At 34.5% G+C, this 57,671-nt stretch carries 51 protein-coding genes and 1 tRNA gene (2 of these 52 cut by a window edge); 40 read left to right on the top strand and 12 right to left on the bottom strand.

Going from position 1 to position 57,671, the window contains the following annotated elements; genetic code table 11:
• Together tilS and H603_RS0107835 are read right to left on the bottom strand one after the other, a co-directional pair.
• Positions 1–633 carry the 5' end (the start) of a tRNA lysidine(34) synthetase TilS gene (gene tilS, locus H603_RS0107840; protein ID WP_026708065.1) on the bottom strand. It extends 678 nt beyond the left edge of the window, so 633 of the gene's 1,311 nt are visible here — the first part of the coding sequence; the start codon lies at positions 631–633; the stop codon falls past the left edge of the window.
• Positions 634–674: 41 nt separating this feature from the next.
• Positions 675–1,961 carry an anthranilate synthase component I family protein gene (locus tag H603_RS0107835; RefSeq protein ID WP_026708064.1) on the bottom strand — a complete coding sequence of 429 codons (1,287 nt, stop codon included), beginning with the start codon at positions 1,959–1,961 and terminating at the stop codon, positions 675–677.
• Between the two features lie 242 nt (positions 1,962–2,203).
• Here H603_RS0107835 and H603_RS0107830 point away from each other — a divergent pair, with 242 nt between their 5' ends.
• Positions 2,204–2,581: a DoxX family membrane protein gene (locus H603_RS0107830; RefSeq protein ID WP_026708063.1), complete on the top strand. Its 378-nt coding sequence runs from the start codon at positions 2,204–2,206 to the stop codon at positions 2,579–2,581.
• A 66-nt stretch (positions 2,582–2,647) separates the two neighbouring features.
• Here the strand turns inward: H603_RS0107830 and H603_RS0107825 are convergent, their stop codons facing one another.
• From H603_RS0107825 to H603_RS0107815, 3 genes are all read right to left on the bottom strand, one after another.
• Entirely contained in the window at positions 2,648–3,187 is a 540-nt protein-coding gene (locus tag H603_RS0107825) for a lipocalin family protein (RefSeq protein WP_026708062.1), read from the bottom strand.
• 147 nt (positions 3,188–3,334) lie between these two features.
• Positions 3,335–4,738, bottom strand: a complete 1,404-nt coding sequence (lpdA, locus tag H603_RS0107820; RefSeq protein WP_026708061.1) for a dihydrolipoyl dehydrogenase — start codon at positions 4,736–4,738, stop codon at positions 3,335–3,337.
• 151 nt (positions 4,739–4,889) lie between these two features.
• Entirely contained in the window at positions 4,890–5,348 is a 459-nt protein-coding gene (locus tag H603_RS0107815; protein WP_026708060.1) for an Lrp/AsnC family transcriptional regulator, read from the bottom strand.
• A gap of 326 nt (positions 5,349–5,674) precedes the next feature.
• Between H603_RS0107815 and H603_RS0107810 the strand changes: the two genes are divergently transcribed.
• The gene (locus H603_RS0107810) at positions 5,675–6,877 is read left to right on the top strand and encodes an aminotransferase class I/II-fold pyridoxal phosphate-dependent enzyme (RefSeq protein WP_026708059.1); all 1,203 of its coding nucleotides are present in this window, start codon (positions 5,675–5,677) and stop codon (positions 6,875–6,877) included.
• 71 nt (positions 6,878–6,948) lie between these two features.
• On the opposite strand, the gene H603_RS0107805 is transcribed toward H603_RS0107810, so the two are convergent.
• From H603_RS0107805 to H603_RS0107785, 5 genes are all read right to left on the bottom strand, one after another.
• Complete coding sequence (locus H603_RS0107805) at positions 6,949–7,476, bottom strand: PaaI family thioesterase (protein WP_026708058.1); 528 nt, start codon at positions 7,474–7,476, stop codon at positions 6,949–6,951.
• An 84-nt stretch (positions 7,477–7,560) separates the two neighbouring features.
• The gene (gene bla, locus H603_RS0107800) at positions 7,561–8,439 is read right to left on the bottom strand and encodes a class A beta-lactamase, subclass A2 (protein ID WP_035675666.1); all 879 of its coding nucleotides are present in this window, start codon (positions 8,437–8,439) and stop codon (positions 7,561–7,563) included.
• A gap of 16 nt (positions 8,440–8,455) precedes the next feature.
• Positions 8,456–8,848 carry an ACT domain-containing protein gene (locus H603_RS0107795; RefSeq protein WP_026708056.1) on the bottom strand — a complete coding sequence of 131 codons (393 nt, stop codon included), beginning with the start codon at positions 8,846–8,848 and terminating at the stop codon, positions 8,456–8,458.
• Positions 8,849–8,989: 141 nt separating this feature from the next.
• The gene (locus H603_RS0107790; protein ID WP_026708055.1) at positions 8,990–10,918 is read right to left on the bottom strand and encodes an amino acid permease; all 1,929 of its coding nucleotides are present in this window, start codon (positions 10,916–10,918) and stop codon (positions 8,990–8,992) included.
• A 254-nt stretch (positions 10,919–11,172) separates the two neighbouring features.
• Positions 11,173–14,085 (bottom strand): FAD-binding and (Fe-S)-binding domain-containing protein, encoded by a 2,913-nt coding sequence (locus tag H603_RS0107785; protein WP_026708054.1) that lies wholly within the window; start codon positions 14,083–14,085, stop codon positions 11,173–11,175.
• A gap of 424 nt (positions 14,086–14,509) precedes the next feature.
• Here H603_RS0107785 and H603_RS0107780 point away from each other — a divergent pair, with 424 nt between their 5' ends.
• From H603_RS0107780 to H603_RS0107680, 21 genes are all read left to right on the top strand, one after another.
• The gene (locus tag H603_RS0107780; RefSeq protein ID WP_051219233.1) at positions 14,510–16,087 is read left to right on the top strand and encodes a glycoside hydrolase family 10 protein; all 1,578 of its coding nucleotides are present in this window, start codon (positions 14,510–14,512) and stop codon (positions 16,085–16,087) included.
• Complete coding sequence (locus tag H603_RS0107775; protein WP_026708052.1) at positions 16,068–17,387, top strand: MFS transporter; 1,320 nt, start codon at positions 16,068–16,070, stop codon at positions 17,385–17,387. The genes H603_RS0107780 and H603_RS0107775 overlap by 20 nt, the downstream gene beginning before the upstream one ends.
• Positions 17,388–17,470: 83 nt before the next feature.
• Positions 17,471–19,066: a glycoside hydrolase family 3 protein gene (locus H603_RS0107770; RefSeq protein ID WP_035675664.1), complete on the top strand. Its 1,596-nt coding sequence runs from the start codon at positions 17,471–17,473 to the stop codon at positions 19,064–19,066.
• Between the two features lie 232 nt (positions 19,067–19,298).
• Positions 19,299–20,756: a Na+/H+ antiporter NhaC gene (nhaC, locus tag H603_RS0107765; RefSeq protein ID WP_026708050.1), complete on the top strand. Its 1,458-nt coding sequence runs from the start codon at positions 19,299–19,301 to the stop codon at positions 20,754–20,756.
• 183 nt (positions 20,757–20,939) lie between these two features.
• Positions 20,940–21,578, top strand: a complete 639-nt coding sequence (locus tag H603_RS0107760; RefSeq protein WP_026708049.1) for a peroxiredoxin — start codon at positions 20,940–20,942, stop codon at positions 21,576–21,578.
• 162 nt (positions 21,579–21,740) lie between these two features.
• A complete protein-coding gene (locus H603_RS0107755; protein WP_026708048.1) occupies positions 21,741–22,049 on the top strand; it encodes a thioredoxin family protein in 309 nt (102 codons plus the stop codon).
• An 80-nt stretch (positions 22,050–22,129) separates the two neighbouring features.
• Entirely contained in the window at positions 22,130–22,387 is a 258-nt protein-coding gene (locus H603_RS0107750) for a DUF6952 family protein (protein ID WP_026708047.1), read from the top strand.
• Positions 22,388–22,563: 176 nt separating this feature from the next.
• Entirely contained in the window at positions 22,564–23,061 is a 498-nt protein-coding gene (gene tpx / locus H603_RS0107745) for a thiol peroxidase (RefSeq protein WP_026708046.1), read from the top strand.
• A gap of 12 nt (positions 23,062–23,073) precedes the next feature.
• Entirely contained in the window at positions 23,074–23,448 is a 375-nt protein-coding gene (locus H603_RS0107740) for a diacylglycerol kinase (protein ID WP_026708045.1), read from the top strand.
• An 18-nt stretch (positions 23,449–23,466) separates the two neighbouring features.
• Complete coding sequence (locus H603_RS0107735; RefSeq protein WP_026708044.1) at positions 23,467–25,935, top strand: DNA translocase FtsK; 2,469 nt, start codon at positions 23,467–23,469, stop codon at positions 25,933–25,935.
• A gap of 4 nt (positions 25,936–25,939) precedes the next feature.
• Positions 25,940–26,581: a LolA family protein gene (locus H603_RS0107730; protein ID WP_026708043.1), complete on the top strand. Its 642-nt coding sequence runs from the start codon at positions 25,940–25,942 to the stop codon at positions 26,579–26,581.
• An 8-nt stretch (positions 26,582–26,589) separates the two neighbouring features.
• The gene (locus H603_RS0107725; protein ID WP_026708042.1) at positions 26,590–28,038 is read left to right on the top strand and encodes an LptF/LptG family permease; all 1,449 of its coding nucleotides are present in this window, start codon (positions 26,590–26,592) and stop codon (positions 28,036–28,038) included.
• 1 nt (position 28,039) lies between these two features.
• Positions 28,040–29,173: a 3,4-dihydroxy-2-butanone-4-phosphate synthase gene (ribB, locus tag H603_RS0107720; protein WP_026708041.1), complete on the top strand. Its 1,134-nt coding sequence runs from the start codon at positions 28,040–28,042 to the stop codon at positions 29,171–29,173.
• A 166-nt stretch (positions 29,174–29,339) separates the two neighbouring features.
• Positions 29,340–29,424 (top strand) — tRNA-Ser (locus tag H603_RS0107715).
• Positions 29,425–29,981: 557 nt separating this feature from the next.
• A complete protein-coding gene (gene hsdR / locus H603_RS0107710; RefSeq protein ID WP_026708040.1) occupies positions 29,982–33,194 on the top strand; it encodes a type I restriction-modification system endonuclease in 3,213 nt (1,070 codons plus the stop codon).
• Positions 33,194–34,183 (top strand): virulence protein RhuM/Fic/DOC family protein, encoded by a 990-nt coding sequence (gene rhuM, locus H603_RS0107705; RefSeq protein ID WP_035675661.1) that lies wholly within the window; start codon positions 33,194–33,196, stop codon positions 34,181–34,183. The genes hsdR and rhuM overlap by 1 nt, the downstream gene beginning before the upstream one ends.
• 14 nt (positions 34,184–34,197) lie before the next feature.
• Positions 34,198–35,022: a GIY-YIG nuclease family protein gene (locus tag H603_RS16630; RefSeq protein ID WP_051219231.1), complete on the top strand. Its 825-nt coding sequence runs from the start codon at positions 34,198–34,200 to the stop codon at positions 35,020–35,022.
• Between the two features lie 61 nt (positions 35,023–35,083).
• The gene (locus H603_RS0107695) at positions 35,084–36,544 is read left to right on the top strand and encodes a class I SAM-dependent DNA methyltransferase (RefSeq protein WP_026708038.1); all 1,461 of its coding nucleotides are present in this window, start codon (positions 35,084–35,086) and stop codon (positions 36,542–36,544) included.
• The gene (locus H603_RS17100; RefSeq protein ID WP_051219229.1) at positions 36,544–37,983 is read left to right on the top strand and encodes a restriction endonuclease subunit S; all 1,440 of its coding nucleotides are present in this window, start codon (positions 36,544–36,546) and stop codon (positions 37,981–37,983) included. Before H603_RS0107695 ends, H603_RS17100 begins: the two co-directional genes overlap by 1 nt.
• Before the next feature lie 58 nt (positions 37,984–38,041).
• Entirely contained in the window at positions 38,042–40,387 is a 2,346-nt protein-coding gene (locus H603_RS17095; RefSeq protein WP_051219227.1) for an McrB family protein, read from the top strand.
• Positions 40,380–41,633 carry an McrC family protein gene (locus tag H603_RS0107680; RefSeq protein ID WP_026708037.1) on the top strand — a complete coding sequence of 418 codons (1,254 nt, stop codon included), beginning with the start codon at positions 40,380–40,382 and terminating at the stop codon, positions 41,631–41,633. Before H603_RS17095 ends, H603_RS0107680 begins: the two co-directional genes overlap by 8 nt.
• A gap of 76 nt (positions 41,634–41,709) precedes the next feature.
• Here H603_RS0107680 and H603_RS0107675 read toward each other — a convergent pair whose 3' ends face one another.
• The gene (locus H603_RS0107675; protein ID WP_026708036.1) at positions 41,710–42,198 is read right to left on the bottom strand and encodes a hypothetical protein; all 489 of its coding nucleotides are present in this window, start codon (positions 42,196–42,198) and stop codon (positions 41,710–41,712) included.
• A 291-nt stretch (positions 42,199–42,489) separates the two neighbouring features.
• Between H603_RS0107675 and H603_RS0107670 the strand changes: the two genes are divergently transcribed.
• Positions 42,490–43,077, top strand: coding sequence for a DUF6642 family protein (locus tag H603_RS0107670; protein ID WP_051219225.1), 588 nt, complete (start codon positions 42,490–42,492; stop codon positions 43,075–43,077).
• 38 nt (positions 43,078–43,115) lie between these two features.
• Here H603_RS0107670 and H603_RS0107665 read toward each other — a convergent pair whose 3' ends face one another.
• The gene (locus H603_RS0107665) at positions 43,116–43,829 is read right to left on the bottom strand and encodes a ribonuclease activity regulator RraA (RefSeq protein ID WP_026708034.1); all 714 of its coding nucleotides are present in this window, start codon (positions 43,827–43,829) and stop codon (positions 43,116–43,118) included.
• Between the two features lie 152 nt (positions 43,830–43,981).
• Between H603_RS0107665 and H603_RS0107660 the strand changes: the two genes are divergently transcribed.
• The 16 genes from H603_RS0107660 to H603_RS0107585 all read left to right on the top strand — a co-directional run.
• Entirely contained in the window at positions 43,982–44,215 is a 234-nt protein-coding gene (locus H603_RS0107660) for a hypothetical protein (RefSeq protein WP_026708033.1), read from the top strand.
• A 229-nt stretch (positions 44,216–44,444) separates the two neighbouring features.
• Complete coding sequence (locus H603_RS0107655; RefSeq protein WP_026708032.1) at positions 44,445–44,936, top strand: rhodanese-like domain-containing protein; 492 nt, start codon at positions 44,445–44,447, stop codon at positions 44,934–44,936.
• Positions 44,929–45,540, top strand: a complete 612-nt coding sequence (locus H603_RS0107650) for a TIGR04282 family arsenosugar biosynthesis glycosyltransferase (RefSeq protein WP_026708031.1) — start codon at positions 44,929–44,931, stop codon at positions 45,538–45,540. Before H603_RS0107655 ends, H603_RS0107650 begins: the two co-directional genes overlap by 8 nt.
• 7 nt (positions 45,541–45,547) lie before the next feature.
• Positions 45,548–46,420, top strand: coding sequence for a sterol desaturase family protein (locus tag H603_RS0107645; RefSeq protein WP_026708030.1), 873 nt, complete (start codon positions 45,548–45,550; stop codon positions 46,418–46,420).
• 67 nt (positions 46,421–46,487) lie between these two features.
• Entirely contained in the window at positions 46,488–47,252 is a 765-nt protein-coding gene (locus tag H603_RS0107640; RefSeq protein ID WP_026708029.1) for a DUF547 domain-containing protein, read from the top strand.
• Entirely contained in the window at positions 47,245–47,940 is a 696-nt protein-coding gene (locus H603_RS0107635) for a TIGR04283 family arsenosugar biosynthesis glycosyltransferase (protein WP_026708028.1), read from the top strand. The genes H603_RS0107640 and H603_RS0107635 overlap by 8 nt, the downstream gene beginning before the upstream one ends.
• Before the next feature lie 58 nt (positions 47,941–47,998).
• A complete protein-coding gene (locus H603_RS0107630) occupies positions 47,999–48,805 on the top strand; it encodes a DUF6503 family protein (RefSeq protein WP_026708027.1) in 807 nt (268 codons plus the stop codon).
• A gap of 80 nt (positions 48,806–48,885) precedes the next feature.
• A complete protein-coding gene (locus H603_RS0107625) occupies positions 48,886–50,181 on the top strand; it encodes an NAD(P)/FAD-dependent oxidoreductase (RefSeq protein WP_026708026.1) in 1,296 nt (431 codons plus the stop codon).
• A 1-nt stretch (position 50,182) separates the two neighbouring features.
• Positions 50,183–51,775 (top strand): 4Fe-4S binding protein, encoded by a 1,593-nt coding sequence (locus H603_RS0107620; protein WP_026708025.1) that lies wholly within the window; start codon positions 50,183–50,185, stop codon positions 51,773–51,775.
• An 87-nt stretch (positions 51,776–51,862) separates the two neighbouring features.
• Positions 51,863–52,255 (top strand): toxin-antitoxin system YwqK family antitoxin, encoded by a 393-nt coding sequence (locus H603_RS0107615; protein WP_026708024.1) that lies wholly within the window; start codon positions 51,863–51,865, stop codon positions 52,253–52,255.
• Between the two features lie 6 nt (positions 52,256–52,261).
• Positions 52,262–52,951: a glycosyltransferase family 2 protein gene (locus H603_RS0107610; protein WP_026708023.1), complete on the top strand. Its 690-nt coding sequence runs from the start codon at positions 52,262–52,264 to the stop codon at positions 52,949–52,951.
• Between the two features lie 27 nt (positions 52,952–52,978).
• A complete protein-coding gene (locus H603_RS0107605) occupies positions 52,979–54,460 on the top strand; it encodes a cellulose synthase family protein (protein ID WP_026708022.1) in 1,482 nt (493 codons plus the stop codon).
• 290 nt (positions 54,461–54,750) lie between these two features.
• Positions 54,751–55,806, top strand: a complete 1,056-nt coding sequence (locus H603_RS0107600) for a mannosyltransferase (protein ID WP_316930256.1) — start codon at positions 54,751–54,753, stop codon at positions 55,804–55,806.
• Positions 55,807–55,828: 22 nt separating this feature from the next.
• Positions 55,829–56,410: a sigma-70 family RNA polymerase sigma factor gene (locus H603_RS0107595; RefSeq protein WP_026708020.1), complete on the top strand. Its 582-nt coding sequence runs from the start codon at positions 55,829–55,831 to the stop codon at positions 56,408–56,410.
• A gap of 34 nt (positions 56,411–56,444) precedes the next feature.
• The gene (locus H603_RS16615) at positions 56,445–56,711 is read left to right on the top strand and encodes a hypothetical protein (protein ID WP_051219223.1); all 267 of its coding nucleotides are present in this window, start codon (positions 56,445–56,447) and stop codon (positions 56,709–56,711) included.
• Between the two features lie 83 nt (positions 56,712–56,794).
• Positions 56,795–57,671 carry the 5' portion of a dihydrolipoyl dehydrogenase family protein gene (locus H603_RS0107585; protein ID WP_051219221.1) on the top strand. It continues 599 nt past the right edge of the window, so 877 of the gene's 1,476 nt are visible here — the first part of the coding sequence; the start codon lies at positions 56,795–56,797; the stop codon falls past the right edge of the window.

Raw genomic sequence — 57,671 nt, 5'->3', positions numbered from 1 at the left:
CTCCATAAAATTAGGATTTATTTCCTGCAATAAGGGAACTAAGTGATGTCTAATTTTATTGCGTAAATATTTATCAGAGGCATTACTTGCATCCTCACGCCAAGTAATACTGTTCTCTTTTGCGTACTCCAAAATTTCTGCACGCTTAAAGTGCAATAATGGTCGCACGATACTTCCATTTTCCTCTGGAATACCAGTCAAGCCTTCTAAGCCAGTTCCCCTACTTAAATTAATTAGGAAAGTTTCTAAGTTATCATCAGCATGATGTGCGGTTAAAACATAATCATACCCTTCCTCATTAAGCAATTCATGAAACCAGTTGTAACGCAAATCTCTAGCTGCCACCTGAGTTGACAACTTATAATCAGCTGCAAATGCTTTTGTATCAAATTGCGTTATGTTGACCGGTATCTCATTTTCTTCAGCGAAATCTTGAACAAATTTTTGATCTTTAAAACTGTCCACTCCACGCAATTGAAAATTGCAGTGGGCGATAGCGATATTAAATTGTAAATCTTTAAAAAGATGCGCCATTACCATACTGTCTAATCCACCACTTGTGGCAAGTAGCAGTTTTTTATTTAGAAGAAAAGGTAAATTGGTTTCAATATGTTTTTTAAGTGTTGCTAACATTTCGTGATTTTTAATAGTGTATCATCGTGAGAACTTCTTCTTTATTCTAAGACTTCGCGCATTGCTTTTGCTTTAAGCAGACATTCTTCATATTCTAACTCTGGATTAGAAAGCGCTGTTATCGCACTACCTACAGAAAAAGATACATACTTCTTTTTATGGTTGTATAAAATACTTCTAATCACAACATTAAAATCAAAATCTCCCTCTGGAGTAAAGTACCCTACTGCACCGCTGTATAACCCGCGTTTTGTTTCTTCAAGTTCTTCAATAATTTTCATTACAGAAACTTTAGGTGCGCCTGTCATGCTTCCCATAGGGAAAGTGGTTTTTAATGTATCTACTGCGCTATATTGTGCATCAATTTTTGATGTAATTGTCGAAATCATTTGGTGTACTTGCAAAAAAGAATACAAACCGCACAACTCAGTTACTGCTACTGCGCCCTTTTGAGCGGTATGAGAAAGATCGTTGCGAACCAAATCAGTGATCATGATATTCTCTGCTCGTTCTTTTGGGTCTTTGGCTAGAGCCAACTTAGATTCTTCATCTTTTACACGATCGCTAAATCTTCGAGCAGTTCCTTTTATAGGTTGCGAAATCAAGACATCACCATCTTTTTTTAAATAACGTTCTGGGGATGCAGAGAGCAAATGATGCTGTTGATTTTTAAAATAAACAGCAAAAGGAGCTTTCGAAATCTCATTCAGCTTAAAATATTTTTCGATTGGATTAATCGTACCATTTTCAGCGTAAAATTCCATGCAAAAATTTGCTTCGTAGCAATCACCATGATGAATGTAGTCCAATAATTTCCCAACTTTCACAAGATATTCCTCTTTTGAAATTCTGGCTTTTATTGCAATAGGATTTGCTACAGATTCTTTAAAAATATTTGTTTCTTGAATTTCAGCAAAGTCGATTTCGAATTCGTCATCACACATATTAAGATAGCGCATCTCAAGTACGTTCTCTTTGAAAATAAAAATTTTTTTAGGTTGGAAGAAGAACAAATCTGGAAATTCGAGACCGTCAAAATTATTCGAACTCAATTCTTCGATGTCATTTTTTAAATCATATGAAAGATAGCCAAATATCCAATCCTTGGTAATTTGTTGGTATTGCTTTAAATCTTCGAAAGCATTAAAAGAATCTGTTTTTATAGCTGTAATTCCATCAACGGCAAGAATACAATCGTACTTAGAATAAATATCTTTATGATCATTGCTGTCTAGAAGGGTAACTTCTTGAAATTGCTGAGACCAAATTAAAAGCTGCTCTTTAAACTGTTTTAAATTGTGAATTTGTTTATAAACTGATGTTCTCAAGGGCTAAATTTGTTTAAATATCAAAATTACGATAAAAAATGCCTTTACTAAGTGATAATCTTAAAAATCAAAAAAAAATTCGTAAATTTATAATAAGCTTCTAATAATCAATAAATTACTCAATAATAAACATTTCGTTATACGTTTAAATTGCCACTTTCAAAAAGGGTTAAAATGTACAAGTGCCAATTTCAACTACTTGCTCGCACACAATCACATGTAACCATTTAAACCTGTATATTATGAAAATCGCTACTATCGTTATTCGATCCTTATTAGGACTCCTTTTTTTATACACCTCACTGAGTTACTTTTTACATTTAAGTCCAGAACCAGTTTCATCTGGTGAGTTCAAAGCGTTTCAATTAGGACTAATTGCTTCGACCTATTTAATGCCGCTAGCCAAGGCCGTAGAATTATTATGCGGACTCTCATTTGTAACTGGTAAATATACCACACTGGCTAATTTGGTGATTTTTCCAGTTACCTTAAATATTTTACTGATTAATTATTTCCTGACTCCTGAAAATCTCCCGCTAGCGCTATTTGTATTTCTTGGTAACATCTTTTTGATCTTCACTCATTGGGAAAATTATAAAGGATTATTTAAAGCTGACTAATAACCATAAAAAAACCGACATGCTATGGTTAGAATGTCGGTTTTATTTTTAGTGATTAATACTAATCTAGTTGTTGTGTTCTACCCAAATCAAATCGTCAGTATTATAACCGATCGCTTGTGCTTGTTTTAGATAGTCTTGCTTAACAGAAGCTGGAATTGTTTTTTCACGAGATAAAATCCATAAATAATCTAAACTGTCTCCAGAGACTAAAGCATATTTATAGTCTTTATCAATGGCCAAGACATTATAACCTGCGTAAAATGGTCCAAAAAAAGATACCTTTAACATTGCTACATTTTCCGCACCTACAAATTTGGCTTTACCTACGCTTTGCTTCCACTTATCTTTTTTAAAATCGTAGCCTTTATTATCAACTTTAATTTTTCCATCTTCACGCAAAGAATATTCGGCAGTGGTATTATTTAATCCTTTTTCGAACTTAAAATCCAAACGGGCAATTTCGTACCATTTTCCAAGATACTTATCTTTTTCGAAATTAGTCACAGCAACAGCCTTCTCTGGTATTAATCGGCTTGCACATGAATTAAGGATCAATCCTACTCCTACTAAAGCCAGTGTACCTAAAACATATCTCTTTTTCATAATCTCAATTTTTACCAAAGATATGAAGCTAATACCTCATCTTACTTACACTATTTAATCTCAATTTTACAAGATTAAATTTTACAAATAAAAAGCCCCAGCCAAATTATACTTTGACTGGGGCTGTACTATATAAACTGTAAATTGTTATACGTGTATTGGTCTGTTATCTGTTGCTGCTAATGCTGCCTCTTTTACTGCTTCCGCAAAAGTAGGGTGTGCATGAGACATTCTTGAAATATCTTCGGCAGATGCTTTAAATTCCATTGCTACAACAGCTTCTGCAATTAAATCAGCAGTTCTAGCACCTATCATGTGAACTCCTAAAACCTCATCTGTTTTTGCATCAGCAAGGATTTTCACAAATCCGTCTAGGTCAGCACTTGCTCTAGCACGACCTAATGCTTTAAAAGGAAAGCTTCCTGATTTGTATGCAATTCCAGCTTCTTTCAGCTGCTCTTCAGTTTGTCCCACAGCAGCCACTTCTGGCCAAGTGTACACAACACCAGGAATCAAATTGTAATCAATATGCGGTTTTTGACCTGCAAGTAACTCAGCTACCATTGTTCCTTCTTCTTCCGCTTTGTGTGCCAACATTGCTCCACGAACAACATCACCAATTGCGTAAATATTAGGCACATTAGTTTGTAAATGATCGTTTACCTCAACTTGTCCTCTATCAGAAATTTTAACTCCCGCTTTGTCTGCATTCAACCCATCAGTATAAGGACGACGCCCTACAGAAACTAATGCATAATCTCCTTCTAGAGTGATTGTTTCTCCTTTGGCATTTTCAGCTTGAACAGTAACAACGTCACCTGCTCTTTCCACTGATTGTACTTTATGAGAAACGTAGAATTTCATTCCTTGTTTCTTCAATACTTTTGTCAATTCCTTAGACAATGAACTGTCCATTCCAGGGATGATACGGTCCATGTACTCTACTACTGAAACTTGCGCTCCTAAACGTAAATATACTTGTCCTAACTCAATACCAATAACTCCACCACCAATGATCACTAAATGTTTAGGAACCTCAGGTAATTTTAAAGCTTCAGTAGAAGTGATGATTCTTTCTTTGTCAATTGTAATAAAAGGCAAAGATGATGGCTTAGAACCTGTCGCAATAATGATGTTTTTTGCTTCAATAGTTTCTGTTGTTCCATCTGCTTTTGCAACTGCAACGTGAGTAGCATCTACAAAAGATCCTGTTCCTTCAAGTACAGTAATTTTATTTTTATCCATTAGGTATTTTACACCGCCTGAAGTTTGGTCAACAACTGCTTGTTTACGAGCAACCATTTTTGCCAAGTTTATTTTTACTTCACCAGTAAGTTCGATTCCGTGATCTTCAAAATGCTTAATTTCAGCATAGTGATGAGAAGAAGCTAACATCGCTTTAGAAGGAATACATCCTACATTAAGACAAGTTCCTCCTAGAGAAGAATATTTTTCGATAATTGCTGTGTTGAAACCCAATTGTGCACAACGAATTGCCGACACATATCCTCCTGGACCAGAACCTATAATGACTACGTCAAATGAACTCATAGTATATTTTTTATATGTAATTTATTATTTCGAATTACAAAATTAAGAAATTAAGTTTTGTTTAAACTTTAAAGTGCAAGCTTTTTTGTTACGATTTTACTTAAATACTGGATATTCTATTTTAATATATTGCTAATTGTGAAATTTTATATTAAATAGGCACTACGGTAGTGTTTTTTACTTCACTTATCATAAAAGTACTTTGTGTACTACCTATGTGCTGCAACGTGGTTAATTTATTCACTAAGAACTCGCGATAGGCGGCCATATCTTTAACAACAATTTTTAAAATATAATCGTAATCGCCACTTACATGGTGGCATTCTAAAATTTCGTGTAGCTTGACTACTTCGCTTTCAAAATGGGTTAGAAACTCGTGAGAATGTTGCAATAGCTTTAAATGGCAGAAAACTACAAAACCCTTCTCTACTTTAGACTTATTAAGCACAACCACATACTTCTCGATAATTTTTTCTCGCTCTAATTTCTTGATACGTTCATAAACAGCAGTCACAGACAGATTAAGCTTTATGGATAATTCTTTGTTTGTTCGCTTACTATCTGTTTGCAATAACAAAAGCAACTTTTTATCAATGGGATCTAATAGCATTTATCGAAGAATTTACATATTGGATAGAAAATCTAAAAATAACACAAAATTTCGATAATAATAGAAAATTGAATTATAAAATAACCAGTTAGTAGTTTTTAAAACTATATATAGAATCAATGATTGATAATTAAACTACAATTGACTTATTTTGATTTGGGTTTATTGAGAAATCAAAATGCCTAGCCCAGATAGCAGCGGCATCTCCCGATATAGAAAAACAAAGCTTTTTTAAGCTGTAGTTTTTATTTATCGGGAATATAGCGTCCCGAAAGCTTTCGGGAGCTGAAAATAGCTTCTAAAAACAATTCAAAAAACATAAAACCATGAACAATTTTAACCCTGCAGACAACATTCAAGACTTACAGTATTTTGGCGAATTTGGTGGTGTAAACCCATCTATATCTGATTCTTCTACCTACACTTTCTTATCGGCTAAAACAATGTTTGACACTTTTGAAGGTAATATGGAGGGTTGTTACTTGTACTCCCGTCACTCCTCACCTAGTAATTTGTACCTAGACAAAGCGCTAGCAGCAATGGAAGGCACGGAAACAGCCAATGTATCGGCCTCAGGAATGGGAGCAATTACTCCCACTTTATTACAATTGTGTGGCGCGGGGGACCATATCGTGTCGAGTAGAACAATTTACGGAGGGACTTATGCTTTCTTAAAGAATTTTGCTCCTAGAATGGGAATCAAAACAGCGTTTGTAGACATTACAAAACTTGATGTGGTCGAAGCGGCGATTACTCCAGAGACTAAAGTATTGTACTGCGAAACGGTGAGTAACCCTTTACTAGAAGTAGCTGATATTGCTGGTTTGTCTAAAATTGCTAAGAAACACAATTTGACTTTAGTGGTAGACAATACATTCTCTCCACTATCAGTAACACCTATTAAATTAGGTGCTGATATTGTGATTCATTCGTTGACAAAATACATCAACGGAAGTAGTGATACTGTGGGTGGTGTTACCTGTGCATCGCAAGAATTCATCAACAGTTTGAAGGATGTAAATAGTGGTGCAAGCATGTTACTAGGTCCTACTATGGATAGTATGCGTTCTGCAAGTGTGATGAAAAACATGCGCACATTGCATTTAAGAATTAAGCAACACAGTTACAATGCGGCTTATCTTGCAGAGCGTTTTGAAAAAGACGGTCTTAAAACGGTTTACCCTGGTTTAGCAAGTCACCCAAGTCACAAAATATACGCATCGATGATTAATCCAGAATATGGTTTTGGAGGAATGATGACAGTAGATGTAGGTTCTTTGGCGAAAGCCAATGCCTTACTGGAGTTGATGCAATCTAAAAACTTAGGATACCTAGCGGTGAGCTTAGGCTTTTACAAAACGTTGTTTAGCGCGCCAGGAACATCTACATCGAGTGAGATTCCGCTAGAGGAACAAGCAGAAATGGGTTTAACAGATGGATTGATTCGTTTCTCGATAGGTCTTGACAATGATATCGAAAGAACCTACCAAATGATGAAAGCTTGCATGCAAGAACTTTCTATTCTATAATTTTTTTTAGTTGTTTACTGTAGTTAAATCCGCTTGGGAGTGATCTTGAGCGGATTTCTATTTTTACTGCATTAATCGCGGTTTTTCAGTCTCTTTTTTTCTTTAAAGAAAGCCTTCTCAGCAATGTAAATTGTTTTCCTGACTTCGCAATACACAATAGATCGATCCTGATTAGTAAGTTGAGTGATTTTGGTAATTTCAATTTCGTTCTCGTTTATAACTCTTCGCAGTATATCTTCGACTTCAATAGTTGAATAAGTGAAATCGGCATATAAATTCTCTCTGGCTGGTTTTTTAAAATAAATTTCGGCCGATTTGTCCCAAACTACAAAGTCGTCTCCCAATAAATACATCAACTGAATCATAGGAATAGGATCAACCGCGGCAAACATACTTCCACCAAAAATAGAATTGACATAATTCTTGTTTTTATAACTAATTGGAAGTTTGATTTTTACATTTAATAAATCTTCAGATATAGACACAATCCGGGCCGTACTCCTTCGATACATGGGAGAATAATTAAATCCGTGTTTGAAAAGCTTGTTTTTCCCAATGAATTTACCTCCAAAATTGGCCAATTTTTTATATACTGACATGCTTATATTATTTTTAGTTTCCTTAATTGTACAATTTTAATAGAAGAATTAATGCTCGAATATTTAATGTTCTCGAACACACTTTTATTTGGCGAAAGCATTGTAAGTAACCTTAGAAATTGCTGCAATTATTTGTTCGCCCACAGCAAATTCCTCTGTAGTATTGTGCACAAACACTACAACTACTACATGCTTTCCGTTTGGTATTTGAACAATACCTATATCGTTTATAGCACCAGTTAATCCTTGTGCGTTAGTAGAAGAACTTCCTGTTCTATGTGCAACCTCAGTATTAGTTGGTAATTGCCCTTTAATTCTTTTCAAGCCTACAGAAGTTTCAACCATCGTTTTATAAAGAAAATGTGTGGCTTGATTTGATATTATTTTATTTTCGAAAAAATCCTTAAGTAGTTTAGCAGTATAATTGGGTGTAGTCGTATTTACAAATTCGGCGTCCCAACTTTCATGCATTTGTTTCTCGTTGTTTTTCAGTATTAAATGGGGACTATTCAAAAATTCATTTATTGCATTTATGCCTCCTATTTTAGCTATTAAAACATCACAAATATTGTTATCACTGTGTGAGATGGTCCATTGTAAAGCCTCTCTCATGGTGATTTGAGTGTCTCTCTTTCCATACTTTTTCAGGAACGGACTCCAGGTATTCTCCAGTAGATCACGCTCTTTTACTGTAATTTTTTGATCCAATGTGAAAATACCTTTATCTACTTTATCTAAAACGGCGAGAGCCAAATGAAATTTAAAGACACTTAGTAGCGGGTATTGCTTATTGCCATTTATTTGCAACGAAAAATTATCCTCGATACCTAAGATTGCTACGCCTACATCTGCTTTTTTATTAGCAATAATTTGATTTATCTCTTTTTCAAGCAAAAGAGTCGGTTGCCCATAAAATGTGGCCACAAATAATAATAAAGCGAAGGTGAAAATTGATTTGAACATGAATGTAATGCTGTAATTATCGTGAAAAACCATTTAAAACCGCCATTGCTTTGTCAGTGTCCTTTACATCTACAAAAATATGATCATGGTAAAATGCAGCAACAACATTACAACTGATTCCATTTTCAGACAGTGCTTTTGAAAATGCAGCAGTTAAACCTACCGCTTCTAACGAAGAATGAATGGTCAATGTAATCCAAGAAGCCACATACGAATATTCTAATTTGAGGCTGTCTGCTACTTCTTTTTTAGCGATGATAGTAATGCTCTCTTCTTCTTTGAAGGACATTATAATATCTGCCAAATGGATTTTGGCTATGTCGTGAGCCTCACAAAAAACATATTGGCCTTCGTTAAGTTTAGGCTTCATTGTTTTTAAAAGTATATCTAAGTTTTTTTCTCCAGCCATCAGTTCAATTTATTTGTGTAATTCAAAACTACTATTTTTTTTACAACTACTTATTGATGTAGTTTACACTCCTTTTCGAATTAAAATATAAAAAAACCGCTTTGATTAATTTCAAAACGGTTGCTATAATTGTTAAAAGTCTTATTGGATAAAATTTAATTTGCTGTTTTTTCGGCTGAAGCCAAAGTAAATAACCAATCCAATTAATAACCAAATTGTGAAGTAAATCCAGTTCCAAACGCTTAACTCGGCCATCATATACAAGCAGCTTACCAAACCTAAAAGCGGAATTAATGATAGATTTTCTTTAAAAGACCAAATTGTCAATCCTATCAACGAAAAAAGGAAAATCCACATTGGTATTTTGTGTTTAAATAAACTGAAACCACTTTCGTATTTCAATGCATTGTCTATTGGTAAACCAGCAACTACAGTTGCATAACGCGAGTCGTCATTTTGATATTTACTCAACAAATTTTCTAAATCTGCAGCAACGGCATCATTGTCTAAATGTTCTATGTTTTGTAAATACGCATATACCTTCTGAGAATCTTCTTTATTTAATGAGGTAATAATATCTTGTGCTTTAAATGTTTGTGTTTCATTAGTGATAAACCCCATTGTTGCCTTAGTATTAAATTGAAAAGCATAAATCAATCCAGCAGCCAATAAAAATGGAACAACATATTTTGAATTTAAATAAGGCGTTTTAAATTTCCCTCTAGGAATATCTTTTTTGTTTTGTAACACTAGCACTCCCGCACAAACAAGTACAAAGGCAAATAAAGTCCCTATACTACATAGATCGGTTACCATGGTCAAGTTCAAAAACAATGCTGGAATTGCAACCACAAATCCAGTAACTACAGTTGCATATGAAGGTGTCTTATACTTAGGGTGCACTCGAGAAAAACGCTTTGGTAACAAACCATCGCGACTCATACTCATCCAAATACGGGGTTGACCCATTTGGAAAACAAGCAACACACTTGCCATAGCGATTACCGCACTAACAGCGATGATACCCGACATCCATTTCAAGTCTAATTTGGCAAACACAAATGCTAACGGATCACCTACATCTAGCAAACTATAGTTCACCATTCCAGTCAAAACTAAGGCAATAATTACATACAAAACTGTACATATAATAATGGCCCACATCATACCTCTTGGTAAATCACGCTGCGGATCTTTACATTCTTCCGCTGTCGTTGAAATAGCGTCAAAACCAATGTATGCAAAGAACACCGCCGACACTCCTTTTAAAACACCGCTCACTCCATTAGGAGCAAAAGGCGTCCAATTATCTATATCAACGTAAAATACTCCCACTGCTATCACTAGTAAAATAATGCAAAGTTTTACAACAACCATCATATTACTCGCATTCCGAGATTCTTTCATTCCGCGATAGACCAATGCTGTTATCAATATAATGATGAACAAAGCAGGCAAGTCGGCTACAAAATGAAAAGATCCTATCGTTGGTGCAGTAGTCCAAGCAGTGTAAGCTACTTTTAAACCTTCACTTAAATTTTCGAATGACTTCCCGCTTTGCATTAAAGCCGTTGCGTCTTTAAATCCGTTTGACGCAGTAAGGTAATCCATTTGGATCCACTGTGGAAGATGTATTCCGCCACTCTCTAGCAGTCCTGTAAAATAGTCACTCCAGGAAATGGCGACCGTGATATTGCCAATAGCATATTCCATGATTAGCGCCCAACCGATGATCCAAGCGATTAATTCGCCAAAAGCAACATAAGAATACGTATAAGCACTTCCTGAAACGGGAACCATCGAGGCAAATTCAGCGTAAGCAAAAGCGGCAAAGCTACAGGCTAAGGCAGTAAATAAAAATAAGAAGATCACCGCGGGACCTCCATCAGCGCTTGCTTTCCCAATAGTGCTAAAGATTCCAGCACCTACAATTGCGGCAATTCCGAATGCAGTTAAATCCTTCGCTGTCAAATGTCTTCCTAGTGCAGCATGACCATCGGCTTCATTTTTTGCAACTTGTTTTAAAATATCTTGAACTGTTTTTTTTCGAAACAAATTGGAACCAGCCATAATCAGGAAATTAGAAGTAATAATTAAAATACACTAAAAAGTTTGCCCTCTTTTCCAGATTATGCAAGCTCATTATAAAAACCAAATGTATAAAAGAAAATCATTCGTTTATCTATCGTCGAAAAATATTTATTTGCCACTAAAAAACCTCCTTAAATTCGATTTTTATCGAATAGAAAAATGGGGTTTATTGCTCTAAAAAAGCTATTGTTTTAAGAGAAATAAATCCCATTAAATTTAGTAATAAATAAAATTTACACTTTAAGGTAACTGCGCAAAATACTAACAGGATGTTGTGCTACACGTTTTGTTCCATCATAGATTTGGTGACGACAACTCGTTCCTGCAGCTGCTATGGTAGTTGTTTCTGCGGTATTTCTAATCTTTGGGAACAAGGTATCCTCTCCCATTTGCATGCTAATTTTATAGTGCTCTTTTTCATACCCAAAAGAACCTGCCATACCGCAACAACCTGAATTATAAATTGTCACTTTAGAGTTATTTGGAATGTTCAACATGGTAAAACTTGCCTCTACAGAGCTTTGTGATTTTTGATGACAATGGCCGTGAATTTTTATCTCTCTTACCTCATCAGTGAACTGATCTGCTACGATTTTATTAGTGGTAATTTCTCTCTTAAAAAACTCCTCTATCGTCAAACAATTTTTAGCCAATTTCTCGGCAGCTATTTTATCATCAGCTAATCGAATGTACTCATCTCTAAATGTCAAAATCCCCGAAGGCTCTAAACCTACGAGCGGAATCTCTTGTGAAATAATGCCTTTAAAAATTGTTACATTTTTATTGGCTATAGCTTTTGCTTCTTGTAAAAATCCTTTCGAAATATAAGCTCGACCGCTTTCTTCATGATCAATAACAGTAACTTGATACCCCAAATTAGTTAATAATTCGAAAGCATCAATTCCCACTTGCACATCGTAAAAATTTGTAAATTCATCGCAAAACAAATACAGTTTCCCATTTGGAAAGATGCTTTGCGAAGGTTTATTTTTTGCCAGCCAATTTTTGAACGTCTTTGGTGCCAGCGCAGGCACTGTTCTTTCTGCGGCAATACCCATCCCTTTTTTAATTAAAGAAAGGTTAGCAAAGAAATTAGTCATCGATGGAAAAGCGCTTCCTAATTTATTTATCTTGGCATTATTAGCAAATATTTTATTTCGAAAAGAATAACCATTTGCTTCTTGATACTGGTATAAAAATTCCGCTTTTAAAGCAGCAACATCCACATTTGAAGGACATTCACTAGCACACGCCTTACAACTGACACATAAATCAAAAACTTCGTAAAGCTCTTGATGATCAAATTTATTGTCCTTTTCAGAGTTGGTTAAATATTCTCTTAAGGCATTTGCTCTCGCTCTTGTAGTATCTTTTTCGTTTTTTGTAGCGCGATAACTCGGACACAAAGTGCCTCCCGCCGAAGGAAGTTTGCGGCAATCACCCGATCCGTTGCATTTTTCTGCAGCACGCAATACTCCCATACTATCAGAGAAATCTTGAATGGTTTTAATATCAGGTTCGATTCTTCCCGGTTCAAAACGCAGATTTTCGTCCATTTTTGAAGCATTCACAATTTTCCCAATATTCAGGACAGAATTTGGGTCAAAAGCTAATTTAATTCGCTTCAATAATTGGTAATTAGCGTCTCCAATCATGAAAGGTAAAAACTCTCCACGAACCATTCCGTCACCGTGCTCTCCACTAAGTGACCCACGGTATTTTTTTACTAAGTGTGCTACCTCGGTTGCAATGTTTCTAAACTGGTAAACACCTTCTTTAGTTTTTAAATTTAGTACAGGTCTCAAATGCAGTTCCCCTGCCCCTGCATGAGCATAGTAGATTGCATCTTGACCATGACGTTTCATCATTGCCGAAAACTCCGCTATATAATTGGGTAAATCACTTAATTCTACTGCTGTATCTTCGATAGAATCAGCAGCTTTATTATCGCCCACGATGCTACCAAGAAGGCCTAATCCTGCTTTCCTTAATTCGTTAACTTTATCAATGTCGCCACCATATAATTTGGGGGAGGCATAACCAAAATTGTGTAACTCCAAATCAGCTATCAAAGCATTTGCTTGAATTTCGGCATCAGCCATACTTTCATGTGAAGCCACTTCAAAAACCATAATCGCTTTGGGTTCGCCTTGAATAAAAAACCTATTTTTACGCTGTTCCTTATTGTTTTTTGTACAATCAAGAATAGTGTCGTCAATCATTTCGCAAGTGTACAGGTGGTGTTTCATGGCGACCATCACCGCTTCTAAACTTTCTTGAATACTCGTGAAATGCGTCACCACCATTATATTATTCGTAGGCGGTAAATCATCAAGTTTCAAAGTAACTTCTGTAGTAAATGCCAATGTCCCTTCACTACCACATAATAGTTGCCCCACATTAATTTGGGGTTGGCTTCCGCCAAAAAGATCCGAATCTAAAAGAATATCAACCGCATATCCTGTATTGCGTCTATGGATTTCAGGTTTTGGAAATTGGTTTTTAATTTCTAACTGTGCTGTTTCAATCGATAACTCGTCATAAAGCGTTCTATAGATTTGGTTTTCTAAGGTATTCCCCTTTGTTTTCTCAATAAATTCAGCTGAAGTTAACGAATTGAAATTAACTTTAGAGCCATCACTTAATATGGCTTTTACTTCGACAATCTTATCTCTAGTAACACCGTAACGAATAGATGTTGTTCCTGAAGAATTGTTTCCTACCATTCCACCAATCATGCAGCGGTTTGAGGTTGAGGTGTTAGGTCCAAAAAATAATCCATGCGGCTTTAGAAAGAGATTCAGTTCATCTCTAATTACGCCGGGCTGTACAGTAACCGTCTTATTTATTTTATCAAAAGAGACAATTTTAGTAAAATATTTAGATACGTCGACAATGATACCGTTTCCTACAGTTTGTCCTGCTAGCGAAGTTCCAGCAGTTCTAGGTGTTAGCGAAATTTTATGTTCTTTGGCGAAAGCCAAAAGTTTTACAATATCAGCATCACTTTTAGGTAAAGCTGCTGCCACAGGACGCAATTTATAAGCCGAAGCATCTGTAGAATATAATGTTTTATGAAGCTCATCGAACATTAACTTACCCTCTAACGAGCTAGCTAATTGTTTTAATTGATCTGTAGTTGGCATTGTGTCTAGTGTGTTGTATTTGAATTACAAATATAAAACATAGTCTTTCATAAATGTGAATTCACAACCACTTAAATATTATTTTAACGCGGTCTTAATTTCGCATTTTCACTTCTTATTTTTAATGCTCAAATCGTCTAGAGGCTTCAATAACCCTATAATCGTCGAGATCTAAATTACTATAAATTTTAGCAGTGTTTTTATGATCTGCTTGCCTCCCTATTTCTTATAAAATAAAAGTTCGCAACTTTCTCTTGGAAAATAAAAATCAGTATACTACTATTTGAAGTGAATTTCATAAACTGAAAAATCAAAGATTTGGCAAAGAATTTGCAAGCTATTTCTCTTCTAAATATAAATTATAATAACTCGCTAAAAATTCATCAAAAAAACTATTTTTGATCTAGTAAAAAAACCTCAAATAATGACCAAGAATAAACTTGTATTTGCCTTAATTTCATTTATTATTTTATCTTTCTCAATTGCTAATGCTCAGGAAAAAAAGAGCTATCCAAAGAACGAATTTAGAGCTGTTTGGATCGCAACGGTTGCCAATATTGACTGGCCAAAATCAGGAAATGATCCTATCGAAAAACAAAAAGCAGATTATCTCGAAATATTAGAAGCTTACAAAGCGTTAAATTACAATGCCGTAATTGTACAAATAAGAACAGCAGGAGACGCCTTCTATCCTACCCAGTTAGCACCATGGTCAAAATATTTAACTGGAAAACAAGGAGAAGCTACCGATGGTAACGTGGACTTATTAGCATGGATGATTAACGAAACGCATTTAAAAGGTTTTGAATTTCACGCATGGATTAATCCATATCGCGCAACAATGGACTTGAATACGGCGCAATTGAGTAGAGAACACGATTATTACAAACATCCCGAATGGATGATAAAATATGCCGGAAAATGGTATTACAATCCTGCTTTACCTGAAGTACAAAAACATCTGGTTGCCGTAGTCGATGAAGTTGTGGAGCGATATGATATCGATGCAATTCATTTTGACGACTATTTCTATCCATACAAGGTAACAGGAGAAAATTTTAATGATGGTGCTTCCTTTAAAAAATACGGCAACAGCATGTCTGTTGAAGATTTTAGACGAAACAATGTCAACGATTTTGTGAAAGCAGTTTCGCATACCATAAAAAGTGCTAAACCATGGGTGCAATTTGGTATCAGTCCTTTTGGAGTTTGGCGTAATAAGTCAGTAGACCCTAGAGGTTCTGACACACAATCCGGACAAACAAACTATGATGATTTATTTGCAGATCCTATGGCTTGGATGGAAAATTGCTGGATTGATTATCTAGTTCCACAATTGTATTGGAGCATGGAGCACCGCACCGCTTCCTATTCAAAACTTATTAAATGGTGGGCAGAAAACACCACAAATGTGGCTCTTTACATTGGGAACGGTAGTTACAAAATCAACACTGATTCTGATAAAAGATGGTTTAATCCAACAGAGATTCCGAACCAAATTGACTTAACGAGATCCTATCCTAATATCAACGGAAATGCTTTTTTTAGTGCCAAAGTATTTATCAATAAAAACAAAGCAGTAACACAATTGCTTAGTGATAATCAGTACAAATATCCTGCACTTCCTCATGTCGTTCCTAATTCTCGAAAGATTGTATTAGACGTCCCTTTTGTTTGCGAAAAAATGGAGACTATAAATAGCACGAACTATGTATTTGATTTTCCAACGCATTCAAAAATTCGTTATATCTTAATTTATGCCGCTAAAAAAGGGGAGCGAATTGATACTAACAATGCGAGTCAAATAGTTGATAAAATTGCTTTCACAGAGAAAGAGTTCTATATTACGGTTCCTATCAAAAAGAATTTTAAAGAACCTGAAACAGTATATGCTGCTTCTTTTATAGATTATTATGGAAACGAAAGTTTGCCTACGATTTTGAATCCTATGCTTGCGCCACAAATAAACCAACCGTTAACAAATGAAGAATATAGACCATAAACCTTGGTATTGGATTCCTGTGCTCAACTTTGCATCGGGATTGCCTTATGCTATCATCATTTCGGTATCGGTGATTATGTACAAAAACCTTGGAATCGACAATGAAGATATTGGTGTTTATACTAGTTTACTGTACTTACCATGGGTTATAAAACCACTTTGGAGTCCGTTTATTGATTTGTACGCCACAAAACGAAAATGGTTCTTAGCGATGCAGCTGCTTATTTCCATTGCCTTTTTAGTCGTGGGTTTAACGATACCAATGAATCATTTTTTTGTCATTAGTCTGGCTGTTTTCTGGGTAGCTGCTTTTGCATCTGCTTCAAATGATGTGGCTAGTGATGGATTTTATCTTATCGCTTTAGAAAAAGATCAGCAATCCTTTTTTCTAGGAATTCGCAGCACTTTTTATCGCCTATCACTGCTCACTGCAAATGGTGTAATTGTTATTCTCGCCGGATATCTTGAGGAACAATATAGCGACATGCACAAAGCATGGTCCTACACTATGATTGCAGTAGGACTATTGATGATACTGATCACGATTTATAATTATTTTTCGACTCCAAAGACAGAAAAAGCTATTGTAAAAAATTCGGTTGAAGCTCAAAAAGCTAGTTTTGCATCTGTATTTGCTAGTTTTTTTCGAAAGAAACAAATTGGCCTTGTGCTCGCATTCATCTTGTTATTTAGATTAGGAGAGTCGCAATTACTGAAGATGTTAACACCGTTTTTAATAGACGAAACAGCTGTAGGCGGATTAGGATTAGGTACGCAAGACGTTGGAATTATCTATGGAACCTTCGGACTAATTGCTTTGACTCTAGGTGGGATTTTAGGCGGAATAGCCATTTCAAAAGACGGACTTGGAAAATGGATGTTGCCTATGATTTTAGCGATGCATTTACCTATTATAGGTTTTGTGCTATTGGCTCATTTTCATCCTTCTTTGCTCTACCACATCCAGTGGGATTTGCACTTTTTTAATTTCGATTACAACTTTAATGTTTATACAACCCTAGTTGTTGTTCTAGAGCAGTTTGGTTACGGCTTTGGTTTTGCCGCTTTCATGATGTATTTAATTTATGTTGCAGAAGGCGAATCAAAAACATCACACTATTCTATTGCCACTGGATTTATGGCACTAGGAATGATGTTACCGGGTATGGCTAGTGGTTTTATCCAAGAATATCTAGGGTATGGCAACTTCTTTATTTGGGTATTTATCAGCACAATTCCAGGATTATTACTATCTCGGTTCTTGATATTCCCAAAAGATTTCGGGAAAAAATCAGCATAAAATAATAGCTTTCTGAAGTATTTTTTTCTCTTCTTGGGATTGCGAAAAAGATCCACTTTCGATAAATAAAACATTCGATTACAATGACTTTAAAACAAAAAATAGGACAATTTTTTTTTCCTGCTGTTTTCATCAATGATTCTGAAGAACACATTCAAGAAATGGAGTCACTGATAAAAAACCAGCATATTGGTGGATTAACATTTTTTCATAGTAGAGCTAGTGCCGCAACTAATTATGAAAGCAAGAACAAAGTTGTTTTTAATGACGATAGTTATCAGCGTTTAAAAGAATTGGTCACTCGCTATCAAAAAAGCGCCCAAACTCCCTTATTAATTAGTATCGATGCCGAATGGGGATTGGCAATGCGAGTTGAAAAAACACCTCAGTATCCCTACGCAATCACTTTGGGTGCGCTACCAGAATCCAAATCTGAGTTGGTTTACCAAGTAGGCAAACAAATTGCATTAGACCTACTTTCGGCGGGAATTCATTATAATTTGGCTCCCCTTGCTGATATCAATAATAATCCTAAAAACCCTGTGATAGGCTACCGCTCTTTTGGAGAAAGCAAAGAAAAATTATCACATTTTGCCTTAGAATATGTACGCGGAATGAACGATGCAGGAGTTTTATCTTGCTTGAAGCATTTTCCTGGACATGGAAATACCAGTATTGATTCTCATTTAGATCTACCTATTTTAAATGAAACTTTAAACGAACTTCTAGACAATGAATTGTTTCCTTTTATCGAAGGGATAAAAAACAATGTCGATTCCATTATGATCGGTCATCTGGCTGTGCCCGCTTTAAATGATGGAAAAAACACTTCAGCTACTTTATCTCAAAATGTGATTGAAGGACTATTGCGTAAGCGTCTAGGATATGAAGGTTTGGTAATTTCGGATGCTTTAAATATGCACAGTGTATCTAAATTGTATCCAAAAAAAGGACAGTTAGAATGGGAGGCTTTTAATGCTGGTAATGATGTTTTGTGCTTTGCTGAAAACGTTATTGAAGGTATCGACGAAATTTTAAAAAATGCTACTCCAGAAAGAATTGAAGCAAGTTATGGTCGCATCATGCAAAGCAAAAATAAAGTAGGCGTATTAAAAAATAGTGCTGCCCGAGGCGAAATGAATTTTGAAGCTTCCTCAAGATTAAATACTGAGATAGCAAAACACAGTCTCACCATTGTGAACAATTTTGATGCTGATAAACTAGTTCATCAACCTTCAAAAAAAGATAGCTTAGCTGTAGTCACGTTATGCAACACCAGCAATAATGCTTTTACAGCCGAATTAGCTATGAAACTTAACTTTAAAAGTATCGAAATTAAGAACGAAAATAGTGATCAAGCATCAGATATTATTCAGGATTTGGATCAATGTGAAACAGTTGTTCTAGCTTTATTTTTACCAAAAGCTAAACCTGCTAATAACTTTGATATTGCTCCAGAAATAGTAGCCTTTATTTCGAAAATAATGCAAACGAAGCAATGCATTTTTTACTTATTTGGGAATCCGTATGCTTTGCAAAATATCCCAAATCTTACTTTAGCAAAAGGAATTGTACAAGTGTACCAAGACTTTGATGAGTTCCAAAAAAATGCAGCAAATCAGTTAATAAATGGTAGTACGACTGAAGGTAGATTACCAATTAATGTTAGTTTTTTATAATTTTAAGCTTTATATGTTATTTTAATTCGTTTTTTCGTCAGATGATAGTTGGTTGTTCCTATTAAATTTTCAGCGATAATTTAACTAAGAATCAAGTACTAAGCAATTACAAATTAAAAAAAAGGCGTGTGAACAGCACTGTTAGCTGGGGAATAGATTTACTTCTAAGTGAACTAAATTTTTAGGCTTATAGCTAGTTTTTTATCTATATTGCAATCTCAAACGATATCGCATGGACATAAAAATAAATAAAAACAAAGAATTATCGATTACAGAAGCTTTGATTCCGGTTATAGCTTTAATTATAATGTTAGGATACAATGTATCTGTTTATGGTGACGACGCTTTAAGTGGAAGTAATCAGTTTGTTTTAATTTTAGGTGCTGCGGTTGCTGCAATTGTTGGTTTTTTAAATAAGGTGACCTATCAAAAAATGATGGATGAAGTAGCCGAAAATATTAGAGCTACAGTGGGTGCTATCCTTATCTTATTAATGGTAGGTGCACTAGCAGGAACCTGGTTAGTAAGCGGTATTATTCCTTCGATGATTTATTACGGACTCCAAATATTAAGTCCGGCGATATTTTTACCCGCTACGTTAATTATTTGTTCGATTATTTCGATTGCAACAGGAAGCTCTTGGACGACAAGTGCAACTGTGGGTATTGCATTAATAGGTGTAGGTGGCGCACTAGGTTTTGATTTAGGAATGGTGGCCGGAGCAGTGATTTCTGGAGCCTATTTTGGAGATAAGTTATCGCCAATGTCAGATACAACGAACTTAGCGCCAGCAATGGCAGGAACAGATTTGTTCACGCACATTAGATACATGACTTTGACAACAATACCAACTTACATCATCACTTTAATTTTGTTCATCGTATTAGGACTTTCCGTTGATATCAAGGGAGACGTAAATATTGGCACTTTACTATCAGATATCGAAGCTTCTTTTAATGTATCTGCTTGGTTGTTTCTTGTGCCTGCAATCGTCATTGGTTTAATCGTTAAAAAAACAGAACCACTTATTGCGCTCTTAGCAGGAACACTATTAGCAGCAGTGTTTGCTATCATTTTTCAACCTCATATTTTGAACCAAATTGCTGGTGTTGATGTGATGACATTCGAGTCGGCTTATAAATCGGTGATGGATTCGATAATAGGAAAAGTAGTCGTACCCACAAATAACAGCACTTTAGCCGATTTATTTACTTCGGGTGGAATGCAAAAAATGTTAGGGACTATTTGGTTAATTATTTGTGCGATGGTTTTTGGAGGTGTTATGGACGCTATTGGAGCGCTTTCGCGAATTAGTCAAACATTATTAAAATTAGCACATACGACCTTTGGTTTGTTTGCCTCAACTGTAGGAAGCTGTTTGGCTTTAAACATTACTGCTTCTGATCAGTATCTAGCTATTGTTGTCCCAGGAAAAATGTTTGCAAAAGCATATGAAGAAAAAGGATTGGCACCAGAAAATTTAAGTAGAACCTTAGAAGATTCTGGAACTGTTACCTCTGTATTAATTCCTTGGAACACTTGTGGAGCTTATCAATCTGGTACTTTAGGAGTATCTACCTTTGATTATCTACCATATGCATTCTTTAATATTTTGAGTCCGTTTATGACATTGATATTTGCCGCTTTTAATATTAAAATTAGACAATTGGCTACAGCCAATAAAAAATAATATATTTAAAATACGCAGTAAAAGAGCTAACTTTTTGATAGCGATTAACTTACATTTAAAAACAGTTGCGAAATAGCCAAAAACTATTAATACATAAATTTATATAATCGTTAGTTATTCAAAAAACTAGCTTTATTATTTACTTTTGCATCATCAAAAATAATTAATATAAAATATAATATTATGTCATTAGTAGGAAAAAAATTCCCGAGTATTGCAGTAGACGCTATGTCAGAAATGGGTGATAACTTAAAAATCAACATCTTTGATGAAGCAGTAAACAACAACAAGAAAGTACTATTGTTTTGGTACCCAAAAGATTTTACTTTTGTTTGTCCGACTGAATTACACGCTTTTCAAGCTGCATTACCTGAATTCGAAGAAAGAAATACTATCGTGATTGGTGCTTCTTGTGATACTAACGAAGTACATTTTGCTTGGTTAAACACACCAAAAAACAACGGTGGAATCGAAGGTGTTACTTACCCAATCCTTGCAGACACTAACAGAAACTTATCTAACATTTTAGGTATTCTTGACATTGACTCAACTGAGTACAGTGAAGAAACTGATTCAGTAATTATCGAAGGATCTAATGTAACTTTTAGAGCTACTTACCTTATTGATGAAACTGGAAAAATCTTCCACGAAAGTGTAAATGATATGCCATTAGGTCGTAACGTAAATGAATACTTGCGTATGGTTGATGCTTACACTCACGTACAAGAAAAAGGTGAAGTTTGTCCTGCAAACTGGGAAGCTGGTAAAGAAGCAATGAGTGCTGACAGAAAAAGTACTGCTGACTATTTAAGCGCAAACTAAATTATTTTTAAGAGTTACAAAGTCTCAAAGCGACAAAGCTATTGAGTAGCCGAGTTACAAAGTTTTTAAAACTTTGAGACTTTGTACTTTTTCAATATTGATAATCAATAAAAAACCTTTGCAACTTTGCTTCTAAGTAACTTTGCAACTAAATAAAAACATATGTTAATAGATTTAACCGAAGATACATTAGCGGATATCGTAAGTCAAAACAACAAAGTTGTTGTGCAATATTCTGCTTCATGGTGTGGGAACTGCCGAATCATGAAACCAAAATTCAAGAAATTAGCAACAGAAAACGAAGCAGTAACTTTCGTGCTTGTTGATGCTGAAAATTCTCCTGAATCAAGAAAACTAGCAAATGTTAGCAATTTACCAACTTTCGCCACTTTTGTAGATGGAAAATTAGTAAACGAAACACAAACTAACAAACAAGAAGTACTAATTGAATTAGTGAACGAAATTGTTTAAAAGTTGAATTGGTTAATCGTTAAAAAACGTCTGACCTAACGAATAAACAAATCAACGAATAACCGAATAAACATCAAAAAATGAAATTACCTGTAATAAAGCATCTTACCCAATTTATAGAAGATAACGATCAAGATTATATCATAGAAACTATTGACGTTCTGGAAGCAATGACTGAAATTCCTTCATTGAAAGACGAAGAGTTAGATGTTATAGGAGAACTAATTTCGAATATGTATGGTGCTATTGAAGTGCATAAAATGGTAAAGAGCGGTACTGATAAAAAGGAAGCTCTTAATACTTTTATGAAAAGAGTAATGGGATCAATCGACAAATAATTGTTGGCAATCACATTTTGACTATGAAAAACGTACTTATTTTAGGTGCGTTTTTTTGTTTTATAGCATTTCATAAGCAAACTACAGTCGCTTACAATAGATTATAAAACTTAAGCGTTAAAACTTAAATCTTAAATAAATTTCATACTTTTGAACCTTAACAAAAAGCAAAAAAAATGGCATCAATTACATTAGGAGGAAATCCGATAAATACATCAGGAGAGTTACCAAAAGTGGGATCAAAACTAGCTGATTACAAACTAGTACAAAATGATTTATCTGTAGCGTCATTAAGTGATTTTGCTGGTAAAAAAGTTATTTACAATATTTTTCCAAGTGTTGATACAGGAACTTGCGCTGCTTCAGTTAGAAAATTCAATCAATCTGCCGCTAATTTAAGCAACACGGTTGTACTATGTATTTCAAGAGATTTACCATTTGCTCAAAAACGTTTTTGTGGTGCTGAAGGATTAGAAGATGTGATCAATTTATCTGATTTTAAAACAGGTGACTTTGGTAAATCTAATGGATTAGAGATTTTAGACGGCCCTCTTGCAGGATTACACTCTAGAGTTTTGATCGTTACAGATGAAAACGGAATTGTATTGTACACAGAGCAAGTTGGCGAAATTGCTGATGAACCAAATTACGAGGCAGCTCTAGCAGTACTTTAATATTTCAATTTAATGGAATTTAAAAAAGACAATACTTTTTTTACCGGGAGATTAAAAAGCGTTAATTACGCAATAAAAGGTGCCATCAAACTAATTACAACAGAACACAGTGTGATGGTACAATTCTCCCTAGGAATTATAATGGTACTCGCAGGGATTTTTTTCCAAATTACAGCAACCGAATGGCTTTTTCAAACATTAGCAATAGGTCTTGTAATGAGTGTCGAAGGATTGAACACTGCTATTGAGAAAATAGCCGATTTTATCCACCCAGATTACCATGAAAGAATAGGTTTTATAAAAGATATTGCTGCCGGTGCTGTTTTCTTTGCAGCTATTACGGCAATAATCATCGGTTTAATAATTTACATGCCAAAAATAGTATAGGCAAAAGTACACTCCATAATGGCAAAAAAGACAAAAACAGCCCCTACAGATAAAAAAAACAATACCAAAACAACTGGTACCACTGCCAAAAAAACAATAACAAAACAACATAAAATAGTGTTAGGTGCACTATTAATTTTGTTTGCTATCGTGTTGCTAGTTGCGTTTATTTCTTTCTTTATTCACGGTCAACAAGATCAAAGCGCAGCGGCTGCTTTTACTGATCGCAGCGAAGAAGTTCAAAATTGGTCCGGTAAATTTGGCGCCTATCTAGCCAATCTATTTGTATACAACGGTTTTGGCTTGGCTTCTTTTGTTTTTGTACGTTTGTTTTTACTCACTGGGATTTATCTAGTAGTAAGCTTACCTGTTAGAAAACTAAAAGCAACATGGTTTTGGGACTTGTATATCATGATTATCTTGTCAGTTCTTTTAGGATTTTTTGCTACCTCAATACCAGAATTAGGGGGAATTGTAGGTTTTGAACTTAATTTATTTTTGCAAGATTATGTAGGGAAAACAGGAACATTGCTCTTGTTGTTTTTCGGAGTAATTGTGTACATTATTTTCAAATTGAAAGTATCTCCAGAAAAAATACAATCTCTTTTTGAAAGCACCAAAAGGGATTTTAAAAGTGATCTCTCAAGTATTAAATCTACTACTACATCTACAGATGCAGCTTACAATCTGGAGGAATTTGCTGTAGAAGAATCAGATGGTTTTGTCCCTGCAAAAGAAGAAGTTGTCAAACAAAAACCTTCTCAATTCGAAATAAACAAAGAATCTTTAAAACCAACTATTTCGCACTCTTCAGAGATCAAAAGAGAGCCAACTGCGCCATCTCAAGCAATGTCTTTGGATCACAATACACCACCTCCACTTCCTGAAGAATCTACAGATAGCTTCGTAATTGAGACTGCTGAGGAGGAAGTTATCATTGAAGAGAATTTAGCTTCAAGGTTGGTTTCTGACTTTGGATTATTCGATCCAACATTAGATTTATCTAATTATAAGTACCCTACAATCGATCTATTAAAAGAGTACTCTACAGGAGGTATCACAATTAATCAAGCAGAATTAGAAGAAAACAAAAACCGAATTGTAGATACACTTCGCAACTATAAAATCGAAATCGCCCAAATTAAAGCAACTGTTGGTCCATCGGTTACTTTATACGAAATCGTACCAGAGGCGGGAATTAGGATTTCGAAAATTAAAAATTTAGAAGACGATATTGCATTATCGCTTTCAGCTTTGGGAATTCGTATCATTGCTCCTATTCCAGGAAAAGGAACGATTGGTATCGAGGTGCCAAATAAGAATCCAACGATCGTTTCGATGAAAAGTGTTATTGGCTCAGCCAAATTTCAAGAGGCAGAAATGGAATTACCTATCGCGCTTGGAAAAACTATTTCGAATGAAACCTTTGTGGTCGATTTGGCTAAAATGCCCCATCTATTAATGGCGGGAGCTACAGGTCAAGGTAAATCTGTTGGTTTAAATGCCGTACTGACTTCGTTATTGTACAAAAAACATCCAGCCGAAGTAAAATTTGTTTTGGTTGACCCTAAAAAAGTAGAACTTACTTTATTTAATAAAATTGAGAGACATTATCTAGCCAAACTTCCAGATACGGAAGATGCGATTATCACCGATAATGCAAAAGTGGTTAACACGCTAAATTCACTTTGTGTGGAAATGGACAACCGTTACTCCTTGTTAAAAGACGCGATGGTGCGTAATATTAAGGAGTATAATGATAAATTTAAGGCTCGAAAACTTAATCCAGAGAATGGACACCGTTTTTTACCATACATTATATTGGTAGTCGATGAGTTTGCTGACTTAATCATGACAGCAGGAAAAGAAGTGGAAGTTCCTATTGCTCGTTTAGCACAATTAGCGCGTGCGATTGGTATTCACTTGATTATTGCAACACAGCGTCCATCGGTGAATGTAATTACAGGTTTGATCAAGGCCAACTTCCCTGCGAGGATTGCATTTAGAGTAACCTCAAAAATTGACTCGAGAACTATTCTTGACACGCAAGGAGCAGATCAATTGATTGGTCGTGGAGATATGTTGTATACCAATGGAAATGATGTCGTGCGTGTACAATGTGCATTCATAGATACACCTGAGGTTGAAAAAATTACCGATTTTATTGGTTCGCAAAAAGCATATGCAACTGCTTATTTATTACCAGAATTCGTTGGAGAGGAAAGTGGCATCAATCTTGATGTAGATATTTCCGAGAGAGACACTTTGTTTAGAGAAGCGGCTGAGATTATCGTAAACGCACAACAAGGTTCAGCATCCTTATTGCAACGTAAGCTAAAATTAGGTTACAATAGAGCGGGTCGTTTAATTGACCAACTTGAGCAAGCTGGAATCGTAGGACCGTTTGAAGGTAGTAAAGCGCGATCTGTAAACATACTTGATTTGACCTCTCTCGATCAATTTTTTAACAACGAACAAAATAATTAAGACCATGAAAAAATTAATTCAGATTGCATTTATTATCCTTTTTAGCTTTTCTGTTCAAGCACAAGATCAAAAAGCTAAAGCCCTTTTAGATCAAGTGACTACTAAAGTAAAAAGCTATAATAATATTGTAATTGATTTTAAATATTCATTAAACAATTCTAGGGAAAATATCAATCAAGATAGTAAAGGAAATGTAACTCTTAAAGGGAATCAATATGTATTGAACTTTATGGGAATTACAAAAATATACGATGGTAAAAAGAACTATACGATTGTTCCTGAAGACGAGGAAATCACAATTTCTAGTGTTAATGAGAACGATGATAACGCAATCACGCCATCTAAGATGTTGACTTTCTTTAACAAGGGCTACAAGTATTACATGGATATTATTCAAGATGTAAGAGGTAGAAAAATTCAGTATATCAAATTGATTCCAACCAACCCAAAAGATCAACGAAAAGAGATTTTGCTAGGAATCGATGTGCAAACAAAACACATCTATAATTTGATCGAAATGGGGAAAAAAGGAACAAAAACGACTTTAACCGTTAATTCTTTCAAAACCAATCAGCCATTGTCAAAAAATCAATTTACCTTTGCGCAAAGTAAATATCCAAATTACTACATCAATAAATTAGATTAAATTATTAGGTGAAAATTCTTGACAAATACTTATTAAAAACATTCTTGATTACATTTACTACGGTATTTGTAATCTTGTTTTTTATATTCATACTGCAAACCGTGTGGTTGTTCATTGCTGAGCTAGCCGGAAAAGATTTGGACTTCGTTTTAGTCCTTAAATTTTTAATGTTTTCGATGCCTCGTATCATTCCATTGGTGCTGCCGTTGTCTATATTGCTAGCTTCTATTATGAGTTTTGGTAACCTTGCCGAAAACTATGAATTTGCAGCTATGAAATCTTCAGGAATTTCGCTTCAAAGATCGATGCGTTACTTAACAGTATCGATTCTTGCGCTTAGTGTGCTTGCTTTTATATTTGCCAACAACGTTATTCCTTATGCCGAATTTAAGTTTATTAATTTTCGAAAAAATATCGCTCAAGTAAAACCAGCCTTGGCTATAGCCGAAGGTCAGTTTAGCGATGTAGGTCTTTACAATATAAAAGTAGATAAGAAATCTGGAGAGAACGGAAATTTTCTATCAGGTATTACCATTCATAAAAAAGCAACTGGTGGTGACGGTAGTAAAACCGTTATAAAAGCAGTAAATGGTGAATTAATTAGTAGCGAGGCTTCTAGCATTTTACAGCTAGTACTGAACGACGGAAACTACTACGAGGACATCACTCCTAAAAAATATGAGGACCGCCAAAAACTCCCTTTTGCCAAAAGTTCTTTCAAAAAATACACCATTAATATTGACTTGTCAAAGTTAAATCAAGTCGATGTAGATGAAAAAGATGTCGCGAGCACCAATACTATGCTCGACGTGAACGAACTTAGATATACCATCGATTCTTTAAATACAAGCTATAAAACAGAGATTGTTTCTTACTCTGAAAACATTAATTTACGCACAGGAATCCAAAGAGCGACACCGCCTTTAAGCACAAAAGCCTCTTACAAACCAAGACAAATTCCTAACGATATTCTATCTAAATTTTCGAAAGAAAAGCAATCTGAAATACTAAAAATTGCCAGCAGCAACTTGGTAAGTACAAATTATTCTATTGATGCAACCAAAGTAAACTTAGAGAACAAACAGAAAAACATCAACAATCACCTACTCGCTTTCTATGATAAATTTGTCATTGCGTATGCCTGTATCATGATGTTTTTTATAGGTGCTCCACTTGGTGCCATTATTAGAAAAGGAGGACTTGGACTTCCTATTATTTTTGCTGTATTAATTTTTATATCCTTTCACTTTATCAACACCTTTGGTAAAAGAATGGCTCAAGAAAACGGAATCACTCCGTTTCTAGGTGCTTGGATGTCGTCGATGATTTTGACGCCACTGGCAGTATTGTTAACTTACAGAGCGACAAATGACATAGGATTGATCAACATGGATGTGATCCTATCCCCTTTCCAAAAATTATTTAAAAAATTATTCCCACCCAAAAAAAAAGCGTAACATGCTAATTGATAAAATACAATTGAATACCATTGAAGAAGCTATTGAAGACATTCGTCAAGGAAAAATTATCATCGTTGTTGATGATGAAGATCGCGAAAACGAAGGTGACTTTCTAGCCGCTGCTGAAAAAGTAACTCCTGAAATGATCAACTTTATGGCCACTCATGGTCGCGGATTGATTTGCGCTCCCTTAACGGAAAGTCGTTGTAAAGAGTTAGGACTTCACGTGATGGTTAACAACAATACAGATCACATGGAAACTGCCTTTACAGTTTCTGTAGATTTAAAAGGGCGTGGTGTAACCACAGGAATCTCGGCCGCTGATAGATCTCTTACGACTATGGCACTTGTAGATCCAGATACTAAACCACATGATTTAGCACGTCCTGGACATATTTTCCCATTGATAGCAAAGCAAGGTGGTGTGTTGAGAAGAACAGGTCATACAGAAGCAGCGATAGATTTTGCGCGTCTAGCAGGATTTAAATCGGCTGGTGTGATTTGCGAAATCATGAATGAAGATGGGTCAATGGCTCGCTTACCACAATTAGTAGCTGTAGCTAAAAGATTTGATTTGAAATTGGTTTCTATCGAAGATTTAGTTGCTTATAGAATGCAACACGATAGTTTAATCATCAAGAAAGATGATTTTGATATTCAAACTCGTTTTGGAACGTTCCGTTTGAGAGCTTATGAGCAAACAACTAACAAGCAAATACATATTGCTTTGACAAAAGGAACTTGGAATTTAGGAGAACCTATTTTGACAAGAATCAATTCGTCACAAGTAAATAACGACCTATTAGGAACTTTGACAAATGACGCTGACAAGCAGTTAGACGACATGTTTAAGGCAATTAACAATCAAGGTAAGGGCGCAGTTATTTTTATAAATCAAGACATGCAAGCGGTAAATTTATTAAACCGTTTGACCGAATTGAAAGAATTACAAGAAGCAGGCCAAATGAAAGCACCTAAAATCATTATCGATAGTAAAGATTTCGGAATTGGAGCGCAAATTTTGCACGATATCGATATCTCAAAAATCAGATTAGTGAGTAATTCTGTGCAAGAAAAACGCGTAGGAATGATAGGTTACGGTCTAGAAATAACAGAATACGTAAGCTACTAAGTATAATTTTTATAATTAATTGATTTTTTCTGTTTGCTAAAACTAAGAAAATGAATTGGTTAAAAAATAAATTAAAAATTAGCCAATTTTTTTGTTCGAAAAGGATAAAAAAACCAAAAAAGCAACTTATATTTGCACTCGCAATCAGCAATGGTAGCGAGTTACTGGAGAAATGGCAGAGCGGTCGAATGCGGCAGTCTTGAAAACTGTTGACTGTAACAGGTCCGGGGGTTCGAATCCCTCTTTCTCCGCAAAGGAAACCCGAAACGAAAGTTTCGGGTTTTTTGTTTTTAAGATTATGATAAAAGTTTACTTTTGTCATAATCTTAAAAACAAAAACTAAATCAAAACTTATTTTGAGTTGAATTTTATTTGTAGGTATCCCCTTTTGGGATCATGAAATAACCCCTCTTTCTCCGCAAAGGAAACCCGAAACGAAAGTTTCGGGTTTTTTGTTTTTAGGGTTATATCAAAAGTTTACTCTTTTGGGAGTAAGCTTAAAAACAAAAAACTAAATCAAAATTTATTTTGAGTTGGGCTTTATTTGTAGGTTTCCCCTTCTGGGATCATGAAGTAATCCCTCTTTTTTCCAGATGACAGCCTTATAAAATTTCTCAAAATCTTTCCTAACTCAAGAAAAAATCACTAAAAGTGGGTATGGTGTAACTCTTAAAAATACTGTTTATTTACAGATCAATTACACTTACTACAATATCCTATTTTTTATAATACCACTCTCTTATAAATATTCGATACATTAGCAATTGATAACAAAAGATGTAAATTCTTATTTATTCAGTTTAATTTCATGGCTTCAACATTCTCATTCCTAGAAATAAATTACCCTGAGCTATTCACTATTAGTGAATTATCTGAGCGATTGATTTATATCGATCCTAGTTCATCCTTATCTAAGTCACGTTTATTTTCTGAAAAACTGGCACAACTAATTTGGCAATTTGAAGATTTGGCGCCTTTTGACGGAAATCAAGTGGAACGAATCAATCAATTGTTTTATAAAAACTGTATTCCAGACGTTATAAAAGATATTTTTCATGCAATTAGAAAATCAGGAAACAAGGCTAGTCACGATGGAAGTGGTTCGAAGCAAGAAGCCTTATATATTCTCAAAAAATGTTTTCAATTAGCTAAGTGGTTTTATGAAACCTTTGAGAATGATTATATAGAAACTACAGAATATCAACTTCCTGAAGATAATCAGAAAGTTAGTTTAAATAATTTAAATGCTGAACTGGATCGATTATCAAAACAAGTAGTCGATTATCAGACAAAAGTGGCTACTATCAATGCAACACCTGAACTCGTGACAGAGAGACAGCAACGTGCCATAACGAATGCCAATAACATAGGTAAAACCGAAGCAGAAACAAGAGCTATTATTGATGAACAATTAAGAGATGCTGGTTGGGACTGTGAAACGGAAAAGCTTAATTATAAAAAGAATAAGTCGCTACCCGAAAAAGGAAAGGATAGAGCAATAGCCGAATGGCCATGTAATGGAAAATGGGCTGATTATGCTTTGTTTGTAGGATTGGAACTATACGGTATTGTAGAAGCTAAAAAGTTTGCAACGGATATTTCGACTGATTTGCATCAATCAAAAATATATGCAGAAAGAATAGAAGCACAAGACAATTTCAAATTGTTGGGAAAATGGAATGGCTATAAAGTTCCATTTCTCTTCTCTACGAATGGACGAAATTATTTGGAACAAATAAAAACCAAAAGCGGTATATGGTACTTAGACATTCGTAAAGAACGCAATAGGTCAGAAGCACTACGAGGTTGGTTTTCGCCACAAGGATTAGTTGATTTGTTTGAAAGAGATATTGAAACTGCAAACAGCCGCTTGCAAGTAAGTGAATACGATTATTTACAAAATCCCAGTGGTTTAGGATTACGCTATTATCAAATAGATGCTATTAAAGCAGTAGAAGAAAAACTGATTAATCATCCTGAAGATAAACGTGCTCTTTTGGTAATGGCTACAGGTACAGGAAAAACGAGAACAACTATTGGTTTGGCCTACCGCTTCATTAAATCAGATCGTTTTAAACGTATTTTGTTTTTAACAGACAGACGTTTATTAGCATCACAGGCATTAGGGAGTTTTAAAGACAATAAAGTAGAGGACATAAATACCTTTTCTAATATTTATAAAATAGAGGAAATGAAAGATGCGTACCCTGAAACAGAAACGAGACTGCATTTTGCTACCGTTCAAAGTATGGTGAAACGTCTTTTTTATTCGGATAAAGAAACATTAGCTATCGATGCTTATGATTGCATTATTATTGATGAAGCACATAGAGGCTATAATCTAGACAAAGAGATAAACGAGGAGGATTTATCCTTTAAAGATGAGAATGATTATGTAGGTCAGTATAAAAAGGTGATAGAGTATTTTAATGCTTATATCATTGGGTTAACTGCTACGCCGGCTTTGCACACCACTGAAATTTTTGGAAAACCGGTACACAATTACTCTTATCGCGAAGCTGTTATTGATGGTTTTTTGACTGATCATGAGCCGCCTTATATTATTAAAACTAATTTGAGCGAAAACGGTATTCTTTGGGAGAAAGGTAAAAAGCCAAAAGCTTTTAATCCTGAAACGAATGGTATTGAGGAGTTAGCTGAATTAGAAGATGAACTACTGGTCGAAATTGAACAATTCAATAAATTAGTGATTACCGAGCCTTTCAATAGAGCGGTAGTAAAAGAGTTAGTTCAAAACATAGATCCTGAAGGGGACGAAAAAACCTTGATTTTTGCAGTTCGGGATTTTCATGCGGATTTAATTGTGAATCTACTAAAAGAAGAATATGCCGAAATAGGTATTGATGTTCCAGAAGGGGCTATTCAAAAATTAACAGGTAATGTATATGATGTTGAGAATTTAACCAAACGATTCAAAAACGAGAAGTTCCCCAATATTGTAGTGACTGTTGATTTGTTGACCACAGGAATTGATGTGCCTCAAATAACTAATTTGGTATTTTTACGCAGAGTACGTTCCCGTATTTTATTTGAACAAATGTTAGGTCGAGCCACTCGTTTGTGTCCAGAAATTAACAAACAATTTTTCAAGATTTATGATGCTGTTCGGGTTTATGAAGCCTTGGAAGATTTTACACAAATGAAAACCGTTTCCAATCCTTCTATATCCTTTCAAAGATTAATCGAAGAATTGGATTTTATAGATAGTCCTGCACGTAGCAAAAAACAATTAGAACAAATTGTAGCCAAGTTACAACGCAAAAAGAAGCAAATTAATGACGGGCAACTGGAACAATTCATGTATTTTGCTCAAGGGGATAGTCCAGAAGATTTCATAAAAAACTTATTAGATATTGAAGGACAAGACGTCAAAAAAGTATTGACTAATTATGCTAGCCTTTGGGATTTCTTAGATAAAAAAGTATATCAACCTAAAATGCAATTGCTATCAGATCACCATGACGAAGTAATAGGTATAGAACGCGGGTATGGTAAAGCTTCGAAACCAGAGGATTATATTGAGAATTTCAAACAGTTTATTGAGGAAAATAGAAATACTATTTTGGCTTTAAAAACCATATGCACCAAACCATCTGATTTAGATCGGAAATCCCTAAAAGAATTAAAATTGCTTTTAGACGAAAAAGGATTTAATATTCCTACGCTGAATACTGCTTGGAAAAATGCCAAAAATCAAGATATAGCGGCGGATATTATTTCTTATATTCGAACTTTAGCATTAGATACGGTTTTAGTAAGTCATGAAGACCGTATTAAAAATGCAATTACCAAAGTAAAAGCTATGAAATCTTGGAATATGCACCAATTAAAATGGATTGAACGCTTTGAAAAACAATTGCTGCATGAAGATATCTTCGATAAAGAATTTATCAACCAAACCTTTAAAGAAGAAGGTGGTATAGCTCGTATTCAAAAGATATTCAACAACGAATTAGATCAAGTGATTGCTTTGTTGAATGATAATTTATTTACAGCCTAATGAGTGATATTATAATTTATACTTCCAAAGGAAATCATACTCAAATTGAAGTCCAGTTTGAAGATGAAACTGTTTGGTTAAATCAAAAACAGATTGCAGAAGTTTTTGGAACAGAAGTGCCGGCTATAAATAAGCATATTAAAAATATACTTAAAGAGTCTGAATTGTCGCCTGAAGCAACTATTTCCAAAATGGAAATAGTTCAAATAGAAGGAAGCAGAAAAGTAACTAGAAAAGTTGATTTTTATAACCTTGATATGATTATTTCGGTGGGCTATAGAGTGAATTCAGCTAAAGCTACCAAGTTTAGAATTTGGGCAACCCAACGTTTAAAGGACTATTTAGTAAAAGGCTATGTACTCAATAACAAGCGATTAAGGGAACTCAATTATAAATACACCGAAATTCAGCAGGCGTTACAGTTGGCGACAAAAGCAGCCAATATTGACAATTTATCCTCAAACGAAGCCAAAGGAATTCTAAAAGTATTAGAGCAATATGCCTATGCTTTAGACACTTTAGATAAATACGATCATCAAAAACTGAGTATTGATGAGGAGAATATCGCTACAGAAATCAAGCATCTTACTTATGATGAAGCGATTAAAGAAATAAGGATTTGGCGAGACTTTCAGCAAGCAGGAAATTTATTTGGTAATGAAAAAGATCAGTCCTTTAAAAGTTCTTTAGAAACTATTTATCAAACTTTTGATTCAGTAGATTTGTACCCCACAATTGAAGAAAAAGCAGCTAACCTCTTGTATTTTGTAGTGAAGAATCATTCGTTTTCGGATGGGAATAAACGAATAGCAGCAGGATTGTTTATCTACTTTTTGGACCTGAATAACAAATTACTAAACCAAGAAGGAAATAAAAAAATTGCCGATAATGCCTTGGTAGCCATAACAATCATGATTGCCGAAAGCAGATCAGAAGAGAAAGACATGATGACCAAATTAGTGGTCAATTTAATTAATGATAAAAATTAATATTGGCGTAAATCATGGAAAGGAAAAATTCATTTAACTCGTCAGAACTAGAGAATTTGCGACTTTTGGTAAAAAAGTACAGTCAGGCAAATAATGTAGCAGATCAAAAATTGGTTAGAACTAAAATGCGTAAATATGGTTTTTATGTAAGTGACTTTGGTATCACAAATATTACACCTCAAGTATTTGAAAATTTATTAAAAACTGGTAAAATTAAAGAAAGTGCAACACTCTTTTCAAAACCTACTGTAAGGAGAATTATGTCAGCACCATCAGCTTCAGTTTTGCAGGCAAATAATGAATCATCAGATATATTATTAAAGAAGCTTATCAATGGTGTTTTTAAAAAAGCAGTTGTAATTGATAGTTTAGTCCCTGATGAAACTGGTTTTTATTGTATAAAGTTATCAAAAGATTCAAAATTACCTCAAAGATATCATCGTTATTTAGAAGAGCGAAGTCATACAATTATTTACATTGGTAAAGCCGAAAACCAATCTCTTAAAAAACGTTTTTTAGGTCAGGAACTTAGAGCAAAAGGTCATGGCACTTTTTTTAGAAGTATTGGAGCTGTTTTAGGATTTTTACCCGAAAAAGGATCTCTATTACATGCAAAAAACAAAAACAATTATAAATTTACACCCGCTGATGAGCAGAAAATAATCTCATGGATTAACCAGCATCTAGAAGTCAACTGGATCTCATACCAAGGTGATTTTTCAATTGAAAAAGAATGGATTTCTCAATGTTGTCCTTTACTCAATGACACATATAATCCCAAAAAACTAAATGAATTAAAAGAGGATAAAGCCTACTGTAGAGCAGTAGCTACATGTTAATAAATAATATGCCTTGCGGAAAATCAAATTCAAAAATTAATAAAACTGAATACTTAAAATAATGAGCGCACAAGAAATAGCTAATAAACTCTGGAATCTTTGTAATGTATTGCGTGATGATGGGGTAACCTATCACCAATATTTAAATGAACTAACCTACATCCTTTTTCTGAAATTGAGTGAAGTAAAAGGTTTTGGGAATGAAATTCCAGAAGAATACCAATGGAGCTACTTTGTAAACGAACATGATAATGCCGAAGCCTTTGCCCGTTACCGTGAATTTCTAGCGACTGTAAGTGACAAAACAACGAGCCAAAGCATCAAGGAAATATACAGCAACGCTTCAACGAGTTTGCGCAAGCCGGTCAACTTTAATTCGCTTATTGTTGCTATTGATAAACTGGATTGGTACGAAGAGGACGATCGTGATGTCATGGGTGATATTTACGAAAGCCTATTAGAGAAAAACGCAGGCGAAAAGAAAAGTGGCGCAGGACAATACTTTACACCACGACCGTTGATTAATATCATGGTCGATTTGATGGTGCCCAAAATTGGCGAACGTTGGACAGATCCCGCAGCGGGAACTTTTGGCTTCATGATCTCGGCAGATTATTACTTGCGTAGCAAAAACGATAATTATTATGATCTAACCGAAAAAGAAAGACAGTTTCAAGTAAACGAAGCTTTCTCTGGTGTAGAACTCGTGCCTGATGCACACCGATTGGCATTGATGAATGCTCGTTTGCACGGAATGGAAAGCAGTATCTACCTAGGCGATACCTTGACCGAATTTGGTAAAACCCTTAACGGTTTTGATGGTGTATTAGCAAATCCTCCATTTGGTACCAAGCAAGGTGGCGAACGCCCAAGCCGTGACGATTTTACGTTCCCTACGGCCAACAAGCAATTGAACTTCTTGCAACACATATACCGTAGTTTAAAGAAAGATGGCAAAGCCAGAGCTGCAGTAGTCTTACCCGATAACGTACTTTTTGAAGATGGTGACGGACAAAAAATACGCCGTGATTTGATGGACAAATGCAACTTGCATACTATTTTACGTTTGCCAACAGGGATTTTTTATGCTGCTGGTGTAAAAACCAACGTGCTCTTTTTTACCCGTGAAAAAACCGAAACCAACAATACTAAGAACGTTTGGTTTTATGACATGCGTACCAATGCTCCTAGCTACGGAAAACGCACCCCATTTACAGAGAAAGCCTTTGAAGATTTTGTTCTCGCCTACACAGGAGGAATCCCGTTTGATAAAGTAGAAAAGGATTATGATGGTTTGGTGTCTGATAACAAACGTAAAACAATAAAAGACGAACGCTGGAACTGCATTTCTCGTGCCGAAATTTCAACCAAAAACTACAGCCTAGATTTAGGTTTAATAGCCGACAATACCTTGACGAATAGTGATGATTTAGGCGAGCCGATTGATATTGCCAAAGAAGCATTAAGTGAATTACAAAGCATTACTGACCAAATGAATGCAATGATTAAAGAATTGAACTAATGGGGGGAAATTTACCAAAGAATTGGATTGAAACTAATCTGGAGACAATTATTGAAAGAATGTCTAATGGCTCAGGACTGAAACAATTTGAAGAACCATTTGAAAACTCATTTCCTATTTCCAGAATTGAAACAATATGGAATGAAACAATAGATTTAGACAGAGTAAAATATGTAAATCCAACAAAGACTGATATTGAAAAGTATTCCTTTTTAAAAGGAGATGTTTTATTTAGTCATATTAATAGTGATAAGCACTTAGGGAAAACAGCAGTATTTAATTTAGATACTGTTCTAATTCATGGAATAAACCTTTTGTTATTAAGAGCTCAACCACAGTTTAATGGATATTTGTTGAATTATTTTTTACGTTATTATAGATTAACGGGTAAATTTATTGAGGTGGCTCAAAGGTCAGTAAATCAATCTTCTATTAATCAAAAAAAACTAAACACTTTTAAAATTCCTCTCCCACCACTAGCCGAGCAAAATCGTATTGTAGCAAAATTAGATCGTTTATTTGCCCAACTGGAAATCCTAAAAACCAGTATGGCAAAAGTTCCTTTATTGCTTAAGGATTTTCGTCAGCAAGTGCTTACGCGAGCCGTTACTGGGAAATTGACTGAGGAATGGAGAAAGGATAAGAAAATGAAAAACTGGGAGGAATTCACTCTTTCAGAATTAATAATTGAAAAACCAAGAAATGGATATTCACCCCAAGCCGTTGGTTATGAAACAGAAGTGAAAAGTTTATCACTTTCTGCAATAACATCAGGTGTTTTTAATCCAGCATATGTCAAATATCTTGATATAGAATCTCCTTCTAAAAATTCTCATTTATGGTTAAAGAATGGTGATATTTTAATTCAAAGATCTAATTCGTTGGAGTATGTTGGAACTTCAGCCATATACGACGGTGAAGATTTTGAATTCATTTATCCTGATATAATGATTAAAATACGAGCAAATTTTAAGATTAGTACTAACTATTTAAATTATTGCCTAAGTTCTTTTAAAACTAGAGAATATTTTAGAAATAATGCAACAGGTACGGCAGGTAACATGCCTAAAATTAATCAAGTTGTAGTTATGAATACAACTATAAATTTACCGTCAGATCTAGAGCAAGAAGAAATTGAAGTTAGAGTAGAAAGTTTGTTTGCCAAAGCAGATGCTATAGAACAACAATACAAAAGCTTAAAAGCTAAAATAGATAAATTGCCACAAGCGATCTTGCATAAAGCATTTAAAGGAGAGTTAAGTGAGCAGTTGGATACTGATGGTGATGCTAGGGAGTTGTTGAAACAAATACAGGAGTTGAAAGGAATTAATAAAAAAGCAATTAAAAACCCTAAGCTTGAAAAGTTAAAGAATTTCAATAAAAAATTAAAAAACTATCCTGAAGGGGATGATTTTTTAAGAATGGTGGCTGAGAAATAAATAAAAAAACAAGAATTATTCTTTAGAGGATTAATAATCGCTTACACAAAGGTCAAAAATGAGTAATCATAAAAACAAGGTAAATACGGATAATATTTCAGTTGAAAAAGTAGCATTAGAGACAAAAACAGAGCAAGGTTTTGTAGAACTAATTGAAAACTATAAAAAACTCATTACAGTCAACCGCTTAAAGGATGAAAAATACAAATGGGAATTGTTGCATAATTTTCACGGCAGACCAAATCTAGATGCACCAAATTTTTATACCGAAATCAAAAGTATCAAATTTGGTAATTTGATGTATGCTATGGGAGTTGCGGTAATTCACCATTTAGCCAAAGAAAAGCCAGAAGAAATGCGCTTACTTTTCAAAAAACTATTTAATGAAAGTGTCCCCCTAAAAGACAGGATTAAAGCTTTTAATGTTGATTCTCTACAAATTTATCGAAGTTTGGGTGAAACACTTGCACACCATCAAGATGAAAGAACAATAGCTACCTACCTTACTTTTCATAATCCTGAAAAGTATACTTTTTACAAATTTTCATTTTACAAGAAACTGTGTATATTATTAAATGAAAAGGTAGCGGTAAAAAACGAAAAATATATTCATTATTTACAACTGATCAATCGATTAGATAAAGAATACATCCGAAAAGATCTCGAATTAATTGATTTAGTTAAAAGTATACTCCCTGAATACTACGATGGATCAAGCAATTTACTTTTAATACAAGACATTTTATTTCAAATGTTACATATGAATCAAGAAGAAGATGAGAATAATGTAAAAGTAGCTTTTATCGATTGGTTAATAGCGAATGAAAGTGGCGGAAATTATTTCATAAATCAGTTTGGATCAAAAAGAGAACGCCTAGAAGAAGAATTGAATTCTTATGAAGAAAAATATAAAAGTGAATTTAAATCTGAGCTGTTTATAGTCAAAGATGAAAAATACGAGAATCATATCAAAGAAGTGAGTTCAAATATTTACAACACAGCAACTTCTTTCAGCAACTTTTCAAAAGAGCATTTTTCTGGTCGTCCAACTGCTATTTTAGGTCGAAAACAGTATCTGAAATTTTTAGAACAATACGACGCACAAGATGAGGACGATAGTATAACTGAACCCAATAATAAAGAAAGCATGAATTTCCCTCTCAATCAAATCCTATACGGACCTCCTGGCACCGGGAAAACGTACAATTCTATTAATGCCGCTATTTCGATAATAAATCCAAATTTTGAATTAGCACAAACTCGTGATGTAATAAAAGCCGAATACGAGCGTCTCGTTGAGAGTGGTCAAATAGTATTCACGACGTTTCACCAAAGTATGAGTTACGAGGATTTCATTGAAGGAATAAAGCCAGAGACAAAAAACGAAAAAGTTACTTACGAGATAAAAGACGGTGTTTTTAAAAAATTGTGTAAAAATGCTTCCGCTAAAAAAACATCTAAAAACTTTGATACCTCTTACTGTAAATTTGTAGAAGAAGTTTTGAGTAAAGGTTCTATAACGCTAGAAACACCAACTCATAAAAAGAAATTTAAAGTAATTATCAATAGTAATGAAACTGCCGTAGCAATTCCCGAAACAGAAAAGGGAACAAATATGGGCGTTACTAAGGAAATGTCAAGAGATTATGTCGTTAATGGTGCGATTCGAGATTGGAAACCGTACACTACTTCTATAGGTGAATATATCAAAAGTCAATATCCAGTGGACATAGATGATGTTAGCAACTCTAATAAAAAATACGTCTTAATTATTGACGAAATCAATCGTGGAAATGTATCAGCTATTTTTGGGGAACTAATAACGCTATTAGAAGAAGACAAGCGTTTAGAGTCAAAAGAGTCTCTGGAGTTGATACTTCCGTATAGCAAGATGCAATTTGGTGTCCCAAAAAACCTGTACATCATCGGCACAATGAATACAGCAGACAGAAGTGTAGAAGCACTTGATACTGCATTACGCAGGCGTTTCTCGTTTACTGAAATGATGCCAAAACCCGAATTGTTACTAGACATTCAGTTCGATGGATTTAACCTGGGGGAAGTATTACAAACTATTAATGACCGTATCGAAATTTTATTAGATCGAGATCATGCTATTGGTCATTCTTATTTTTTAAAAGTAGAAAGTGGTAATGTAGAAAGCTTGAAATCAGTTTTTAAAAATAGCATCTTTCCATTATTACAAGAATATTTTTATCACAATTATGAAAAAATTGCTTTGATATTAGGTTCTGGTTTTGTTGAAGTAAAAGAGAATTACAAGGTGAACTTTCCTAAATTCAATAATCTTGATGCGCCCGAAATTGGAACCCAATTTAAGTTAATAGAGAATATTGCAGCTATTGAAAACGCAGTGCAGTTATTATTGAATCGCAATGTCTAAACCCAAACATAAAATACAAGTTTTCGAACATCAAACGCTCCATCACGGTCGTTTGTATAATGATGTTGGCTTTACTGTAAACCACTTTAATGCTTTAACCAAATTAAATGAAATGCATGAAAACAAATATTTCACTGTAGTTCATAAAGGGATAAAGTTTGCACAATATGTGGGCGTCGTTCAAATTGAGGATTTGTGCATTGAAATCCTTCCAAAGGCAGATAACGATTCTGACGACAAAAAAGTCTGGCAAGGAGTTTTAATCGCTATGTTACGGGCAACCAAAAGATTAAAAGTAGACAATGTAGGCAATGCCAATGTCAACAAGCAAAACATTCACTTACTAGATATTTACTTCGAATGGTTTCTAGATGAAGTGCAATTGTTGCTGCACCAAGGTTTGATTAAGCACTATTATAAGCAAACCAATAACGTAAAAGCGCTAAAAGGAAAGCTAGAATTTGCAGGGCATATCCGAAAGAATCTTATTCACAAAGAGCGTTTTTATACCACACATCAAGTGTATGAAAAAGACCATTTAATACATCAGGTTTTAAGCCAAGCGCTTCGTATCATCGAACAATTTTCGAAAGGAAATCACTTACATAGTAAATGTAAATCGGTACAATTGGACTTCCCAGAAGTTAGGCAAATTCAGGCCAATGAGGCTACTTTTGCCAAAATTCCTAACTCAAGAAAAACGGCTCCTTATAAAACTGCCTTAGAAATTGCACGACTAATAATTTTAAACTTTGCTCCTAATGTTTCTAGCGGTAAGGAAAACATGCTCGCCTTATTATTTGATATGAATTCGTTGTGGGAAGAATATGTTTTAGTCTGCTTAAAAAGAGCGGCAAGCAATAGCGATCAAGAAATTGCCATTCATGGTCAAAAGTCAAAACGTTTTTGGAACGGCATTTCCATTCGACCAGATATTGTTATTGAAAAAAATGACGATACTTTTATTATCGATACTAAATGGAAGAACATAAATGGTAGTCCCCCTTCTACAAATGATTTACGCCAAATGTATGTCTACAATGAATATTGGAAATCCAGTAAAGCGATGCTATTGTATCCTTCAAATGCGACTAAATTTTCGCAGGAAGATTTTATTCCTTTTAATTCAATAACTGATGTCGTGCATCATCAATGCGGCTTAGGAAAGGTCTCTGTTTTAAAAGAAGATGGTAAAGGATTAAACAATGAAATAGGTTGTGAAATCTTAAATTGGTTTTTAGATTAACCTCAAAATACGGTCACATTATAATCTAATTTAAACCCATAAAAAAAGAGGAAACTACCGTTTCCTCTTTTTTTTATTATTCTTGGCATTCTGCTTTATCAAACTTATATTTTACGTTTTCATAATCGATTGGTTTCCCTTTTACAAAGTATGATGCTCCCATTGTGGTTTGGATTTCGCCATTCCCTAGGATTAATTGGTCGCCTTTTTTCAAGAAAGCCATTGGGTTTTTATATGTTTTCTCTTTGTATGTTCCTTGAATGAAAGTATAACTTGCATAAAGCGTATCTCCTTTAAACCCCCCAGCAAGATTTCCTTGTTTTGTAGGCATGTTCTCGATGGTCATGGTCATGTCACCGGTGATTTCGCCATTTTCAAGCGTGTTTAACTTTAGCATTAAAGTATCTTGTTCGTAGATTGCCTGGTAGCATTCAGAGCTTACCACTGTTTGCGCCGCGAGTTCTGCTGGTGTTTCAGGGTTTCCTCCTTGTTCTTCTTGATTATTTTTACAACTTTGAAGTGCTATAAGAGGTAGTGCCAGACATAAAAGGCTGATTTTTTTCATATTCGTTTTTTTTGATTACTTATTAATTTTGGCGAAAGCCTACGCTAATTTACAAATAAATAACTCAAATAGCCGGGATTGCTTTTATAATTGCAAGTAAAACCAAAGTTGTTGCACACAACACCGCTAGTATGGCTAACCTAAATTTAACTTAGACTACTCTTTAATATTTGTTAACGATACCGCATTTTGAAAAGCACTTTCTTAATTTTGCAATAGCGGATTGCTATAGAAAGTTGCAGAGCTATTTTTTGCCAACTATATATATGTATATCCAACCTACCGTTATCTATGAACCAACTGGATACTAACCACGAAGACATTTTTGAAAACTTCATCTTTTGCTTAGAAGGCGTTCCTGATATTGAAGAATCCCATTCATCTGAAGTTGTTGAAAGCCTAGAAAAACTCGCTTTTAACTACGGTCTTGCGAGCATTTATAAGACCTGTGATACAATCGAAGGTTTGGAGGAAAGTTTGAACACCCTACTCTATGACGACCACGGATTTAAAGATTACGAAATCATATATCTCGTTATGAAGGGTGAAGAGAATAGCATTTGCCTCAATGATTATTACTATACACTAGACGAAATTGCCGAAGTTTTTGAAGGGAAACTTACTGGTAAGATTTTGCATTTTGCCAATTCAAAAGTACTGGATTTAAGTTCAGAGGAAGCACAGTTTTTTCTGGATGTTACGGGTGCCAAAGCGATTTCAGGTTATGGTACACCCTTCGATCGATTGACAAGCATCAACCTTGATAAAGCATTTTTTAGTTTCTTTAAAGAGACAGATAATGTATTTGATATTGTAGAAGAGCTTTTCCAAAAGAATTACGATCTGTGCAAATTACTTGACTTTAGATTGTATTACTAAGAGTAAAGCCCTTCCCTATCTCAATAGTTTGTAGACTATTATTTTTGCTTACGCCAAAGTTCAAATTCGGCTACCCATTTTTCATCTGTTGATGGATACAAGCCAATTACGGCGTTTCCTTGTTGCACTTTTTCTAAAACGAAATCTTCAAACAACGTCATTTCGATACATTCATTGGCTACTTCGTCAACAACATGCGCTGGAATAACCATAATTCCGTCATCATCACCCACTAAAACATCACCTGGAAAAACAGCCACATCACCGCAAGCAATGGGAACATTGATATCTAGTGCTTCATGCAAAGTCAAGTTGGTAGGCGCGCTAGGCCTGCTGTGGTAAGCAGGAATAGCCAATTTAGCGATGTTTGCTGAGTCGCGAAAACCGCCATCTGTTACAATGCCGGCAACACCGCGCACCATTAGTCGAGTGACAAGAATATCACCTCCTGATGCTGCACGAGCATCTTTACGGCTATCGATAACTAAAACGTGACCAGCAGGACAGTTCTCTACTGCTACACGCTGCGGATGATCTGCATTTCTAAAAACAGTAATAGGATTTCGATCTTCACGCGCGGGAATTGAGCGCAAGGTATACGCCTCCCCTACCATTGTTGGCTTACCCAATTGCAATGGTTTTACCTCTTGAATAAATTGGTTTTTAAAACCCTTCTTAAACAAGCAAGTCGCGATTGTAGGTGTGCTAATATTTTTTAATTTCTCTCTAGTTTCTGCTGATAATCCTGCCATTGTATGTTCTTTTTTATAAAAAACTAAGGTATCGTTTTTTGGTTAACCAATTTTATAATGGTGTATTATTTTATAACATTAACGTAAAAAATACTGATTTTAAAGACGCATTTCTTTCTTGGTTTTAATTTCTAAAGTAACTTTATCCAAAAATGAAAATGCAGCATACCTACTCTATTGTCTTTCAACCTAATCAAGAAATAGTAATGCAGCTCAAGCAGTATAAAAACATGCTAGCTGATCGCATTAGTTGGTTTCACAGTAAAAATTCATTGGCACACATTACCATAGCAGAATTTAACGCTTCTGATGAGCAGTTGCCTATTTTTACAAAACAAGTAGAACGCATCGCTGATTCGGAGAGCTGCCGAAGAAATTTTCATTGATTGCCATATTGAATTTGAATGCAGTCACATTATTTTGCGCAAATTAGATCGAGATACCAAGCAGTTCATCAATGTGAATACATTTTCATTTAAGAGCAACAAAGAATTTGAAGTGATACAAACCTCTTTATTTTAAATATTTAAAACCTCTGTTACTTTTTTTACGTAACTTTTGTCAGTAATTGCAATGACAATCGACTATTAATTTAAGTACCATATAAAAATCAAAATGAGAAAGAGCCTGTACATTTTACCCCTTTTATTTTCATTGGCTATGTCAGCACAACAATCGATTCCTCGTGTGCTGAAAATGCTGAATAAAGAATCGGTTCCTTACATCAAAGTAGCTGAATTGAAAGACAAGAAAAATCTAGTATATCTTGATGCCCGCGAACCAAAAGAGTACCAAGTGAGCCACATTAAAAATGCTTTATTTGTGGGTTACGATGATTTTAAAAGCGAAATAGTGACTAGCAAAATTAAAGATAAAAGCACTGCAATTGTGGTGTATTGCTCGATTGGTGTGCGTAGTGAGAACATTGGAGAAAAATTACAGCAGCTAGGGTATACCAATGTTTACAACCTTTACGGAGGTATTTTCGAATATAAAAATGAAGGCGGTACCGTATATAATTTGCAAAATAAACCCACAGATAGTGTGCACACCTATAACAAGAAATGGAGTAAATACTTAACGAAAGGAAATAAAGTATATGAATAATAAAGCACTAATCATTTTTACCCGCAACCCTGAATTAGGGAAGGTAAAAACACGCTTAGCCAAAACCATAGGTGACGAAAAAACATTAGAAATTTATAAAGAATTGTTGTTACATACTCGCAATGAAACCCAACATATCGACTGTGATAAATTCTTGTTTTATGATACGACCATCGTAGAAAACGATATTTGGTCAACAGAATATTTTAATAAAGTACTGCAAGCTCCAGGTGATTTAGGAAATAAAATGCAAGCTGCTTTTGACTCCTTATTTCAAAAAGGATACAATCATTGTGTGGTTGTAGGCAGCGATTTATTTGACTTGAAAGCAAGCATTATTGAGAACGCTTTCAAAGCATTGCAAAATAATGATGCAGTTGTAGGCCCTGCAGAAGATGGTGGTTATTATCTATTAGGTTTGAATCAAAGCACTCCTGCCGTTTTTAATAACAAAGAATGGGGAACAGCTACGGTTTTTAATGCAACTATGAACGATTTAAAAAACGCAAAAGTACAGCTATTAGAAACCCTCAATGACATCGATACTTTTGAAGATTTAGAACGTAGCGGATACAATATCAATTTTAAAGAACAATTACTATAATAGTATCATGGAAAAATACATTGGCATTTTTTTAGAATCTTACAGTGGATACTTTAATTACCTTAAAAGCGAAATCCTATACTGGAAATGGGATAACTATTTTTATGGTTTATTGAGTATTTCACTTATTGTATGGTTATTAGAAATTGCTTTCCCTTGGCGAAAGAACCAACGCATTTTCAGGAAAGATTTCTGGCTAGATTTATTCTACTTATTCTTTAATTTCTTTCTGTTGAATTTGATTTTGCTTATTGCTTTATCGAATATTACTGCCACACTAATCAATGATTTTTTATTGCTCTTTGGTTTCGAACTGCAACCTATTCAGTTATTTTCTATCGAAAAATTGTCACGTCCTACTGCGCTGTTTCTATTCTTTATCATCAGTGACTTTATACAATGGAACGTACATAGAATGCTACATACTTTTCCGTTTTTATGGAAAATTCATAAAACACACCATAGTGTGAAAGAGATGGGTTTTGCAGCGCACTTTAGATACAATTGGATGGAACCTATAGTTTATAAATCCATTCTCTATATCCCAATAATTTTGATAGGAGGCTTTAATCTACAAGATGTATTTATCGTCCACTTTATAACCATCGCAATTGGGCACCTCAATCACGCAAATATTGGTTGGGATTACGGAATTTTTAAATATATTTTTAATAACCCAAAAATGCATATTTGGCATCACAGTAAAGTTATACCTAAGCGAAATGGAGTAAACTTTGGGATCTCACTGAGTTTGTGGGACTACCTTTTTAGAACAAATTATATCCCTAAAGATGGTCGCGATATCGAACTAGGATTTAGCGATGATAATGAGTTCCCAGAGGATTTTTTAAAGCAAGAAATATATCCCTTAAAAAAATAATTCTTTTTTTTGTCAGGAAACCCAAAACAAGCAGTCTATTTAATCAGTAATATAAAACAATTTGAAAATGAAAAAAGTAATTATAGCCCTTATGTTTTTGCCATTAATTTCATGTGGTAAAACAAAATCAGCAGCTCCAGAAACTACTGTAGAAACAGTAACGGATGTACAAGCTGGAACAGATGTCAAAAGTATGGATCATTCTAAATGGAATGCATTACTACAAAAGAACGTTACTAAAAGCGGAAAAGTAAATTATAGCGCTTTTAGAAAAGACAGTAAAGAATTGTCTAGTTATTTAAGTGAACTAGCTGCAAATGTTCCTACATCGTCAACTTCTAGAAAAGCAACTCTTGCTTACTGGATCAATGCCTACAATGCTTACACGGTAAAGTTGATTATTGATAACTATCCTGTAAAAAGTATCAAGGACATCAAAGATCCATGGGGAACTAAATTCTTTACATTAGGAAATAAAAAATACAGCTTAGAGGAAATTGAGCACCAAATCCTTAGAAAGATGGACGAACCTCGCATTCACTTTGCCATCAACTGTGCTTCTTTTTCTTGTCCTAATCTATTAAATCAAGCGTACACTGAAGCTAACTTAGAATCGCAATTAAATAGTGTGACTAAAAGTTTCATAAACGACAAATCAAAAAATACGATCACAGCTTCTAAAATTGAGATTTCAAAAATCTTTGATTGGTTTGGAGATGACTTCAAGAAAAAAGGTTCCATCGTTGACTTTTTTAATAAATACAGCGCTGTAAAAATTAACAGCAACGCAAAAATTAGTTTCAAAGACTACAATTGGAGTTTGAATGAATAAACTTTCGATCATTATTCCGGTTTATAATGAAGAAAGCGCTATCAATAAATTAATTGCCAAATTACAACAACTGATTTCAAATCAAGTCGCATTTGAAATCATTGTTGTTGATGGTGGTAGCACCGATGCCACGGTAGCAATCGTTCGTAATAATCCTGATGTAATTTTAGTTCATTCAGCAAAAGGGAGAGCCAAGCAAATGAATGCGGGAGCAACTAAGGCCACAGGCGATGTGTTGTACTTTTTACATTCAGATACTTATCCTCCATTACATTTTGATTTGAGTATTAAGAACGAACTAGAAAAAGATAATAAAGCGGGCTGTTTCCGGATGAAATTCGATAGCAAACATCCCGTTTTGATAATTTCGCAATGGTTCACGAGAATTAACCACATTTGTTGTCGCGGAGGGGATCAATCCTTATTTATTGAGAAAGCACTTTTTAATGACATTGATCAGTTCAATGAAAGCCTGATTATATATGAGGACAATGACATTATTAGAAGGCTTTATGCCAAAAATCAATTTGTCGTGATTAACAAGACCATTGTGACATCTGCTAGAAAATATTTGCAAATCGGCGTTTGGCGCTTGCAATATATATTTGCTATGATTCATTTAAAGCGTAAATTAGGACATACAAATGAAAGTATCTTACATTATTACAATACCAAGATTATAAAGTAACCTACTTTTGTATCAAACAAACATTAAAACAAACACAAACAATAAATCTTAAAATACTATGAAAAAAATTGCTACTACTTTATTACTTGCTGCATTAATTGTTACTGGGTGTAAATCTAACGAAGAGAAAGAGGCTACTACAGATGACACTACTGTAGTCGATAGCACTGCAACAGAAAAAAATACCTTTGCAACTACAGTTGAGAATGCACACCAAAAAGAAAAATTTGCTGCTAATGAAGCTGTTCAATTTGATATTCAAATCATTTTTGGAGGTAAGGAAAGAATGAATGCTACTTTTACAACATTAACAAATTCGACTCAAAGTGTAATCGAATATAAAGATGGTTCAAAAATAGTAATCAACAATGATAAAGTAGCATACTCTCCAACCATAGCAAATGAAGATGCGGTGCGTTTTGATGCATACACATGGAACTACTTTTTTCTATTTCCATTTAAATTAAATGATCCAGGAACAATCTGGACTGCATATGATAATAAAGAAAGTGATGCTGCAGACTACTTAACTGAGAAATTGACTTTTGAATCAGGTACAGGAGACGCTCCTGATGACTGGTATGTAGTTTATGCTAATAAAAAAACAAATTTACTTGAAAAAGCGGCTTACATCGTAACTTTAATGGGTGGTAAAGAAGCTGCTGAGAAAAATCCTCATGCAATTAAATACGTGGATTACAAAGAAGTAGACGGTGTACCCTTTGCTACAAAATGGATTTTTGCAGGATGGGCAGAAGGAACAGGTCTTTCAGATCAATTAGGTGAAGCTACCTTATCTAACATTCACTTTGTAAAAGTTAATGCAGATACTTTTAAAATAGGAGAAGATTTTAAAACAAAGTAAGCTTTATTTACGTAAGTAGTCATTGATTAGTCTAATCCCAATCTTCGCGATTGGGATTTATTAACGCATTATTTTTATCTATGGAACACATTGTCATAATTGGAAACGGAATCTCTGGAGTCACTTTAGCGCGCCACATTCGAAAAAGGTCTGATGCAAAAATCACGATTATTTCTGCTGAGACGAAATACTTTTTTTCGAGAACAGCTTTAATGTATGTTTTCATGGGACACATGAAGTTTGAACACATGCAGCCCTATGAAAATGACTTTTGGAAAAAGAACAATATCGACTTGCTAGAAGGTATGGTTACAGAGGTAATCACAGATGAAAAACAATTGCTTCTTGCCGATAAAAGTAAAATAAGCTATGACAAACTAGTGATTGCTACAGGTTCAAAACCGAACAAATACGGTTGGCCTGGTCAAGAGTTAAATGGTGTAACAGGATTATACCACAAACAGGATCTTGAAGCTCTTGAACAATGGGCTCCTACAACAAAAAGAGCAGTCATCGTAGGCGGTGGTTTAATAGGAATAGAGCTTGCCGAAATGCTCCGTTCTCGTAATATCGACGTTACTTTCTTAGTGCGTGAAAAAAGTTTTTGGAGTGGTGTGTTGCCTTCCGGCGAAAGTAAAATGATCAACAGACACATACTTGAACACCACATCGATTTAAGATTAGACACGAATATGGTCGAAATCCTATCTGACGATAACGGACATGTACGAGCAGTAGTTACTGATAAAGGAGAAACTATCGATTGCCAAATTGTAGGATTGACTGCTGGAGTATCGCCTAATATTGATTTCTTGAAAGGTTCGGCTATAGAGCTTGGAAAAGGTGTTAAGGTAAATCGTTTTTTAGAAACTAATGTGAAAGACGTTTACGCGATTGGTGATTGTGCAGAGCAACATGAAGGAATCGATTTGAGACGACCAATTGAGGCCGTATGGTACACCGGAAGAATGATGGGCGAAGTATTAGCACAAACATTAACTGGAAATCCTTTGCAATACAAACCTGGACACTGGTTCAATTCTGCTAAGTTTTTAGATATCGAATATCAAACTTATGGATGGGTTTGGGCAAAGCCTAAGGATGATGAAAATCATTTTTACTGGGAACATTCAAAAGGTAAAAAAGCAATCAGAATCTCATTCCATAAAGAAACACGTGAATTTCTAGGGATTAATACTTTTGGGATCCGAATGAGACATGAGTTTTTCGACAAAGTTCTCACTAATAAAGAATCGGTTGATTATGTGGTAAAACATTTGGCAGAGGCAAACTTTGATCCTGAATTTTTCAAGAACCACAGCAAAGAAATACAAAAGCAGTTTACAACTGAATTCATAGGAACAAAAACAGCATAAAATGAGTAAATCTATAGAAAACATATCGGTAGCATCGCATGATAATAATGTGCTAGACGGTATTCAAAAAACAGGAATTTCAATAGGTCTTATAGGTCTATTTATCATGGCACTTGCTCTTTTTAACATCAACTTTCCTTACAAGGGAATTTGGTTAACAGCTTCTATTGTTGCTGTTTTTGGAGGTATCATTCTTTATGCCAACAGAACCTATTTAAACAAACCTGAAGGAATTAAAAATGATGGTATCATGCATAGCTCCTTAACTAATAAAGGAACTCTTGCTTGGATGGTAGGAATTATTCTAACTTCTTTTTATGTTGTTTTGTATTGGTTTCCAAAGTATTTAGGACTCAACTCTGAAGGCGGTGCTAATACAGGAATAGTAGCCTTTTTTGACCCTTTAAGTTTGCTTTTAAACGGAAAACCTGCAAGTCAATGGTTTGTTTATGGAACGTTATATACGATTGCTATTGTAGGTTTAGGGTATAAATTTATTTTAAAATACCGTCATAATAAATACCAATTAGTAAGAACAATATCTGTAATGTTTTTTCAATTAGGATTTGCTTTTTTGATTCCAGAAATATTAGAAAAATTGAATCCAGAGAAAGCTTATTTTGCGAAAGATTTAAAAAACATGTGGCCTCTAAACTACTACTTTTTTAATGATTGGCACTTAAAAGCTATGATTGAAGGTGGCAATTTAGGTATGTTTATGTTACTATTTGGAATCGCAATGATTTTCATCATCTCTCCTATTCTAACCTATTTCTACGGAAAAAGGTGGTATTGTTCATGGGTTTGTGGTTGCGGAGGTTTAGCCGAAACAGCTGGAGACAGCTTTAGACATTTATCAAGTAAATCAATGATTTCTTGGAAAATAGAACGATGGATGATTCACTCGGTATTGGTATTCGTATTTGTAATGACAATTGCAGTAATATTTACTTTCTTGTCTAATAATCCCGAAATGAGCTTTATAACAAGAGATCAATTCATAGGAGGAATCGTTATTTTCTTGACGGTATTTACAACCGCTTTGTTCTTGTTCAAGAGAAAAGATATGGATACTGATGCAGTCTATACCATGGTTACACTTGTTGTAATTATCATTATCTCTTTATTGATGAACTATTTCTCAGGTAATCAAAATATCTTATTTATAGATAGTAACTCTTTAAGAGAGTGGTACGGTTTTGCTATCGGTGCTGCCTTTAGTGGTGTGATTGGTGTAGGGTTCTACCCTATTTTAGGGAATAGAGTTTGGTGTCGTTTTGGATGTCCTATGGCAGCTATTTTAGGATTACAACAACGCTTACTTTCTAAGTTTAGAATTACTACAAACGGAGGACAATGTATTTCATGTGGAAACTGTTCTACTTTTTGTGAGATGGGTATTGATGTACGTAGCTACGCTCAAAAAGGGGAAAATATTGTACGTTCTTCATGCGTAGGCTGCGGAGTTTGTTCTGCAGTTTGTCCTAGAGGTGTATTAAAGTTAGAAAATGATTCTCCAGGTGGACGTATCAATGCTAACGAAATCCTATTAGGAAACGATATTGACCTAATGGATTATGTTAATAATAAATAGTTTATAAAGGTTGTCAATTCTAACTTGCTGCAAATAAAATGATTCTTTCAAATTAGTTGCAGCAAGTTTATTAAAATACAAATCATAATGTTTAAATCGCTACTTGTCTTCAGTTTACTTTCCGTCTTTTCTATGACGGCACAAAAAGTATATGTAAAAAACTATTTTGACAATCAAACGATGAAATCAGAAGGTTGGACTCTCAACAATCAAAAAAATGACTACTGGTATTATTACTATGATAACGGTAATAAAAAAGAGGAAGGCCATTTTGAAGCCAATAAAAAAGTAGATTGGTGGCTCTTTTATGACGAGAAAGGGGCAACATTAAAAAAAGCCGAATTCAAAAACAATGTTCTTAACGGTCTTTGTTTACTGTACAAAAATGGTAACTTAGTTAAAGCAGAACGATACAAAGCGGGAGTAAAAACAAATGAATGGACCTCTCTTTCAGATTATAAAAAAGATAACTCTCTATAAAATATAATGAACACTATAAAAGTCATAATACCTGCATATAACGAAGAAAAAGCAATTGCTAATGTTATTAAGGATATTCCTAGTTATGTAGACGAAGTAATCGTAATTAGTAATAATTCGACCGATAATACCGTAGCAGTAGCCCAAAAAGCTGGAGCAACCGTATTATTAGAAAATAAAAAAGGGTACGGACATGCTTGTTTAAAAGGTTTAGATTATATCGCAAAATTGCCAAATAAACCAGATATTATAGTATTTTTGGACGGTGATTATTCTGATTATCCAGAAGAGTTAACACAAATTGTTGCCCCAATTATCACAGATGGAATTGATTTAGTTATTGGTGCTAGAGCGGCTCATCTTAGAGCAAAAAATTCAATGACACCGCAGCAAGTTTTTGGAAACTGGTTGGCAACATTTTTAATGAAACTTTTTTTTGGTGCTACTTTTACAGATTTAGGCCCTTTTAGAGCTATAAAATATGATAAATTAGTGGCTCTTAATATGGAAGACAAAACATACGGATGGACTGTCGAAATGCAATTAAAAGCATTAAAACAAAAATATTCGTACGTTGAAATCCCTGTTCGTTATAAAAACCGAATTGGCGTTTCAAAAATTTCTGGAACTGTAAAAGGAACTTTTATGGCCGGAATAAAAATTATAGGTTGGATTTTTAAATACACCTTTAAATAACAATCTAAATAGTTACAATATACAATCATGCTAGAGCTTTCTTACTTCATCGTAATCCTATATTCGATTTCCATTTTACTTGTATTCTTTTACAGTATTGCACAATTTAATTTATTGCTTAATTATTTAAAAAGTAAAAAAATTAAAGACCAATCTGTTCAATTTGACTTTTCTAAATTAGAGGAGATTCCGTACGTTACAATCCAACTTCCCATTTTTAACGAAAAATATGTTATTGAGCGCTTGCTAACAACGATTGCGCAATTAGAATATCCCAGAGAAAAGCTCGAAATCCAAGTTCTTGACGATAGTACTGATGACAGTGTTATAGACACAGCACTGCTTATCGAGAAAATCGCTGCGACTGGAATTGATATTAAACAAATTAAAAGAACCAAACGTTCGGGCTTTAAAGCAGGTGCATTAAAGGAAGGTTTAGTAGATGCTAAAGGTGAATTCATCGCTATATTTGATGCCGATTTTGTTCCTCAAAAAGATTGGTTGTATAAAACTATTCCATACTTTAAAGACCCTAAAATTGGTGTGGTACAAACCCGTTGGGGACATTTGAATCGCGACTACTCTGTCTTGACAAAAATACAAGCTTTTGCACTTGATGCACATTTTACTTTAGAGCAAGTAGGTCGAAATTCAAAACAACATTTTATCAATTTTAACGGTACCGCAGGTGTATGGCGCAAGCAATGTATTCTTGATGCTGGAAACTGGGAAAGTGATACCTTAACTGAGGATCTTGACTTAAGTTACCGTGCTCAGTTGAAAAACTGGAAATTTAAATATTTAGAGCAAGTAGAAACTCCTGCTGAACTTCCTGCAATAATTAGTGCGGCGCGTTCGCAGCAGTTTAGATGGAATAAAGGTGGCGCTGAAAACTTTAGTAAAAATGCCATTCGTTTAATGCAATCAGAGTCTACTGGATTTAAAACTAAAGTGCATGGTGTTTTACATTTATTAAACAGTACCATGTTTTTAGCTGTATTTATAATGGCAATATTGAGCGTTCCCGTTCTTTATATCAAAAACAAGTACATTCAATTTGATGCTATCTTTGATATATTAGTATTTTTTGTGATTAGTTCATTACTGTTTTTCATAAGCTATTGGGTGACATTTAAAAATTTACATGGTGGCGGATTTAAAAACTTCTTGCGCTATACCAGTATGTTTATGACGTTCTATACTATTGTTATGGGATTCTCGTTTCACAACACATTAGCTGTACTTGAAGGTTTATGGGGTAAAAAAAGTGAATTTATTCGAACACCCAAATTGAATATTGAAGGATTGAAAGACAAGTGGAAACAAAACACCTATCTATCTAAAAAGATTTCGAAAAATATTTTTATTGAAGGTGGTTTAATTTTCTATTTCATCTTCGGGATTTACAGTGCCGTTCTTTTAAACGATTATAGTATTATCGCTTTGCACTTAATGCTTGTCACAGGTTTTACGTTTGTATTTGTAAAATCTATCACAGATAATAATTAGTGGAAACAAGAACGTTACACATATCAAAGTCATATATTCTTCTAGCGTTAAGCTTCCTCACTTATGGCTATATAGGGTACATTTTAGAAAGACATGAATTTATAAAACTGCTTGTTAGTTTCACTTTTTTGTTTATTTTGTTGTACCAAATCATCAAATTTCAAAAGAATAATTTTACTTTTCTCGTCACAGCTGCCATTTTATTTAGGATTGTATTTATTGGCGTATTGCCCAATTTATCACAAGACTACTTCCGATTCATTTGGGACGGTAGGTTACTCTTAAATGGAATGAATCCTTATCTATACTTGCCTGATGATTTGATGTCACAAAGCAATTTTAGTATCGCAAATGCTCAAGAATTATTTGATGGTATGGGGAACTTAAGTGCCAGTCATTATTCAAATTACCCTCCTGTCAATCAGTTCTTGTTTGCGCTGGCTTCTATTTTAGGAAGCGAGTCCATAATGCCTTCGGTAGTTATTTTAAGACTTAGTATAATAATAGCTGATCTTGGAACACTTTATTATGGAAGTAAATTGTTGACTGCTCTAGGTAAAAAAAAGCACCTGATATTCTGGTACATTTTAAATCCTTTAGTTATTATTGAAGGCGTTTCTAACTTACATTTTGAAAGTGTGATGTTGTTCTTTTTTATCTGGAGCATGTATCTTTTACAACAAAATAAATGGAAAACAGCTGCTGTAATATTAGCTCTTTCCATCTCAACAAAATTATTACCCCTACTCCTACTGCCGCTTTATTTGCAAAACCTTGGTTTTAAAAAATCAGTCTCCTTTTACACTATTGTAATTGCCACAAATGTAGCGTTATTTTTACCCTTTCTATCACAAGAATTAATTACGAATTACAGTGAAACCATTGGTTTATGGTTTACAAATTTCGAATTCAACGCTAGTTTTTATTATGTCATAAGAGCAATCGGAATTTGGATTACAGGATATAATACCATTCATACCACGGGGAAATTCATGCCTATTTTAATGATATTATTTATTCTTTTCTATGCCTTCAAAAAACGAGAAAAGAGTGTGTCGAACTTATTTGAAGTCATGCTAATCGTATTGACAGTATATTTTTTCAGTTCCACTACAGTACATCCTTGGTATGTTATGAATCTAATTTTGATAGGTGTTTTCACTAGATTTAATTATCAATTAATTTGGAGTTTGACTGTGATTTTAAGTTATAGCGCTTACGCAAAAGATACCTTTGAAGAGAACCTTTGGCTCATTGCAATAGAGTATTGCATCGTCTTTGGATATATAATTTATGAAAAAAGTGGCTTTTCACAGTCTGAAAAAAGAGTATATTTGGAAAGTTAAAAAAAACTGACATCTATAATCTATGGTCGAGAGCAAGCAAAAAGATACAAATATTTTGGAAAATTGGGTGAGTCAATTTAGTGACGAACTCTTCTCTTGGGCATTTTATAAAACATCTTCTAAAGAAACAGCAGAGGATTTAGTGCAAGAAACATTTCTATCTGCATACCGTAAACTGGCCACTTTTGAAGGAAAAAGCCAACCCAAAACATGGCTTTTTGCAATATTAAATAATAAAATTGTGGATCACTATAGACTTTCCGCTAGAACTATAAAGCAGCAGTTTAGTATTACAGAAGATAGTGGCTTTCAGCTTTCAAACGATATTTTCACCGAAGATGGATGTTGGAGAAATGATCAAGTAAATCCACTTTGGAATCAAGATGAAGAATTACTAGACAATGCTGATTTCAACCTTATCTTGCAACAATGTATGGAGGAATTACCATCAAAATGGAAGCTTGCCATTACCTCAAAATATTTAACTGATAAAAATACCGATCAAATATGTCAGGATTTAGAAATGACAACGTCTAATTATTGGCAAGTGACTCATCGCGCCAAACTGCTGATGAGAAAATGCTTGGAAACAAAATGGATTTAATAACATTTTAATTGTAAAAAACATGCGTTTTATAATGAAAAAATTATTGAATAGTTGTCAAAAATCAACCGAATTGATTGATAAACAATTATCTACCGCGCTTACTACTACTGAGAGAATGCAATTAAATGCGCATAAAGCAATGTGTAAAACATGTAACTCTTATGAGAAGCAGTCAAAGATTTTAGATGCCGCTTTATCAAAATGGTTGTCTATTAGTAATTCGAAAAAAGGCAAGATGGAGGCCACTAAAAAACAGAACATTATTACAGCTATAAAAAATATAGAAACTACTAAATAACAAGTATTAAAGTAGTGAACGACAATTAAACAAAGCCAGCAGAGAAATACTATGCTGGCTTTTTTTATATAAATAAGTCAGGAATGGCTAAATTGACAGTCTATACTTTTAAAGAAATAAATTACGATATGAAAAAATACGACCTTATAATAATTGGAGCAGGATCAGGCGGATTGAGCGTTGGTGGATTTATGGTAAAACTAGGTTTCAAAGTATTAATGATTTCAAAAACTGCTCATGAAATTGGAGGCGACTGTTTAAATGATGGTTGCGTTCCTAGCAAGGCGCTAATTCACGCTGCCGCAGTAGTTCACAATGCAAGAGAAGCAAGCAAATTTGGTTTAGAGTTATCCCCAGAGGTAGATATCAAGAAAGTGATGCAATATATCTTTGAAGGCCAAGAGGTCATCAGGGCTCATGAAAATAAAGATTATTTTGAAAAAGAAGGATTTGATATAGCTATTGGTGAAGCCAAATTTACGGCGGTAAATCAGGTTAGTGTCGATAATGTAAATTACGAAGCTAAAAAAATAGTCATAGCCACAGGATCCCGACCTAAAAAGTTTACTGCTCCTGGAATTGAGAAGGTAACCTACTATGACAATCGCAGTATTTTTAAAATAAACGAGTTGCCAAAGAAGCTGTTAATTCTTGGCGCCGGTCCTATTGGTATTGAGATGGCACAAGCTTTTCAAAGATTAGGCTCAGAGGTTACCGTGGTACAACACAGCCATGCTATACTCTCACACGACGATAAAGAACTGACCCTTATTTTACAAAAAAGACTAGAGGAAGCTGGTATAAAAATCCTTTTTGACACAACAGTTAGCCATTTTGACTCTGCAAATACTGCTGTATTAAAGACAAAAGAAGGCATCGAAATGACCGTTGCACTAGATGCCATATTTGTATCGATTGGTCGCCAACTCAACATTGAAGGTCTTGATTTAGAAAAAGCAA

This window comes from Flavobacterium frigidarium DSM 17623 (assembly GCF_000425505.1).
GTDB classification, from domain to species: domain Bacteria; phylum Bacteroidota; class Bacteroidia; order Flavobacteriales; family Flavobacteriaceae; genus Flavobacterium; species Flavobacterium frigidarium.
Note: the sequence above shows the minus strand (reverse complement) of the source record. Positions and strands in the feature narration are given on the sequence as shown.

Excerpts from the sequence above, each read along its gene's own strand:
- H603_RS0107655 (WP_026708032.1), top strand. The coding sequence starts at position 44,445 with ATGAGAAAGAGCCTGTACATTTTACCCCTTTTATTTTCATTGGCTATG.
- H603_RS0107755 (WP_026708048.1), top strand. The coding sequence starts at position 21,741 with ATGTTAATAGATTTAACCGAAGATACATTAGCGGATATCGTAAGTCAA.
- H603_RS0107660 (WP_026708033.1), top strand. The coding sequence starts at position 43,982 with ATGAAAATGCAGCATACCTACTCTATTGTCTTTCAACCTAATCAAGAA.
- H603_RS0107595 (WP_026708020.1), top strand. The coding sequence starts at position 55,829 with ATGGTCGAGAGCAAGCAAAAAGATACAAATATTTTGGAAAATTGGGTG.
- H603_RS0107785 (WP_026708054.1), bottom strand. The coding sequence starts at position 14,085 with ATGCCAACTACAGATCAATTAAAACAATTAGCTAGCTCGTTAGAGGGT.
- H603_RS0107645 (WP_026708030.1), top strand. The coding sequence starts at position 45,548 with ATGGAAAAATACATTGGCATTTTTTTAGAATCTTACAGTGGATACTTT.
- H603_RS0107625 (WP_026708026.1), top strand. The coding sequence starts at position 48,886 with ATGGAACACATTGTCATAATTGGAAACGGAATCTCTGGAGTCACTTTA.
- H603_RS0107750 (WP_026708047.1), top strand. The coding sequence starts at position 22,130 with ATGAAATTACCTGTAATAAAGCATCTTACCCAATTTATAGAAGATAAC.
- H603_RS0107815 (WP_026708060.1), bottom strand. The coding sequence starts at position 5,348 with ATGCTATTAGATCCCATTGATAAAAAGTTGCTTTTGTTATTGCAAACA.
- lpdA (WP_026708061.1), bottom strand. The coding sequence starts at position 4,738 with ATGAGTTCATTTGACGTAGTCATTATAGGTTCTGGTCCAGGAGGATAT.
- H603_RS0107740 (WP_026708045.1), top strand. The coding sequence starts at position 23,074 with ATGGAATTTAAAAAAGACAATACTTTTTTTACCGGGAGATTAAAAAGC.
- H603_RS17095 (WP_051219227.1), top strand. The coding sequence starts at position 38,042 with ATGAGTAATCATAAAAACAAGGTAAATACGGATAATATTTCAGTTGAA.
- H603_RS0107615 (WP_026708024.1), top strand. The coding sequence starts at position 51,863 with ATGTTTAAATCGCTACTTGTCTTCAGTTTACTTTCCGTCTTTTCTATG.
- H603_RS0107825 (WP_026708062.1), bottom strand. The coding sequence starts at position 3,187 with ATGAAAAAGAGATATGTTTTAGGTACACTGGCTTTAGTAGGAGTAGGA.
- H603_RS0107650 (WP_026708031.1), top strand. The coding sequence starts at position 44,929 with ATGAATAATAAAGCACTAATCATTTTTACCCGCAACCCTGAATTAGGG.
- H603_RS0107630 (WP_026708027.1), top strand. The coding sequence starts at position 47,999 with ATGAAAAAAATTGCTACTACTTTATTACTTGCTGCATTAATTGTTACT.
- H603_RS0107695 (WP_026708038.1), top strand. The coding sequence starts at position 35,084 with ATGAGCGCACAAGAAATAGCTAATAAACTCTGGAATCTTTGTAATGTA.
- H603_RS0107770 (WP_035675664.1), top strand. The coding sequence starts at position 17,471 with ATGACTTTAAAACAAAAAATAGGACAATTTTTTTTTCCTGCTGTTTTC.
- H603_RS0107810 (WP_026708059.1), top strand. The coding sequence starts at position 5,675 with ATGAACAATTTTAACCCTGCAGACAACATTCAAGACTTACAGTATTTT.
- H603_RS17100 (WP_051219229.1), top strand. The coding sequence starts at position 36,544 with ATGGGGGGAAATTTACCAAAGAATTGGATTGAAACTAATCTGGAGACA.
- ribB (WP_026708041.1), top strand. The coding sequence starts at position 28,040 with ATGCTAATTGATAAAATACAATTGAATACCATTGAAGAAGCTATTGAA.
- H603_RS0107670 (WP_051219225.1), top strand. The coding sequence starts at position 42,490 with ATGAACCAACTGGATACTAACCACGAAGACATTTTTGAAAACTTCATC.
- H603_RS0107605 (WP_026708022.1), top strand. The coding sequence starts at position 52,979 with ATGCTAGAGCTTTCTTACTTCATCGTAATCCTATATTCGATTTCCATT.
- H603_RS16615 (WP_051219223.1), top strand. The coding sequence starts at position 56,445 with ATGAAAAAATTATTGAATAGTTGTCAAAAATCAACCGAATTGATTGAT.
- tpx (WP_026708046.1), top strand. The coding sequence starts at position 22,564 with ATGGCATCAATTACATTAGGAGGAAATCCGATAAATACATCAGGAGAG.
- H603_RS0107790 (WP_026708055.1), bottom strand. The coding sequence starts at position 10,918 with ATGGCTGGTTCCAATTTGTTTCGAAAAAAAACAGTTCAAGATATTTTA.
- H603_RS0107775 (WP_026708052.1), top strand. The coding sequence starts at position 16,068 with ATGAAGAATATAGACCATAAACCTTGGTATTGGATTCCTGTGCTCAAC.
- H603_RS0107730 (WP_026708043.1), top strand. The coding sequence starts at position 25,940 with ATGAAAAAATTAATTCAGATTGCATTTATTATCCTTTTTAGCTTTTCT.
- H603_RS0107760 (WP_026708049.1), top strand. The coding sequence starts at position 20,940 with ATGTCATTAGTAGGAAAAAAATTCCCGAGTATTGCAGTAGACGCTATG.
- H603_RS0107680 (WP_026708037.1), top strand. The coding sequence starts at position 40,380 with ATGTCTAAACCCAAACATAAAATACAAGTTTTCGAACATCAAACGCTC.
- rhuM (WP_035675661.1), top strand. The coding sequence starts at position 33,194 with ATGAGTGATATTATAATTTATACTTCCAAAGGAAATCATACTCAAATT.
- H603_RS0107780 (WP_051219233.1), top strand. The coding sequence starts at position 14,510 with ATGACCAAGAATAAACTTGTATTTGCCTTAATTTCATTTATTATTTTA.
- H603_RS0107805 (WP_026708058.1), bottom strand. The coding sequence starts at position 7,476 with ATGTCAGTATATAAAAAATTGGCCAATTTTGGAGGTAAATTCATTGGG.
- hsdR (WP_026708040.1), top strand. The coding sequence starts at position 29,982 with ATGGCTTCAACATTCTCATTCCTAGAAATAAATTACCCTGAGCTATTC.
- H603_RS0107600 (WP_316930256.1), top strand. The coding sequence starts at position 54,751 with ATGAATCCTTATCTATACTTGCCTGATGATTTGATGTCACAAAGCAAT.
- H603_RS0107735 (WP_026708044.1), top strand. The coding sequence starts at position 23,467 with ATGGCAAAAAAGACAAAAACAGCCCCTACAGATAAAAAAAACAATACC.
- H603_RS0107795 (WP_026708056.1), bottom strand. The coding sequence starts at position 8,848 with ATGGCTGGAGAAAAAAACTTAGATATACTTTTAAAAACAATGAAGCCT.
- nhaC (WP_026708050.1), top strand. The coding sequence starts at position 19,299 with ATGGACATAAAAATAAATAAAAACAAAGAATTATCGATTACAGAAGCT.
- H603_RS16630 (WP_051219231.1), top strand. The coding sequence starts at position 34,198 with ATGGAAAGGAAAAATTCATTTAACTCGTCAGAACTAGAGAATTTGCGA.
- bla (WP_035675666.1), bottom strand. The coding sequence starts at position 8,439 with ATGTTCAAATCAATTTTCACCTTCGCTTTATTATTATTTGTGGCCACA.
- H603_RS0107665 (WP_026708034.1), bottom strand. The coding sequence starts at position 43,829 with ATGGCAGGATTATCAGCAGAAACTAGAGAGAAATTAAAAAATATTAGC.
- H603_RS0107635 (WP_026708028.1), top strand. The coding sequence starts at position 47,245 with ATGAATAAACTTTCGATCATTATTCCGGTTTATAATGAAGAAAGCGCT.
- H603_RS0107640 (WP_026708029.1), top strand. The coding sequence starts at position 46,488 with ATGAAAAAAGTAATTATAGCCCTTATGTTTTTGCCATTAATTTCATGT.
- H603_RS0107610 (WP_026708023.1), top strand. The coding sequence starts at position 52,262 with ATGAACACTATAAAAGTCATAATACCTGCATATAACGAAGAAAAAGCA.
- H603_RS0107830 (WP_026708063.1), top strand. The coding sequence starts at position 2,204 with ATGAAAATCGCTACTATCGTTATTCGATCCTTATTAGGACTCCTTTTT.
- H603_RS0107675 (WP_026708036.1), bottom strand. The coding sequence starts at position 42,198 with ATGAAAAAAATCAGCCTTTTATGTCTGGCACTACCTCTTATAGCACTT.
- H603_RS0107620 (WP_026708025.1), top strand. The coding sequence starts at position 50,183 with ATGAGTAAATCTATAGAAAACATATCGGTAGCATCGCATGATAATAAT.